Source organism: Collinsella aerofaciens (assembly GCF_015546965.1).
Classification (GTDB): Bacteria; Actinomycetota; Coriobacteriia; order Coriobacteriales; family Coriobacteriaceae; genus Collinsella; species Collinsella aerofaciens_X.
The window spans coordinates 1-57,259 of the sequence record NZ_JADMUF010000003.1 but is presented as its reverse complement, the minus strand read 5'-3'; the positions used below and the strand labels follow the sequence as shown (position 1 = coordinate 57,259).

General features: G+C 59.8%; 52 protein-coding genes. 42 read left to right on the top strand and 10 right to left on the bottom strand.

The annotated features are described in order from the left end of the window. The 30 genes from I1M21_RS10000 to I1M21_RS03420 all read left to right on the top strand — a co-directional run bounded on the left by I1M21_RS10000 (position 1) and on the right by I1M21_RS03420 (position 32,301). Positions 1 to 78 (top strand): arginine deiminase family protein, encoded by a 78-nt coding sequence (locus I1M21_RS10000; RefSeq protein ID WP_253274637.1) that lies wholly within the window; start codon positions 1 to 3, stop codon positions 76 to 78. Positions 79 to 183: 105 nt separating this feature from the next. Beyond that, complete coding sequence (argF, locus tag I1M21_RS03560; RefSeq protein ID WP_006234279.1) at positions 184 to 1,179, top strand: ornithine carbamoyltransferase; 996 nt, start codon at positions 184 to 186, stop codon at positions 1,177 to 1,179. A 138-nt stretch (positions 1,180 to 1,317) separates the two neighbouring features. Continuing rightward, positions 1,318 to 2,805 (top strand): YfcC family protein, encoded by a 1,488-nt coding sequence (locus tag I1M21_RS03555; protein ID WP_370739707.1) that lies wholly within the window; start codon positions 1,318 to 1,320, stop codon positions 2,803 to 2,805. A 557-nt stretch (positions 2,806 to 3,362) separates the two neighbouring features. Next, positions 3,363 to 4,844 (top strand): DUF1846 domain-containing protein, encoded by a 1,482-nt coding sequence (locus I1M21_RS03550; protein WP_195192458.1) that lies wholly within the window; start codon positions 3,363 to 3,365, stop codon positions 4,842 to 4,844. Positions 4,845 to 5,100: 256 nt separating this feature from the next. Continuing rightward, a complete protein-coding gene (locus tag I1M21_RS03545; RefSeq protein WP_022094205.1) occupies positions 5,101 to 5,439 on the top strand; it encodes a helix-turn-helix domain-containing protein in 339 nt (112 codons plus the stop codon). Between the two features lie 178 nt (positions 5,440 to 5,617). Then, entirely contained in the window at positions 5,618 to 7,279 is a 1,662-nt protein-coding gene (pyrG, locus tag I1M21_RS03540) for a CTP synthase (RefSeq protein ID WP_006234274.1), read from the top strand. 2 nt (positions 7,280 to 7,281) lie between these two features. Beyond that, positions 7,282 to 8,223, top strand: coding sequence for a site-specific tyrosine recombinase XerD (gene xerD / locus I1M21_RS03535; RefSeq protein ID WP_195192457.1), 942 nt, complete (start codon positions 7,282 to 7,284; stop codon positions 8,221 to 8,223). Between the two features lie 462 nt (positions 8,224 to 8,685). After that, a complete protein-coding gene (locus I1M21_RS03530; RefSeq protein WP_006234269.1) occupies positions 8,686 to 9,120 on the top strand; it encodes a division/cell wall cluster transcriptional repressor MraZ in 435 nt (144 codons plus the stop codon). Positions 9,121 to 9,140: 20 nt separating this feature from the next. After that, positions 9,141 to 10,106 carry a 16S rRNA (cytosine(1402)-N(4))-methyltransferase RsmH gene (rsmH, locus tag I1M21_RS03525; RefSeq protein WP_195192456.1) on the top strand — a complete coding sequence of 322 codons (966 nt, stop codon included), beginning with the start codon at positions 9,141 to 9,143 and terminating at the stop codon, positions 10,104 to 10,106. A gap of 90 nt (positions 10,107 to 10,196) precedes the next feature. Continuing rightward, a complete protein-coding gene (locus I1M21_RS03520; RefSeq protein WP_022094483.1) occupies positions 10,197 to 10,667 on the top strand; it encodes a hypothetical protein in 471 nt (156 codons plus the stop codon). Positions 10,668 to 10,927: 260 nt separating this feature from the next. Next, positions 10,928 to 12,550, top strand: a complete 1,623-nt coding sequence (locus I1M21_RS03515; protein WP_195192455.1) for a peptidoglycan D,D-transpeptidase FtsI family protein — start codon at positions 10,928 to 10,930, stop codon at positions 12,548 to 12,550. 127 nt (positions 12,551 to 12,677) lie between these two features. Continuing rightward, positions 12,678 to 14,102, top strand: a complete 1,425-nt coding sequence (locus I1M21_RS03510; RefSeq protein WP_195192454.1) for a UDP-N-acetylmuramoyl-tripeptide--D-alanyl-D-alanine ligase — start codon at positions 12,678 to 12,680, stop codon at positions 14,100 to 14,102. 3 nt (positions 14,103 to 14,105) lie between these two features. Next, positions 14,106 to 15,125: a phospho-N-acetylmuramoyl-pentapeptide-transferase gene (gene mraY, locus I1M21_RS03505; RefSeq protein WP_006234262.1), complete on the top strand. Its 1,020-nt coding sequence runs from the start codon at positions 14,106 to 14,108 to the stop codon at positions 15,123 to 15,125. Between the two features lie 9 nt (positions 15,126 to 15,134). Then, on the top strand, positions 15,135 to 16,541 hold the full coding sequence (gene murD / locus I1M21_RS03500; RefSeq protein ID WP_195192453.1) for a UDP-N-acetylmuramoyl-L-alanine--D-glutamate ligase: 1,407 nt from the start codon (positions 15,135 to 15,137) through the stop codon (positions 16,539 to 16,541). A 36-nt stretch (positions 16,542 to 16,577) separates the two neighbouring features. Then, the gene (gene ftsW, locus I1M21_RS03495; RefSeq protein ID WP_195192452.1) at positions 16,578 to 18,071 is read left to right on the top strand and encodes a putative lipid II flippase FtsW; all 1,494 of its coding nucleotides are present in this window, start codon (positions 16,578 to 16,580) and stop codon (positions 18,069 to 18,071) included. Further along, positions 18,061 to 19,176: an undecaprenyldiphospho-muramoylpentapeptide beta-N-acetylglucosaminyltransferase gene (gene murG, locus I1M21_RS03490; protein WP_195192451.1), complete on the top strand. Its 1,116-nt coding sequence runs from the start codon at positions 18,061 to 18,063 to the stop codon at positions 19,174 to 19,176. Before ftsW ends, murG begins: the two co-directional genes overlap by 11 nt. Positions 19,177 to 19,273: 97 nt before the next feature. Continuing rightward, on the top strand, positions 19,274 to 20,692 hold the full coding sequence (murC, locus tag I1M21_RS03485; RefSeq protein WP_055286074.1) for a UDP-N-acetylmuramate--L-alanine ligase: 1,419 nt from the start codon (positions 19,274 to 19,276) through the stop codon (positions 20,690 to 20,692). A gap of 5 nt (positions 20,693 to 20,697) precedes the next feature. Further along, a complete protein-coding gene (gene murB / locus I1M21_RS03480) occupies positions 20,698 to 21,609 on the top strand; it encodes a UDP-N-acetylmuramate dehydrogenase (RefSeq protein WP_006234257.1) in 912 nt (303 codons plus the stop codon). Positions 21,610 to 21,826: 217 nt separating this feature from the next. Continuing rightward, positions 21,827 to 22,822, top strand: coding sequence for a cell division protein FtsQ/DivIB (locus I1M21_RS03475; protein WP_229025561.1), 996 nt, complete (start codon positions 21,827 to 21,829; stop codon positions 22,820 to 22,822). 199 nt (positions 22,823 to 23,021) lie between these two features. Continuing rightward, complete coding sequence (gene ftsZ, locus I1M21_RS03470) at positions 23,022 to 24,176, top strand: cell division protein FtsZ (protein WP_022094491.1); 1,155 nt, start codon at positions 23,022 to 23,024, stop codon at positions 24,174 to 24,176. A gap of 209 nt (positions 24,177 to 24,385) precedes the next feature. Beyond that, the gene (locus tag I1M21_RS03465) at positions 24,386 to 25,186 is read left to right on the top strand and encodes a purine nucleoside phosphorylase YfiH/LACC1 family protein (RefSeq protein WP_195192450.1); all 801 of its coding nucleotides are present in this window, start codon (positions 24,386 to 24,388) and stop codon (positions 25,184 to 25,186) included. Beyond that, positions 25,183 to 26,019: a phosphate ABC transporter substrate-binding protein gene (locus tag I1M21_RS03460; RefSeq protein WP_195192449.1), complete on the top strand. Its 837-nt coding sequence runs from the start codon at positions 25,183 to 25,185 to the stop codon at positions 26,017 to 26,019. Before I1M21_RS03465 ends, I1M21_RS03460 begins: the two co-directional genes overlap by 4 nt. Position 26,020: 1 nt before the next feature. Then, positions 26,021 to 26,947: a phosphate ABC transporter permease subunit PstC gene (gene pstC / locus I1M21_RS03455; protein WP_195192448.1), complete on the top strand. Its 927-nt coding sequence runs from the start codon at positions 26,021 to 26,023 to the stop codon at positions 26,945 to 26,947. A 3-nt stretch (positions 26,948 to 26,950) separates the two neighbouring features. Beyond that, a complete protein-coding gene (gene pstA, locus I1M21_RS03450; RefSeq protein WP_195192447.1) occupies positions 26,951 to 27,856 on the top strand; it encodes a phosphate ABC transporter permease PstA in 906 nt (301 codons plus the stop codon). A gap of 12 nt (positions 27,857 to 27,868) precedes the next feature. After that, positions 27,869 to 28,672, top strand: coding sequence for a phosphate ABC transporter ATP-binding protein PstB (pstB, locus tag I1M21_RS03445; protein WP_089571588.1), 804 nt, complete (start codon positions 27,869 to 27,871; stop codon positions 28,670 to 28,672). Between the two features lie 92 nt (positions 28,673 to 28,764). Continuing rightward, positions 28,765 to 29,622, top strand: coding sequence for a phosphate signaling complex PhoU family protein (locus I1M21_RS03440; protein WP_195192446.1), 858 nt, complete (start codon positions 28,765 to 28,767; stop codon positions 29,620 to 29,622). 119 nt (positions 29,623 to 29,741) lie between these two features. Then, positions 29,742 to 30,479, top strand: coding sequence for a YggS family pyridoxal phosphate-dependent enzyme (locus I1M21_RS03435; protein WP_195192445.1), 738 nt, complete (start codon positions 29,742 to 29,744; stop codon positions 30,477 to 30,479). Positions 30,480 to 30,539: 60 nt separating this feature from the next. Beyond that, positions 30,540 to 31,262, top strand: coding sequence for a cell division protein SepF (locus I1M21_RS03430; protein WP_195192444.1), 723 nt, complete (start codon positions 30,540 to 30,542; stop codon positions 31,260 to 31,262). A gap of 15 nt (positions 31,263 to 31,277) precedes the next feature. Beyond that, on the top strand, positions 31,278 to 31,565 hold the full coding sequence (locus I1M21_RS03425) for a YggT family protein (RefSeq protein ID WP_040358293.1): 288 nt from the start codon (positions 31,278 to 31,280) through the stop codon (positions 31,563 to 31,565). 61 nt (positions 31,566 to 31,626) lie between these two features. Continuing rightward, positions 31,627 to 32,301 carry a DivIVA domain-containing protein gene (locus I1M21_RS03420; protein ID WP_022094499.1) on the top strand — a complete coding sequence of 225 codons (675 nt, stop codon included), beginning with the start codon at positions 31,627 to 31,629 and terminating at the stop codon, positions 32,299 to 32,301. 166 nt (positions 32,302 to 32,467) lie between these two features. On the opposite strand, the gene I1M21_RS03415 is transcribed toward I1M21_RS03420, so the two are convergent. From I1M21_RS03415 to I1M21_RS03405, 3 genes are all read right to left on the bottom strand, one after another. Beyond that, the gene (locus I1M21_RS03415) at positions 32,468 to 32,998 is read right to left on the bottom strand and encodes a nitroreductase family protein (protein WP_195192443.1); all 531 of its coding nucleotides are present in this window, start codon (positions 32,996 to 32,998) and stop codon (positions 32,468 to 32,470) included. 282 nt (positions 32,999 to 33,280) lie between these two features. After that, positions 33,281 to 33,904, bottom strand: a complete 624-nt coding sequence (locus I1M21_RS03410; RefSeq protein WP_195192442.1) for a DUF47 domain-containing protein — start codon at positions 33,902 to 33,904, stop codon at positions 33,281 to 33,283. A 67-nt stretch (positions 33,905 to 33,971) separates the two neighbouring features. After that, on the bottom strand, positions 33,972 to 35,021 hold the full coding sequence (locus tag I1M21_RS03405; protein WP_195192441.1) for an inorganic phosphate transporter: 1,050 nt from the start codon (positions 35,019 to 35,021) through the stop codon (positions 33,972 to 33,974). Positions 35,022 to 35,271: 250 nt separating this feature from the next. Between I1M21_RS03405 and I1M21_RS03400 the strand changes: the two genes are divergently transcribed. The 4 genes from I1M21_RS03400 (at position 35,272) to I1M21_RS03385 (ending at position 38,381) form a co-directional block, all read left to right on the top strand. Then, complete coding sequence (locus I1M21_RS03400; RefSeq protein WP_195192440.1) at positions 35,272 to 35,610, top strand: hypothetical protein; 339 nt, start codon at positions 35,272 to 35,274, stop codon at positions 35,608 to 35,610. Between the two features lie 84 nt (positions 35,611 to 35,694). Next, positions 35,695 to 36,390, top strand: a complete 696-nt coding sequence (locus I1M21_RS03395) for a Bax inhibitor-1 family protein (protein ID WP_055286094.1) — start codon at positions 35,695 to 35,697, stop codon at positions 36,388 to 36,390. Between the two features lie 137 nt (positions 36,391 to 36,527). Continuing rightward, entirely contained in the window at positions 36,528 to 37,643 is a 1,116-nt protein-coding gene (locus I1M21_RS03390; RefSeq protein WP_195192439.1) for a TIGR02452 family protein, read from the top strand. Positions 37,644 to 37,721: 78 nt separating this feature from the next. Further along, positions 37,722 to 38,381, top strand: a complete 660-nt coding sequence (locus tag I1M21_RS03385) for a GDSL-type esterase/lipase family protein (protein WP_195192438.1) — start codon at positions 37,722 to 37,724, stop codon at positions 38,379 to 38,381. A 60-nt stretch (positions 38,382 to 38,441) separates the two neighbouring features. On the opposite strand, the gene thiD is transcribed toward I1M21_RS03385, so the two are convergent. Both thiD and thiC read right to left on the bottom strand, forming a co-directional pair. Then, positions 38,442 to 39,272, bottom strand: coding sequence for a bifunctional hydroxymethylpyrimidine kinase/phosphomethylpyrimidine kinase (thiD, locus tag I1M21_RS03380; RefSeq protein ID WP_195192437.1), 831 nt, complete (start codon positions 39,270 to 39,272; stop codon positions 38,442 to 38,444). A 182-nt stretch (positions 39,273 to 39,454) separates the two neighbouring features. Continuing rightward, the gene (gene thiC / locus I1M21_RS03375; RefSeq protein ID WP_195192436.1) at positions 39,455 to 40,789 is read right to left on the bottom strand and encodes a phosphomethylpyrimidine synthase ThiC; all 1,335 of its coding nucleotides are present in this window, start codon (positions 40,787 to 40,789) and stop codon (positions 39,455 to 39,457) included. A 171-nt stretch (positions 40,790 to 40,960) separates the two neighbouring features. Here thiC and I1M21_RS03370 point away from each other — a divergent pair, with 171 nt between their 5' ends. Next, the gene (locus tag I1M21_RS03370; protein ID WP_195192435.1) at positions 40,961 to 41,482 is read left to right on the top strand and encodes a hypothetical protein; all 522 of its coding nucleotides are present in this window, start codon (positions 40,961 to 40,963) and stop codon (positions 41,480 to 41,482) included. Positions 41,483 to 41,618: 136 nt separating this feature from the next. Here I1M21_RS03370 and I1M21_RS03365 read toward each other — a convergent pair whose 3' ends face one another. Together I1M21_RS03365 and I1M21_RS03360 are read right to left on the bottom strand one after the other, a co-directional pair. Further along, positions 41,619 to 42,428 (bottom strand): YaaA family protein, encoded by an 810-nt coding sequence (locus I1M21_RS03365; RefSeq protein ID WP_195192434.1) that lies wholly within the window; start codon positions 42,426 to 42,428, stop codon positions 41,619 to 41,621. Positions 42,429 to 42,530: 102 nt separating this feature from the next. Beyond that, positions 42,531 to 43,928, bottom strand: a complete 1,398-nt coding sequence (locus I1M21_RS03360) for an aminopeptidase (protein ID WP_195192433.1) — start codon at positions 43,926 to 43,928, stop codon at positions 42,531 to 42,533. Between the two features lie 166 nt (positions 43,929 to 44,094). Between I1M21_RS03360 and polA the strand changes: the two genes are divergently transcribed. Next, positions 44,095 to 46,845, top strand: coding sequence for a DNA polymerase I (gene polA / locus I1M21_RS03355; protein ID WP_195192432.1), 2,751 nt, complete (start codon positions 44,095 to 44,097; stop codon positions 46,843 to 46,845). Positions 46,846 to 47,120: 275 nt separating this feature from the next. Here polA and I1M21_RS03350 read toward each other — a convergent pair whose 3' ends face one another. Beyond that, positions 47,121 to 47,948: a Cof-type HAD-IIB family hydrolase gene (locus tag I1M21_RS03350; protein ID WP_195192431.1), complete on the bottom strand. Its 828-nt coding sequence runs from the start codon at positions 47,946 to 47,948 to the stop codon at positions 47,121 to 47,123. A 554-nt stretch (positions 47,949 to 48,502) separates the two neighbouring features. Here I1M21_RS03350 and I1M21_RS03345 point away from each other — a divergent pair. The 4 genes from I1M21_RS03345 (at position 48,503) to ndk (ending at position 52,473) form a co-directional block, all read left to right on the top strand. Further along, on the top strand, positions 48,503 to 49,729 hold the full coding sequence (locus I1M21_RS03345; protein WP_195192430.1) for an argininosuccinate synthase: 1,227 nt from the start codon (positions 48,503 to 48,505) through the stop codon (positions 49,727 to 49,729). Between the two features lie 233 nt (positions 49,730 to 49,962). Next, positions 49,963 to 50,133, top strand: coding sequence for a hypothetical protein (locus I1M21_RS03340; RefSeq protein WP_195192429.1), 171 nt, complete (start codon positions 49,963 to 49,965; stop codon positions 50,131 to 50,133). Positions 50,134 to 50,251: 118 nt separating this feature from the next. Next, on the top strand, positions 50,252 to 51,682 hold the full coding sequence (gene argH, locus I1M21_RS03335) for an argininosuccinate lyase (RefSeq protein ID WP_195192428.1): 1,431 nt from the start codon (positions 50,252 to 50,254) through the stop codon (positions 51,680 to 51,682). A 386-nt stretch (positions 51,683 to 52,068) separates the two neighbouring features. Continuing rightward, positions 52,069 to 52,473, top strand: coding sequence for a nucleoside-diphosphate kinase (gene ndk, locus I1M21_RS03330; protein WP_195192427.1), 405 nt, complete (start codon positions 52,069 to 52,071; stop codon positions 52,471 to 52,473). Positions 52,474 to 52,624: 151 nt separating this feature from the next. Here the strand turns inward: ndk and rpiB are convergent, their stop codons facing one another. Next, entirely contained in the window at positions 52,625 to 53,092 is a 468-nt protein-coding gene (rpiB, locus tag I1M21_RS03325; protein WP_006234151.1) for a ribose 5-phosphate isomerase B, read from the bottom strand. A gap of 271 nt (positions 53,093 to 53,363) precedes the next feature. On the opposite strand from rpiB, the gene I1M21_RS03320 reads away from it, so the two are divergent. Further along, positions 53,364 to 54,683, top strand: a complete 1,320-nt coding sequence (locus I1M21_RS03320) for an L-cysteine desulfidase family protein (protein ID WP_195192426.1) — start codon at positions 53,364 to 53,366, stop codon at positions 54,681 to 54,683. Between the two features lie 189 nt (positions 54,684 to 54,872). Here the strand turns inward: I1M21_RS03320 and I1M21_RS03315 are convergent, their stop codons facing one another. Continuing rightward, positions 54,873 to 55,631, bottom strand: a complete 759-nt coding sequence (locus tag I1M21_RS03315; protein WP_324248725.1) for an HAD family hydrolase — start codon at positions 55,629 to 55,631, stop codon at positions 54,873 to 54,875. 315 nt (positions 55,632 to 55,946) lie between these two features. On the opposite strand from I1M21_RS03315, the gene rpsA reads away from it, so the two are divergent. Continuing rightward, positions 55,947 to 57,113: a 30S ribosomal protein S1 gene (gene rpsA, locus I1M21_RS03310; RefSeq protein ID WP_022095232.1), complete on the top strand. Its 1,167-nt coding sequence runs from the start codon at positions 55,947 to 55,949 to the stop codon at positions 57,111 to 57,113. Positions 57,114 to 57,259 lie beyond the last annotated feature (146 nt).

The following is a 57,259-nucleotide window of genomic DNA, read 5'->3' as shown; positions in this document are numbered from 1 at the left end:
GTGCCCTCCGCCGAGCTCTCCCGCGGCCGCGGCGGCCCGCGCTGCATGAGCATGCCCTTCTGGCGCGAGGACCTCTAAGTCTTTCCGTTTCCGGTGCGGTCCCCCTACAACCGCACCGGCTTCGCCCGTTAAACAGGCAACACTAATACTTACGTAATTCATTTCTTCGAAAGGAATCGAACCATGGGTGTTAACCTCTCCGGCCGTAGCTTCCTCAAGCTTCTCGACCTCACCACCGAGGAGATCGAGTACCTGCTCAAGCTCTCCAAGAACTTCAAGGACATGAAGCGCGCTGGCGTTCCGCACCGCTATCTCGAGGGCAAGAACATCGTTCTGCTCTTCCAGAAGACCTCCACTCGTACCCGCTGCGCCTTCGAGGTCGGCGGCATGGACCTGGGCATGGGCGTGACCTATCTCGATCCCGGTTCGTCGCAGATGGGCAAGAAGGAGTCCATCGAGGACACCGCCCGCGTTCTTGGCCGCATGTATGACGGCATCGAGTTCCGTGGCTTTGCCCAGGACGACGTCGAGGAGCTCGCTGCTAAGTCCGGCGTGCCCGTGTGGAACGGCCTGACCACCGAGTGGCACCCCACCCAGATGCTCGCCGACATCCTGACCGTCCAGGAGAACTTCAACTACGACATCAAGGGCAAGACCCTCGTCTTCATGGGCGACTGCAAGAACAACGTTGCTCGCTCCCTCATGGTCGTCTGCTCCAAGCTCGGCATGAACTTCGTGGCCTGCGGACCCGAGGAGTGCATGCCCGCTGACGACGTCATCGAGGCCTGCAAGCCCATCGCCGAGGCCAACGGCTGCACCATCAAGCTGACCACCGACGTCAAGGACGGCGTCACCGGTGCCGACGTTATCTACACCGACGTGTGGGTCTCCATGGGCGAGCCCGACGAGGTCTGGGCCGAGCGCATCGCTCAGCTCACCCCGTATCGCGTTACCTCCGAGGTCATGGCTATGGCCAACCCGGGTGCCATCTTCCTGCACTGCCTGCCCAGCTTCCACGACACCAACACCACGATTGGCGCCGAGAAGTGCGAGCAGTTCGGCATCACCGAGCAGGAGGTCACCGACGAGGTCTTCGAGAGCCCCGCTTCCAAGGTCTTCGACGAGGCCGAGAACCGCATGCACACCATCAAGGCTGTCATGTACGCCACGCTCAAGTAAGAGCATCTAGCATCTCGCTCGGGGTGTCTTGCTGCACACCCCGAGCGGCTTTGTCTGGTAAATATCTCGCGTCGGGCGGTGGGCACGGCACGGAAGATCCGCTTCGCGCGAGAAAGTTAAATGATTTATGAAGGGGGGATGAGAACCATGACTGAGACCGCTAAGAAAAAGCGCGGTATGCCTTCATCGTTCACCATTCTTCTAGCTCTGCTGGCAATTGTTGCAGTGATTACCGTTATCGTCTCCGGCACGTCCGGCGGCGCGGTTACTGCAGCCCGCCTGAGCGATTTCTGCACCGCCCCGATCCTGGGCTTCGCTGACGCTCTGCCCGTCTGCCTCTTCGTTATGATCCTGGGCGGCTTCCTCGGTATGATGACCGAGACTGGCGCTCTGGACAACGGCATCGCCGTTCTGGTGCAGAAGCTTAAGGGCAACGAGATCATGCTCGTTCCTGTCCTTATGCTCATTTTCTCCCTCGGTGGTACCACCTATGGTATGTGCGAGGAGACCGTTCCCTTCTACGCTCTGCTCGCCGCTACCATGATGGCTGCTGGCTTCGACCCCATGGTCGGCGCCGCTACCGTCCTGCTCGGCGCTGGCTGCGGCTGCCTGGGCTCCACGGTTAACCCGTTCGCCGTCGGCGCTGCTGTCGACGCTCTGACCGGCGTTGGCATTGAGGTCAACCAGTCCATCATCATCGGCCTCGGTGCCGTCCTGTGGATTGTCACTACCGCCATGTCCATCGTCTTCGTGATGAACTATGCCAAGAAGGTCAAGGCTGACAAGGGTTCCACCATCCTGTCGATGCAGGAGCTCAAGGACGCCGAAGAGGCTCACGGCAAGGCTGCTTCCGAGGTCCACAAGGAGGTCAAGCTCACCGGTCGTCAGAAGGGTGTTCTGATCGCCTTCGCCTTCACCTTCGTCGTCATGATCGTCGGCTTCATTCCGCTGGCCGACCTCAACGAGGGCGTCGCCAACTTCTTCGACGCTGGCGCTGTCTACGACGCCGACGGTAACGCCGTCGTCCAGGGCTGGTCTGCCCTGATCACCGGCCTGCCCATTGGCCAGTGGTACTTCGACGAGGCTTCCACCTGGTTCTTCCTCATGGCCGTCCTGATCGGTATCATCGGTGGCCTGTCCGAGAAGCAGATCGTCAACACCTTCATCACCGGCGCTGCCGACATGATGTCCGTTGTTCTCGTCATTGCCCTCGCCCGTGGTATCTCCGTCCTCATGGCTAACACCGGTCTCGACGTCTTCGTCCTCGACGCTGCCGCCAATGCCCTGGCTGGCCTGTCCGGCGTGATCTTCGCTCCCATGAGCTTCCTGGTCTACTTCGGCCTGTCCTTCCTGATCCCCTCGACCTCCGGTATGGCCACTGTCTCCATGCCCATCATGGGACCGCTGGCTGTTAAGCTCGGCTTCTCACCCGAGGTCATGGTTATGATCTTCTCCGCCGCTATCGGTGTCGTGAACCTGTTCACCCCGACCTCCGGCGCCATCATGGGCGGTCTCGCCCTGGCCAAGATCGAGTGGACGACCTGGCTCAAGTTTGCCCTTAAGCTCATCGTCGCTCTCTCCGTCGTCTGCGCCGTCATCCTGACCGTCGCCTGCGTGCTGCTCTAAGTACCCAACGGGTACCCCACGGAAACCTTGACGATCCTGTAGAGGATCACCTGGTCATCGTCTGTCCGGTGGGGTCAACCCACCGGTAGACTCCTACCTTTAGCCCCCTCCCGTTCCGTGCGCGGGAGGGGGCGCTTTTATGTTGCGCGGTTCTACGAACCGCGCAACCAGTCGACGCTGCGCGCCGTCCAGAACGACAATTTGTCATTCAAAAGGCAAGGCATGACCAAAAGGTCTATGCCTCGCCTTTTTCATGCCAACTTGTACGTTCTGGACGGCGCTCGCTGTCCGTCCTCTGCCTGCGGCGCTTTCCATTGTTGGTGCAGAGGGCGCTTTGCATACTCTGGCGGGCTTTCGCTGGCTTATGCTCAACCTGCGGCGCTGCCATCGTTGGTGCTGAGTGACTTGTTCCTCGCCTCAAATTAGCCATCCTGGGTCCCCGGTGGTTGCGGTGGGCGTGTTTGGTTGGTGCCTGTTGATGGTCTGGTTATCGGGGAGGGCGGGCTCCGTTATAATCGCGTAGGAACTTAATTTACGAAACGGGACGGGAGCCATACATGCGCCAGGGTTTCGACAACGCGAAGTATATCGAGCTGCAGGCTGCTCACATTAAGGAGCGCATCTCGCAGTTTGGTGGCAAGCTCTATTTGGAGTTTGGCGGTAAGCTGTTCGATGACTATCATGCGAGCCGCGTGCTGCCGGGTTTTGAACCGGACAGCAAGTTCCGCATGCTCAAGAGCATCGCCGACGATGTCGAGGTTATCATCGCGATCAACGCGAACCACATCGAGAAAAACAAGGCTCGTGGTGACCTCGGTATTACCTATGACGAGGATGTGCTGCGCCTGGTTGACCTGTTCCGCGGCAACGGCTTTGCCGTCGCGGCTGTGGTCATCACCCAGTACGCCGGCCAGCCTGCTGCCGATGTGTTCCGCAACCGCCTGAACGCGCTCGGCATTCCTGCCAAGCTGCACTATCCCATCGAGGGCTACCCGCACGATGTCGATCTGATCGTGTCCGATGATGGCTACGGCAAGAACGAGTTTGTCGAGACCACCCGACCGCTCGTCGTGGTCACTGCCCCCGGTCCTGGCTCGGGCAAGCTTGCCACCTGCCTGTCTCAGCTCTATCACGAGCACAAGCATGGCACGGCCGCCGGCTATGCCAAATTCGAGACCTTCCCGGTTTGGAATCTGCCCCTTACGCATCCGGTCAACATTGCCTATGAGGCCGCCACGGCAGACCTCGATGACGCCAACATCATCGACTCCTTCCACCTTGAGGCCTACAACAAGACCACGGTCAACTACAACCGCGACGTCGAGGCCTTCCCGGTAGTCCGTGCCCTGATGGAAAAGATCCTGGGCAAGAGCCCCTACCAGAGCCCTACGGACATGGGCGTCAATATGGTTGGCTTTGCCATCACCGATGACGATGCCTGCCGCGACGCTTCCAAGATGGAGATTGTCCGCCGCTACTTTACCGCGGTCGAAAATGTGCGCCGTACCGGCGTGGGCGATGAACAAGTCGACCGTCTCAAGATTATTATGAAGAAAGCCGGCATCGATAAGAACTACTCACCGGCGCGCTCGGCGGCCCTCACCAGGGAGCAGCTGACGGGCGGTCCCGTGGGTGCCATGGTCATGCCCGATGGCTCCGTGGTGACCGGTAAGACCTCCACGCGCCTGGGCGCCGCAAGTTCGCTCATTATGAACGCCCTCAAGCATGTCTCGGGCGTCGACCTTGAGCTCGAGGTCATTAGCGATGAGGCGATCGAGCCCATCAGCAAGCTCAAGACGCATTTCCTGGGCAGCAAAAACCCGCGCCTCCACACCGACGAGACGCTTATGGCGCTGTCGATCACCTCGGCCACGAGTGAGACGGCCGCTCGCGTCCTTTCGGGCCTGGAGCAGCTGCGCGGTTGCGATGCCTTCTTTAGCGTGATCATCTCGCCGACGGACGAGACGGTACTGCGCAAACTGGGTATCAACGTGTGCTGCGAGCCCAAGTTTGAGCGCTGCGGTTTCTTCCATCGCTAAGTTTGAAGCACCGCGGTAATTGCATTGCATTTTGGCCGTATCGGGTTAGCGCCCGGTACGGCTTTTTGATCAATAAAGCGCCTATTTCGGCGAAAAATAGCCGTTTACCTGCCTAGAAACAATTTGAGCGGTATACAATAACCGTAACTGTTTCATCCTTAGCGGGATGCCGCATGATGGATATTACCTGCCATCGTGAGGTGTGTCGGTCGCGCACGGCGCGTTAGATGCTCGTGCTCGGTTTGAGGAGGCTGCTATGGCGGGCAAGGGTCGTGCGAGTGTCAACGATATGAAGCGTGTCGAGGTGCTGGTGTTGATGGAGATCGACCAGCAAACCGAAGACAATGGCGGGCCGTATGGTTTCTCGCGCAAAACGCTTGCCGAGCGCGTGGGGGTTTCGCCGTATCGTGCCCGCGCCGCAATCGATCGCTTGGATTCCGAAGGCATGATTGATGTCGTCTCGCGTTATAGCGACGACGGCGGTCAGCTTGCAAATGGTATTTGCCTCACCGAACGTGGCGAGTGGTATCTTGAGGGCGTCCGTACCGGCATGCTCGTTCAAGAAATGCTTGAGGACGAGGCTGCTGATCGATAGCAGCATGTAACCCTTGCCATAACGACGCCGCCTGGGAAACCGGGCGGCGTTTTGTTTCAAGATTGAGAAATGCAATCGCACGCGAGAAAAATTGCGAACGGTCCGCGGCGCGAGTATTACAATGAAGACCCGTAAGATGTGTATGGACAACTTCTACGGGAAGCGCAGGTAACTCAATATGACCAAGCATGTGTTCGTAACCGGTGGCGTGGTTTCGTCCCTGGGCAAGGGTATCACCGCGGCCTCGCTGGGCCGTCTGCTCAAGTCGCGTGGCTACAAAGTAACGATGCAGAAAGCCGACCCGTATCTGAACGTCGACCCCGGTACCATGAGCCCCTTCCAGCATGGTGAGGTCTTCGTTACCGAGGATGGTTACGAGTCCGACCTGGACCTGGGTCATTACGAGCGCTTTATTGATGAGAATCTGACCCGCGATTCCAACTTTACGACCGGTGCCATCTACAAAAGCCTAATCGCCCGTGAGCGTCGCGGCGACTTTTTGGGCGGTACCGTGCAGGTGATTCCCCACGTCACCAATGCCATTAAGGACAAGTTCCGCCGCATCGAGGAGCAGACCGGCTCCGATGTAGTCATCACCGAGCTGGGCGGCACGATCGGCGACATCGAGTCCCAACCGTTTGTCGAGGCCATCCGCCAGTACCGCAAGGAGGCCGGCCCCGAGAACGTCTGCTACATCCACGTGTCGCTCGTTCCCTATATCGCCGCCGCCCACGAGGTCAAGACCAAGCCCACGCAGCATTCCGTCAAGGAGCTCCGCAGCTTTGGCATCCAGCCCGATATCATCGTGCTGCGCTCCGACCACCATATCGATGACGCTATCCGCGGAAAGATCGCAAGCTTCTGCGACGTCGACACCGATTGCGTCTTTACCAACGAGGACTGCGCGAGCATTTACGATGTTCCGCAGCTGCTTGCCGAGCAGGACTTTGACCTGCGCATTTGCGAGCGCCTGGGTCTGGATCCGCGTGAGCGCGACATGAGCGAGTGGAACGAGTTCCTGCGCAAACAGAATCACGCCAACCATCACGCCGACAAGGTGAAGATCGCCGTCGTGGGCAAGTACACGCAGCTGCCCGATGCGTACCTGTCGGTTATCGAGGCCCTGCACCATGCGGGCGTCTTCTACGATCGCCATGTGGACGTCCAGCTGGTCGACGGCGAGAGCCTCGACGAGCAGAATGTCTCCGAGGTTCTGGGCGACGCCTCGGGCATCCTGGTTCCCGGCGGCTTTGGCAAGCGCGCCCTGGAGGGCAAGATCCTCGCGGCCGAGTTTGCCCGTGAGCACAAGATTCCGTATCTGGGCATTTGCCTGGGTATGCAGGTCGCCGTGTGCGAGTTCGCCCGCAACGTTGTCGGCCTTGCCGGTGCCAGCTCCTCCGAGTTTGATCCGGACGGTCCGTATAGCGTCATCGACCTGATGAGCTCGCAGGAGGACGTGACCGAGAAGGGCGGCACCATGCGCCTGGGCGCCTATCCGTGCAAGCTCGCCGCCGATACTCTTGCTCGTGAGGCATATGGCGAGGAACTCGTCTACGAGCGTCACCGTCACCGCTTTGAGTTCAACAACGCCTTCCGCGACCAGCTCGAGGACGCCGGTTTGGTTATCTCGGGTCTGTCGCCTGACGAGCGCTTGGTCGAGATGGTCGAGCTGCCGCGCGACGTGCATCCGTGGTATGTGGCAACCCAGGCGCATCCCGAGTTCAAGAGCCGCCCGACCAACCCGCAGCCGCTGTTCCGCGAGTTCGTGCGCGCTTCGATCGGCCAGCACGAGGGTGTCGACCGTCTGCAGGTGACGCCCATGAACCTCGCTACGGACTAAGGGTGCCGGCGAATAAGGAATATACCGAAGCTACTCCCTCGTCGCTCGCCGTGGCGGCGGGGGAGTATCTCGATTACCTCGCGGTCGAGCGGGGTTTGGCGCGCAACACGATTGCGGCCTATCGTCGTGACCTGACGACGTACTGCGCCTATCTGGAGCGGGCGGGTATTGTGTCTTTTGAAGAGGTGACTCGTCAGGTCGTGGAGGGCTTTGTCGCCGACCGTCGCGATGGGGGCTATTCCGATGCCTCGGTGGAGCGTGCGCTTGCGGCCGTGAAGGGCTTGCACGCCTTTTTGGTGCGCGATGGGGCTGTGGCCCAAAATCCAACGGCGGCGTTGCGCCTGCCTAAAAAGGCTGATCGTTTGCCGGAGTATCTATCGGTGGAGGATGTCTCGGCGCTGCTCGATCAAGATTTCCCCGAGGGCGAGATGGGCTTGCGCGACCATGCCATCTTGGAAGTGCTCTACGGATGCGGTTTGCGTGTGAGCGAGTTGGTGGGGCTCGATGTGGGCGATATCCATATTGACGATGGCTTTGTACTCGTTCGCGGTAAGGGCTCAAAGGAACGCCTGTCCCCGCTGGTGGGAAGCGCGGCGCGAGCCCTGACGCTCTATGTAACCGAGGGGCGTTCTCGCTTGGCGGCCCATGCCCGCGGAACCGAGACCTTGGCGGTCTTTTTAAATAAGAACGGCCGCCGTCTGTCGCGCCAGGGCATCCATGCCATCTGTGAGCGCTATGGGCGCCAGGTGGGGCTGGTGGGACTCCATCCCCATACGCTGCGTCACTCCTTTGCCACCCATATGCTTGCGGGCGGTGCAGACCTCCGTGTGCTACAGGAGATCTTGGGGCATGCCGATATATCGACCACGCAGATCTACACGCATATCGATCGTACGCAACTTACCGAGGTCTATCTGGCGGCGCACCCGCTGGCACATCGTTAACACATCGCTGATCTGCAAATTCACAGGTATTTGGGGACGGGCTCCAGATTGCCGCGGCGCGCTTTTGCGCGCGCAGGGGCAATCTGGGGCTCGTCCCATTTTTCGCCACTTGTCATCGCGGTGGTGGGCCGAATGTGCCTTGGGTGGGGGAGTTTGGGGGCGATGTGAACGGCATGTAAAGGGACGCAAAAATCGCCTCAAGGTCAACTTGAAGGTTGAGGTTGAAAGGCGGGGTGCCACAGGTGGCATCCCGCTGTTGCTGTAAACACAACATATTGTGTTTTCGAACATATGCTTGGGGGTGTTTTGCAATATATGGTGGGTGGAGTGGTGGGGTGGAGTGGGGGAAGGGGTGGGGAAAGGTGTTGAAAAATGGGGCGGTTCCCCATATTATTAATGACGTCGACAGGCGGGGTGGTTCCCCGCGTACGTGCCATCTGAGTAACCGAGGGGAGGGCGCACATGGGAATGACTGGTGCATACGAGCGCAATCTCGATGCAAAAGGTCGTCTGTCCCTGCCTGCACCCCTTCGTGAGGAACTTGGAGAGCACGTTCGCGTGTTCAAAGCCCTGGATGTCGATGCTCTGTACGTGTTCTCTGCCGAGGCCTTCGATAAGTGGGTCGAAGGACTCTTCGCGGGTCGTGAGGGCCACGAGGGCTTTAACCCGCGTGACATTAACGACCAGAAGCTCATGAGGGCGATCAACAAGCGCACCACGTCGATGGACGTGGACAGCGCCGGTCGTATCGGTCTTTCCGAGTCTCTCCGCAAGCAGGCGAACCTCGACCGCGAGGTCACGGTTGTGGGCAACTACGACCACCTTGAGGTTTGGGATCGCGCCGCGGCCGATGAGGACGATGACGATGAGGCCTTGCTGGACCTCTTCTTCTCGTAAGGGCAAGGCACGGGTAACGGATGGAGCGTGGGATCTTGACACAAGAATATCGGCATGAACCTGTCATGCTCGGCGAAGTGCTTGAGTCGCTGCAGCTCAAGAGCGGCTCCGTTGTCTGCGATTGCACCCTTGGCGGTGCCGGCCATTCGGTAAAGATGGCCGCGCAGGTGGGGGAGACGGGCCTTTTGCTCGGCGTCGATCAGGACGACATGGCCCTCGAGGCCGCTGGCGCCCGTCTGGACCGCGAGGTTCCCGGCATTCCGCACCAGCTGCTGAAGGGCAACTTCGGCGACTTGGACGAGCTGCTTTGCTCGGCCGAGGTGCCCGGGGTCGATGGCTTCCTGTTCGATTTGGGCGTTTCGTCACCGCAACTCGATATCCCTGGCAGGGGCTTTTCGTATAACGAGGACGCCCCATTGGACATGCGGATGGATCCGGGTAATAACACCTTAAACGCAGCTGAGGTCATCAACACCTATAACGAACACGACCTCGCCCGGATTCTACGCGTCTACGGCGAAGAGAAGTTCGCCTCGCAGATTGCGCGCGAGATCGTGCGCCGCCGCGAGCAAGAACCGATCGAAACTACCGGCCAATTTGTCGAGATCATCAAGGCGGGTATCCCGGCTGCCGCTCGTCGGCATGGCGGACACCCGGCCAAGAAAAGTTTCCAGGCCATTCGCATCGAGGTCAATCACGAGCTCGATGTGCTCGAGAGAGGGCTTGATGCCGCCACCAGGTGGCTCAACCCGGGCGGGCGTATTTGCGTCATCTCGTATCACTCGCTCGAGGACCGTATCGTAAAGAACCACTTTAAGGAGATGAGCCAGGGGTGCACGTGTCCGCCGGAGATTCCGGTGTGCGTGTGCGGCAACGTGCCGATACTCAAGGTCATCACCCGCAAACCCTTGGTTGCCCAGCCTGATGAGGTTGAGCGCAACCCTCGGGCGAGATCAGCCAAAATCCGCGTGGCGCAGCGTCTGTAGGCGCGACCGCGCGATATTGGGCCTCCCGCTCGCACCATAAACGAAGCTTAAACACACTACCAACGTACTCGGGATGGGAGGCGGCATATCATGGGCTACAACACTTCAAGCGCAGCACTCGCCTATGATATGAACGCCATGCCCGCCTATCGTGAGACGCCGCAGGCCCCCGTTGCTCCCCGTGAGCAGCGCACGCCGCGCTTTGATGTCTACACGGGCGCGGGCCGTCAGGCAAACCAGGCGGTAAGCCCGGTTTTCATGAGCGTTCTTAAAACGTTTTGCATCATTGCGGCTATCTTCATGACGATCGGCGTCGCCCGCGTGGCGCTCGCCGGCGTTACGGCCCAGGTGCTCAACAGCAACGCCGAGCTTACCAACACGCTCGAAAAGGCGACCGATGAGAGCTCCGACCTGGAGGTCATGCATTCGGTCTATGGCGCCGACACGCGCATTCGCGACCTTGCGGGCGCTTATGGCATGGTGGAGCCCAGCGAGAGCGTTACACTTGACTTTTCGCAGGATGCAGCCGCGGGCGCCAACGCGACCGCGACCGCTCAGTAGCAAGACGGTAGCTGAGTATGACAAATGACTATCGCCGCGGTTCCGATGGGGGCCGCGGTTCTGGACGTCCCTCGTCGCGGGGACGTTCTGGTTATCAAGGAACGGGTCGGCAATCTTACAACGCCGGGCAGTCCCGTGGCAACGACCCGGCGTCGCGACTTCGCGGCTCGGGCGGCCCTCAAGTGCATAACACCAGGTCGCGCAAGAGTTCGTCGACCGAATGGCTCACAGGCGCGCCTCTGCCTCGCCGCAAAGCCGTCATGGGATTCATTGGGCTTGGCTTGGGCTTGGGCGTCTTTCGCCTTGCCGACTATCAAATTGTCGAAGCCGATAAACTGCGCGAGCGTGCCGATGCGCGCCGCCTGCTTGCGCAGACCCTCTATGCCAAACGCGGCACCATCTACGACCGCAACGGTAACGTGCTGGCGTCGTCGGTCGAATGTCGCAACATCGCCGTGAACCCGCAGCTTGTCGAGGATGTTGACAAGACGGTGTCGGCGCTGGTCAAGGCAACTGGAATCGATAAAAAGACCTGCCGCAAGCTCGTCGAGTCCGATGGCACCTGGGTGTATATCAAGCGCCAAGTGGACGAAGACGATGCTGCGGTGCTGGAGAAGAAGAACCTGCCCGGCGTGCTTTTTGAGCAGGCCATGAAGCGCGTATATCCATACGGCAATCTGGCATCGCAGGTGCTGGGTGTAGTGAATGTGGACAACGACGGCTTGACGGGTCTCGAAAAGCAATACAACAAGCTTCTGACCGGCACGAACGGTTCTCTCGTACGCGAGCGCGCGAGGGACGGCAGCTATATCGCGGGCGGTGCCTATAAAAAGGTGGCCGCGGTCGACGGCGTTGATATCGTGACGACGCTCGACGTCAATATCCAGCGTGCGGCTGAGGATGCTCTGGCAGAGGCTGTCGAGAAGACAAAGGCCAAGAACGGCTCGGCTTTGGTCACCGACCCCACGACCGGTGAAATTCTCGCAGCCTGCTCGTACCCGACCTACGACCAGACCGATCTGGAGAACGCCAAGACCGAGGATATGAACCTGCGCCTGGTCACTGACGCCTACGAGCCCGGCTCGGTCTTTAAGACGCTCGTGGCGGGCGCCGGCTTCGACTTGGGCGTCGTACGATTGAGTACGTCGTTTGAGGTGCCGGCGAGCATCAAGGTGGGCGACGATACCGTTACCGATGCCGATAAGCGCGACTATGGCATGACCATGGATGTGCGCGAGATGATGCGCCGTTCGTCCAATGTGGGCTTTGTCCTGGTGGGGCGCAAGATCGGTGCCGACGACTTTGCCGCCTATGTGGACAAGTGGGGCATCGGTCACAGCTCCGGTGTCGATTTTCCGGGCGAGAGCCTGGGCATCGTCAAGGAGCGTGACCAGTATGACGGCGCCACGCTGGGATCGATGAGCTTTGGACAGGCGCTGTCCGTCTCGCCGATTGAGATCGCACGTGCCGTGGGCGGCATCGCCAATGGCGGCGTGATGATGACCCCGCACTTCTATAAGTCCAGCAAAGGCGACGAGAAGGACTGGGGCGAAGGCGAACGCGCGATTTCTGAGGACGCCGCATCCCAGGTGACATCGTGCATGCAGACGGTCGTGTCCGAGGGAACGGGCGTTGGCGGCGCGGTTGACGGCTATGACGTGGCGGGTAAGACCGGTACGGCCGAACGAGCCGACGAGAACGGCGGCTACCTCAAGGAGAACTACATGTCGTCCTTTATGGGCTTTGCGCCGGCACAATCGCCCAAGGTGCTGTGCTATATCACGCTCGACGGAACGCCGAGCGGCTCAGATGCCGCTGCGGTGCCGTTCCAGTCCATTATGGCCAACGCGCTCGACGTGCTGGGTATCCCGCACACGAAGTAGGGGGTTACAATCTTTGGGGCGTGGTTTGTTGTCCCATATGAGGGGTGTTCACATGCCCTGCACCACGCATGCGCGGCGCTGGGATACAATACGCCGATAGCATTATTAGGTTTACAGGGGAGCTGCAATGATAGAGATCGCCGTCAACAACCTCGCGGCCGCAACAGGGGCCCGAACCGTGACGGGAGAAGCCGATCGGGTATGCCGCGGGTGCGTTATCGACTCGCGTCAGGTCGAGGAAGGGACGATTTTCGTCGCCTTTCCCGGTGAAAACGTCGACGGCAATGATTTTGCTTCCCGTGCCGTCCAGTCGGGTGCCGGCGCCGTCGTAATGACGCGTGAGCCCGAGGCCGAGCTGGTCTCGCTGGCGCAGGACAAGGGCTGTGCCATCCTGCTGACCGATGATCCCGAGGACTTTCTGCTGCGTTTGGCGCACACGTACCGTCTGGAGCTCGGCTGCCTGGTCGTTGGTATTACCGGTTCCATCGGCAAGACGACGACCAAGGACGTGCTCGCCGCTGTGCTCGCCAAGCGCTATCGTGTCTGGGCCACCAAGGGCAATTTCAATAACCTGATCGGCATGCCGCTCACGGTGCTTTCCGCTCCGGCCGATACCGAGGTCCTGGTGCTCGAGATGGGCATGAACCATTTCCACGAGATCGAGCGCCTGTCCCAGTCCGCCAATCCCAACCTTGCCATCGTGAGCAAGATTGGTACCTCTCATATCGGCATTTTGGGTAGCCGCGAGAACATCGCCCGCGCTAAGGCCGAGATTGTCCAGGGTATGTGCGCCGCCGGCGACTTCTTGCCGCTGCTGGTTTTAGGCGGCGAGGACGACTTTACGCCGTTCATTTGCGATACGTTCGCCCAGCCTGCTGGTATCGATGTGATGCTGGCCGGCGTCTCGGACGATGATGAGATCCGCGCCCGCGACGTTCGTGTTGATGACGAGGGCCGTCCGGTCTTTACGCTCGATTTTGGTCAGGGCGAGACGATTGATACCATGCTTGCCATCCCCGGCGTGCAGTCCGTTCCAAATGCCGTTAAGGCCGCCGCGGTTGCCTATCGCCTGGGCGTGACGCCCGAGCAGATCGATGCTGCCTTTAGGGGCCTCACGATCACCGGTCACCGCCAGGAGATCAAGTGCGCCAAGAGCGGTGCCCGCGTCATCGACGATTCCTATAACGCCAGTGCCGAATCCATGGCTGCTGGCCTCGATCTGCTGTGCTCGCTTTCGTGCGCGGGGTCTCGCATGGCGATCCTGGGCGAGATGGGCGAGATGGGCGATGAGGCTCCTCGCATGCATGAGCTCGTGGGCGCCTATGCCGCCGCCAAGAAGCTCGACATGCTGGCGTGCGTGGGTGGTGAGCTGGCCCAGCTTATGGCCGATGCCGCGCGCATGATGGGTATGGACGAGGACCGCATCCAGGTGTTCTCCGATTATCAGCAGGTGCTCGACCGCATGGGCGGCGCGCTTGAAAAACATGATGTTGTACTGGTCAAGGGTTCCCGCTTTGTTGAGCTCGACCGCTTTGTGGAAGGTGTGTGCTAGCCCATGTTCGGCAATCCCTCGTATCCAACGTATCAGGCTTTTTTGGGGCTTGGCATCGCCGCTGCCATTGCGCTGCTGCTCATGCCGTGGTGGATCAAGCTGCTTAAGGTCGAGGGTATCGGCCAGCAGGTTCGTGCCGACGGCCCCAAGCGTCATTTGGTTAAGCAGGGAACGCCCACCATGGGTGGCGTTGTCATCCTCGTCGCGATCTCGCTGACCTGCCTGCTGATGGGCAAGCTCACCACCGAGCTCGTGCTCGTGCTGCTCGCCACGCTGGCGACCGGCGTGCTGGGCCTGATTGACGACCTGACCTCCGTTACGCATGGGCGCTCGCTCGGTCTGACGCCTCATGCCAAGATGATCGGTCTAACCATTATCTGTGTCACCTTTACGGTACTTGCCGTCAACTGGTGCGGCGTCGCCCCCGAGATTCGTTTTCCCGGCGGCCTGACGATTGACCTCGGTGTTCTTTCGACCACCATCTGCGGCCTTTCGTTCCCGTGGCTCTACATTGTCTTTTGCTGGCTGATGATCGCCGGTCTTTCTAATGCCGTGAACCTGACCGATGGCCTTGACGGTCTTGCTGGCGGCACCTCCATGATTGCCATGCTCGCCATGGCTGCCATGGCGTTTTTGCACGGAGACGTGAACCTGTCCATCTTCTGCACCGCGTGTGCCGGTGCCTGCTTGGGCTTTCTGTGGTTCAACTGCTATCCGGCGAGCATCTTTATGGGCGATACCGGCTCGCTTGCCCTGGGCGCCGCGTTTGCCTGCACGTCCATCATGACCAACACCGAGGTCGTCTCCCTCATCATCGGCGGCCTGTTTATCGTTGAGACCCTGTCGGTCATGATTCAGGTTGTCTACTTCCACTTTACGCACAAGCGCGTCTTCCTTATGGCGCCCATCCATCATCATTTCGAAAAGAAGGGCTGGGCCGAGACCAAGGTCGTCATCCGTTTTTGGATTATCGCTGCGGCCTTTGGTGCCGTTGGCCTTGCTTTGTTCTTCCAGTTGGGATAGTGGTCTTTCATGCCTCTTGCTGATGTCTTTAGCCTGCTCGTTTTGGGTCAGGGCAAATCCGGTCTCGATGTCGCCCGCTGGGCGCTGGCACATCCCGAGCGCGTAAGCGCCGTTACCGTGTATGGCGGCGGCACCTCTGAGCCCAATGACGCCACGCGTGCGCTCGAGGCTGCTGGTGCGTCGTTTGTCTATGGGACCGAACAGGTCGAGGGCGCCTATGACGTATGCGTGACGTGCCCGGGCATCTCGGAGTTCTCGGGCTTCTTTAAGGCCGGGCGCGAGCATGCCGCCCAAATTATGGGTGAGCCTGAGTTTGCCTATCGCCTGTCTCCCCAAAACTGGATTGCCATCACGGGCACCAATGGCAAGACGACTACCACGTCGCTGACTGATTATCTGCTCAAGGCTGCCGGCGAGGCCAGCGTTGCTGTCGGCAACATCGGCGAGCCGCCGGTCAACGAGATTGACGGCCGAGCCCGCAACGAGTGGTTTGTGGCTGAGCTCTCGAGCTATCAGATTGCTACGACCGCCGAGCTTCATCCTCGCGTGGCGGTGCTGCTCAACATCACTCCCGACCACTTGGGCTGGCATAAGAGCCATAAGAACTATGCGCTTGCCAAGATCAAACTGTTTGACAATATGGTCGATGACGATCTGGCGGTTGTCGACGTCGAAGACGCCGGCATTCACGAGTTCGATGAGTACATCTACACGCCGGGTCGTCGCATCTGCAAGGTCGCTTTTGACGAGCCCGAGGGCGAGGATGCCGCCTTTGTGCGCGATGGCAAGATGATCGTGCGCCTGAAGGGCGTCGAGACCCCGCTCATCGCTACATCCGAGCTCAAGATCTCGGGCCATCACAATGTTATCAATGCCCTGTGCGCTGCCACGGTTGCCCTGGCAGTCGGTGCCGATGTCGATGGTGTCTGCCGCGGTCTGGCCTCGTTCCAGCCGCTCGAGCACCGCGTGGAGCCGTGTGGCGAGATTGACGGCGTGCGCTACGTCAACGATTCCAAGGCGACCAACACCGATGCGGTCGAGAAGGCGCTGACGGCATTTCCCGATGACGACGTGATCTTGCTGCTCGGCGGCCACGATAAGGGCACGCCGCTCACGGACTTCGCGCGCGTCGTTATGGACAACGTACGCTCGGTCGTCTGCTTTGGCGATGCGCGCGAGCGTTTCACCGCCGCTATGGACGAGGCCGATGTCGATGGCGATGTGGATATCGCCCAGGCGGATGACCTGCGCGATGCCGTGGACGTCGCCCGTTCGCTGTCGAGCCGTGGCGACGTGATCTTACTTTCTCCTGCCTGCTCTTCGTTCGATGAGTTCTCGGGCTATGAGGAGCGCGGCCGCGTGTTTAAGGACTATGTGGCCCAGCTTGCCGCTGCGGCGAAATCGCAAATGGAATAGGGGTTGCCGGTGAGAGAGGAGAGCCCCCGACAAGGTATGAGGAGGCCCGACTCGGACCGTGCTTCCTCGCGGCGCAGCACACCGCGTTCCGGTCGCGGCGGGCAGTCGTTTAGCGAACGCTATATTGCCGGCGTTCCCGCCCGTATCATGCGCCCCCGTTTGATATTCATGGCCTGCTTGTTTACCTTGGTATGCTTTGGCCTGCTGATGGTGTACTCGGCGTCTTCGGTCGAGGCGCTGCACGAGAATGGCTCGGCGACGTTTTTTCTGGGTCGACAGGCCGCGTTTGCTGTGGTCGGTGTTCTAGCGCTGATTGCCATCGTGCGCGTTTTGCCGGACAGCTGGTTTGGGGAGGATGTGCTCAGGATCTTCCTTATCGGCATGATAGGGCTACTGCTTCTGGTGTTCTTGGTGGGCAGCGGCAGCCGTGGCGCCACGCGCTGGCTCAACATCGCCGGTATTCAGTTCCAGCCTTCTGAGTTTTTAAAGCCATTTGCCATTGCGTATTCGGCCATCATGCTTGATCGCTTCTTTTCGCCCGGTGGCAACATCAACGAATTCCTTCGCAAGATGGGCATCTACTTGGGCATTTCGCTCTTTCTGATCTTTATCCAGCCCGATTTCGGTACTGTCCTGATCATCCTGTTGACCCTCATGTGCATGGCGTTGTTTGCGGGTCTCGACCCCAGATTTATCATCGGCGTGCTAATCTTCGGCATTCTCGTGATCGTGATTGCGCTTGTTGCAGAGCCGTACCGTATGGTGCGTATTCAGGTTGCCTTGAACCCTTGGGCCGACGAGTATGGTGACGGCTATCAGGCCACGCTTGCCATCATGGCCTTTGCCTCGGGCGGTCTGTTCGGCCGTGGCATCGGCAACTCAACCATGAAGTACTCGTATCTGCCCGAGGCGCACAATGACTACATCCTGGCCATCATTGGCGAGGAAGTCGGTTTTGTCGGAACCGTGCTGTTCTTCTTGGTGTTTGCGATGCTGATCTATTCGGCGTTTCGCATTGCCGAGCAGGCGACCGATCGTCGGGGCGCGCTTATGGCGTCTGGCTCCGCGGTCATTCTCGCGGTGCAGTTTTTGATTAACGCGTTGGGCATCCTCAACGTGTTTCCCATGACGGGCAAGCCGTTGCCGTTTATTAGCTACGGCGGTTCGTCGATTATTGTGTCGCTTATGCTTGCCGGGTTGATCCTGCGCGTTTCGTACGAGAGCGCCCGTCGCGATGAGTACGACCGTCGCCGCGAGAGCTTTGCCGTTATGGATGAGAGTACCGCCGGCGTAGCTCATGTGCGCGGTGAACGACCTTCGCGTAGCGGCTTTACCGTTCTGGATGGTTCTGCATCCGAGCCGGCAGCTCGTCCACGCCCGCGAACGGCTCCGCAAGGTCGTCCGCAGCGTCCCAGCTCTCGCAACGCGGGCGGCGGATATAATCGAATCGATTTGAACTCGGACCCGTCGGCGCGTCTGCGCACCGACGACCAGGGACCGCGTGTACGAAGGGACTACCATGACCGATAAGATGACCGTTGCTATTGCAGCCGGCGGCACGGCAGGACACATCAACCCCGCGCTCGCCTTGGCCGAAGAGCTGCGTGACCGTGGCCACCACGTTGTGTTCGTGGGCCAGTCGCGCAAGCTCGAGGGTCGTCTGGTCCCCGAGGCTGGGTTTGATTTTGTGCCCATTACGGTCACGGGCTTCGACCGCTCCCGTCCTTGGACGGCGCTGACCTCGCTGTGGCGTGTCAACAAGGCCAAGCGTGCGCTCGCCAGTCATTTCTCAAAGGTCGGTAAGCCCGATGCCGCCATCGGTTTTGGTGCCTATGTCGAGGTTCCGTTGCTGGGGTGGTGCAAGGGCGCAGGCGTTCCGTATCTGCTGCATGAGCAGAACTCTGTTCCGGGCCTGGCCAACAAGATGATGAACTCCCACGCCGCCCGCGTGTGCATCTCGGTGCCGGCAGCGCGCTCGGTCTTTGAGCGCGAAGGTGACCCTGACCACGTGCTCATGACCGGCAATCCCGTACGTCGCTCAGTGATCGAGGGCGATCGCGCTCGCGGCCGCAAGGCACTTGCCGTTCCCGAGGACGCTACGCTGCTGCTCGTTTTTGGCGGTTCACTTGGCGCCCAGCACCTCAACGAGCGCGTGGCTTCGCTCAAAAACGAGCTGCTTTCGCGCAAGAACCTCTATGTGTTGCATTCGACGGGCGCTGACGGCTTTGAGGAGACCGAGCGCGCTTTGGCGCTGACGCCCGAGGAGGCGAAGCGTTACCGCGTCCAGCCTTACATCGACGACATGGGCGATATGCTGGCTGCTGCCGATTTGGTGCTCTCGCGTTCGGGCGCATCGAGCGTGGCCGAGATCGCTGCGCTCGCCGTGCCCTCGGTGCTCGTGCCGTATCCGCATGCGACGGCCGACCACCAAACCACCAATGCCCGTTATCTGGTCGACGCCGGGGCCGGCGTACTCTGCGCCGATGCCGATATCGACGGTTCTGCCTTTGCCGATGAGCTGCTGCACCTGGTCGATGACGCGGCGGCGCGCGAGGCCATGCGCCAGGCGGCGCGTGGTCTGGCTCAGGATAGGGCCGCCGCTCTTCTGGCGGATGCGGTAGAGGGTTTGCGTTAGTTAGACGGGATATCGTCGGTCGCCCTCGCGCTGATGCGGTAGGTGCGGTACAGTTAACGGGTTACAGGCAGTGTTTACGCAAGGAGTACACGAGCACATGGCTGATTCCCAGACTGCAACCTCCGCGCCCGAGTTTAAGAGCGCCCACTTTATCGGTATCGGCGGCGCCGGCATGAGCGGCATCGCCCTCGTTCTGCACGAGCGTGGTTATGCCGTTACCGGCTCCGACCTTAAGACGTCACGTTATATCCGCCAGCTTACCCGCGCTGGTGTGAAGGTGCATGTGGGCCATGAGGCCGCCACGATCGACGAGGTCAAGCCCGACGTGGTTGTTGTCTCCACCGCTATTCCGGAGTCCAACCCTGAACTCGTGCGCGCTCGCGAGCTTGGTATTCCCGTGTGGCCCCGTGCCAAGATGCTCTCTGCCTTGGGCCACGGCTACACCACCGTCGCTGTTGCCGGCACGCATGGCAAGACCACCACGTCTTCGATGTGCGCCACCATGCTCGACCGCATGGGCCTGGATCCGAGCTTCTTGATCGGCGGCATCGTCGAGGGCTATGACACGAACGGCAAGAACGGCTCGGGCGACTACTTTGTCGCCGAGGCCGACGAGTCCGACAGCTCCTTCCTGTTCCTGAACCCCAACGTAGTCATTGTGACCAACGTCGAGGCCGACCACCTCGATCACTACTCGGGTATCGAGGAGATCGAGGCGACTTTCGCCAAATTCATGAGCCTGGTGGGCGAGGACGGCACTGTCATCGTCTGCGGTGAGGACCCGCATCTGGTCGAGCTCGCCAAGTCGACGGGCCGTCACGTGCTTTCCTACGGCTTTGCCGAGAGCAACGACATCGTCTGCATGCACCCGGATGTCAAGGGCATCCAGAGTGACTTTATCGTTCGCTTTGAGGACGGCACTGAGCATGCTGTGGAGATCAAGAGCAATCCCGGTCGCCACAACATGCTCAACGCCACGGCGGTGCTCACCGTCGCACATGTCCTGGGCCTTGACATCGACGCCGCCGCCAAGGCGCTCTCGAGCTTTGAGGGCGTCCGTCGTCGCTTTACCCACGTGGGCGATATCGATGGCATCACCGTGGTCGATGATTACGGCCATCACCCCACCGAGATCAAGGCGACGCTTGCCGCCGCTTCGTCGCTGGGCTACAAGCACGTCGACGTCGTGTTCCAGCCGCACCGCTATTCGCGCCTGCAGGCCCTGTGCGACGACTTTGCCGATGCATTTGCCAATGCCGATAAACTGCTGCTGATTGATGTGTTCTCGGCTGGCGAGATGCCCATTCCGGGTGTCACCTCTAAGATGCTCGCCGATACCGTGCGCGCCAAGCATCCTGGCAAGGAGGTCGTGTACTGCTCCAGCCGTCTTGAGCTCAATCAGGAGCTCGAGCAGATGGTGGGCGAGGGCGACCTGCTGCTCACCATGGGTGCCGGTGACGTTACGACCGTCGGTCCTGAGTTTATCGAGTATCTGACTGCCAAGAAAGACGCTTAAGTCTAATGGGTCTGTTTAACGCCGTCATGGCGCTCTCGGGCATGATCGACACGGATGTCATCGAGGACGAGCGCCTTGCGCGCCATACGAGCTATCGTATCGGCGGCAAGGCCGACCTCTTTGTGACGTGCCATAGCTATCATGCCCTTCGCCGCGCCGTGGCGGTGCTCGATCGCGAGCAGGTGCCGTGGGTCATCATCGGCAAGGGCTCCAATCTGCTGGTTGCCGATGGCGGTTATCGCGGTGCCGTCATTTCGCTCGGACGTGAGTTTCAGCGCACGGTTGTTGCCGATGACGGTTGCACGCTGACGGTCGGAGCGGGCGTGATGTTTGCGCGCCTGGTCAACGATGCCCTGTCGCGTAGCCTCTCGGGCCTTGAGTTTGCCGTTGGCATCCCCGGTTCGGTCGGCGGTGCGATATCTATGAATGCCGGCACACGGACCGAGTGGATTGGCTCGCTGGTTGAGGATGTCGTAACGTTTGACCCGGCATCCGGTATCAAGCATTATGCAGGGTCCGAGATCACTTGGGGCTACCGCGAATGTAGCCTTCCCCGCAATGAGATCATCCTCGAGTGCGTGCTCAAGCTTAAACCGGCGCCCAAGGCCGACATTCGCGAGCGCATGGAACGGTACCTGACGAGGCGCAAGCGTACGCAGCCCATGGGTCGCGCATCCTGCGGGTCGGTCTTTCGTAACCCGCCCGATGCGAGTGTGGGCAAGCTTATCGAGGATTGTGGATTAAAGGGTTTTTCGATTGGCGGCGCGGAAGTTTCGCCCGTTCACGCTAATTTTATCGTTAATAACGGAACTGCCTCGGCCGATGACGTTGCCGCGGTTATCAGACATGTGCACGGAAAGGTGAGGGAGGCGTATGGCATCGAGCTCAGACCGGAAGTTAAATTCCTCGGCTTCTAGAGCATCGAAACCCACCTTCCGCCGCGCCGGAGGGCGTTCCGGCGCGCCTGCCAAACCTCAACGCAATACCGTCGCGCACTCTAAGTCTGTCGGGCATGCTCGACAGACCAGTCGTCCGGTTGTCGGCTCGCAGCTCGGTAATCGTTCGGCCGCAAAAAAGCCCTCGCGTCCCTCGATGACGTCAAAGCCTGTTATGGGCGCCAAGCCTGCCCGTCCTATGGCAACTCCTAAGCCCTCGACAGGAACTAAGGCGGCGCGTTCGGGTCGCACGCTGGGCGCATCGAAACCGCGCTCGCTGACATCGGTGCCGGCTACCGCCAAGAAGCCTTCGGGTAAAAAAGGCGTCAACCCGTTGTCTTCACTTGGGGCGATGGCAAATAAAACATCAGACGCCGCTTCTGTCGTTGCAGGCAAAGGCAAAATCGTGGGCGGCGTTCTGGCCGTCTTGGCCGTGCTCGTCGTCGTTGCCGTCGTGGTGATCAACTCTGGATTGTTTACCGCCACTGATATTCAGATTCAAGGCAGCGAGCATGTGACGAAGCACGATGCTATTCAGCTGATCGATTTGCCCGAGGGAACGTCGCTTTTTAACGTCGATCCCGACCAGATTACCGAGGACCTCAAGCAGAACCCGTGGGTCTCGGGCGTGGATGTCCAGCGTCAGTTCCCGCATACGCTCATCATTACGCCTATGGAGCGCAAGGTCATCGCAATTGCCTATATCAGCTCCGATGACCTTGCCTGGGCCATCGGGGATGATGACACCTGGATCGCCCCGCTGTCGACGTCGGTCGAAGTGGATGACCAGGGCAACGTCATCACGACGGGGCAGGGCTCAAATACCCTGACCGGCATTGATGCCGCGCTGGCGCTCGCTAAGCACTATGGCGCGGTGTTGTTGACTGATGTCTCGGCGGATGTCGCTCCGGTTTCCGGCCAGGCGGTGAGCTCCAAGGCCGTTAAGGCTGGCTTGGATTATGTGCGTGGTTTTTCGAGCGAGTTCTTGGGACAAGTCAAGGATATTTCCACGCCTTCGGTCGAAGCCATCTCGGCAAACCTCAATAACGGCATTGAGGTGTCGCTGGGCGATTCGAACGATATCGTCAAGAAGGAGCGCGTAGTCACCAAGTTGCTTTCGCAGGTAGAGGGCGTAACGTATATCAATGTGCGCTCTCCGGGCAACTACACATTTAGGAATGCTCCGACCTCGTAGCGCTGGTTGATGCTTTGTTGAGGGGCCATACCACGCCGTTTATCTGGTTTGTTTGGTTTTCACGGTCAATTATTTGACTGATACGTTCATAATGTGCAAACATAATACGGTTTACCTTTGCATTTACTTTCAACCTGAAGGTTAATGTGCGCAGGGGTCGACCCATGCTATGGCTATAACCTTTGTTCGGAGGACCGACATGCACGAGACAGAGATCAACAACTACCTTGCCGTCATTAAGGTGGTCGGCGTCGGCGGCGGCGGTACCAACGCGGTCAATCGAATGATCGAAGAGGGCATCCGCGGCGTCGAGTTTGTTGCCATCAACACCGATGCTCAGGCGCTCGCGATCTCTGATGCCGATATCAAGGTGCACATCGGCACCGACCTTACCCGCGGCCTGGGCGCCGGCGCCAACCCCGAGGTTGGCCGCAAGGCTGCCGATGAGTCCCGCGACGACATTGCCGAGGCGCTCGCTGGCGCCGACATGGTGTTCATCACCTGCGGCGAGGGCGGTGGCACCGGTACCGGCGCTGCTCCCATCGTTGCCGATATCGCGATGAACGAGGTCGGTGCGCTGACCGTCGCCGTCGTGACCAAGCCCTTCACCTTCGAGGGCCGCAAGCGCAAGAAGAGCGCCGAGGAGGGCATTAAGACCCTCTCCGATTGCGTCGACACCATGATCGTCATCCCTAACGATAAGCTGCTCGACATCGCCGAGAAGAAGACCACCATGCTCGAGGCCTTCGCGATTGCCGATGGCGTCCTTTCCCAGGGCACCCAGGGCATCACCGACCTCATCACCGTCCCCGGTATCATCAACCTGGACTTCGCCGATGTTAAGACCATCATGAAGCAGGCCGGTACCGCCATGATGGGTATCGGTACCTCTTCTGGGGATACCCGTGCCGTCGACGCAGCCCAGCAGGCCATCTCCAGCCCGCTGCTCGAGAGCTCCATCGATGGTGCCACACGCGTGCTGCTCTCCATCGCCGGTTCCAAGGACCTGGGCATCCAGGAGATCAGCGACGCCGCCGACGTTGTCGCCAACGCCGTCGACCCCGAGGCCAACATCATCTTCGGTACCGTTGTCGACGAGTCCCTGGGCGATCAGGTGCGTATCACCGTCATCGCTACGGGCTTCTCCGACTCCAACGTCAACCGTCAGGACGAGCTCTTTGCTGCTCAGCAGTCTCAGAGCAAGGCCGCTGCCTCCGCTGAGCCGCAGCGCACCGCTCCGGCCACCAGCCCGGCTCAGGCCGCTCCGACCCGCAACGTCGGTGGCACCGAGCTTCCTAACTTCGGCAACGATCAGTTCGAGCTTCCCGACTTCCTGAAGCGCGGTAGCTTCTAAGTCGTTCTTTGCATTGTGTGCACAGGGGCGTGTCCGTATGGACGCGCCCTTTTTATTTCGACTTTGTAAACTAGAACCTCCAATCTCCTTACGTTCCCTTTACGATTGCCTCCAGCGCAGCAGGTATCCTTTTAGAGAAGTATGACAGCCGTATAAACGCGGGCTGTAGCGGCGATGCCGCGGTACTTGTGTTATTAGGAGGCTTTAGTATGGCAGCACGTGCGGACAACGTTTCGCGTGTCGACCATGATGGAGTTACGTTGGTGGAAGGCGCGACATCCGATGTTCGCTTTGCCTTCACCGAGCGCGCCGGTGGTGTTTCCGAAGATGCGTACTCCTCACTCAACTTGGGCTCGCATGTTGGCGATGACCCCTTTGCTGTTCAAGAAAATCGTCGTCGCGCGCTCGAGGCTATGGGTGCCGCCGAGTGCGAGCACAACCTGCTCGTTCCCAATCAGGTCCATGGTGACCATATCGTTGCGGTGACCTCGAACGGCGCCGATGACCTTGAGGACGTCCGCGAGCAGATTGCCGAGGGCTGCGATGCCATCGTCTGTACGGCGCATAACGTACCCGTGCTGCTCTGCTTTGCCGACTGCGTTCCCGTGGTGCTGGTGGCCCCTGGCGGATTTGCCGTGGTACACTCCGGTTGGAAGGGCACGATTGCACGCATTTCCGCCAAGGCGTGCCAGGCGCTTTGCGATGCTGCCGGTTGCGATGCGAGCGGCGTTTCCGCCTATATCGGCCCCCATATCTTGGGTGATGAATATGAGGTATCCCAGGAACTCATGGATCGCTTTGCCGCCGAGTTCTCTTGCATCGATGCGAGTACCTCTCGCATGCTCGATCTTTCCGCTGCCATTTGCGAGGCGCTGGTAGATGTCGGTGTCGACGCGGATAATATCGTGGATACCCAGCTTTCGACCGTGCGTCAGAACGACCGCTTTTATTCCTACCGTAACGAGGACGGCGCCTGTGGGCGCCATGCTGCAATCGGCGTGATGCTATGAGAAAGATCGTATCGGTCCTGAGCGCCGCTGTGCTTACGCTTACGCTGTGCGCCTGTTCTTCGGGATCTTCTACCTCTTCCATTACCGTCGCCGGCTCCACGACCTGCCTTCCTATCGCCGAGATTGCGGCCGAGGGCTTTAAGGAGGAGACCGGCATCGACGTGCTCGTTTCCGGTTTGGGTTCTTCCGCTGGCATCGAGGCCGTCAGCGCCGGCACGGCCGATATCGCCAGCTCCTCCCGTGGACTCAATGCCGACGAACAGGATCTGGGCCTGACTCCCATCGTCATTGCCCACGACGGTATCGCGGTCATCGTGAACGACGATAACCCGGTCGATAACCTCTCGACCGAGCAGCTCCGCGATATCTACGCCGGCAAGATTACCAATTGGAAAGAGGTCGGTGGCGAGGACCTGAGGATTCAGGTTATCAACCGAGATGAGGCGTCCGGCACGCGTGAGGCCTTCCGTACCATCGTGATGGACGGCACCCCGTTCAATCGCCGCTCGGCCGTTCTTTCGGGCACGGGCCAGGTGCGCGACGTGGTATCTCGTTCGCGCGGTGCCATTGGCTACATTTCGCTGGGCTTCGTCGATAGCCTCAATGCCAAGACCTCGGTCAAGGCCGTCTCGGTCAATCATGTTGAGGCGTCCGAGAAGACGGTCGCGAGCGGCGGCTATCCCATCTCGCGCGACCTTTACTTCTTTGTGAAGGGTGCGCCTTCGCAGCAGGCGCAGGATTACATCGACTACGTGACGTCCGAAAAGATGGACAAGCAGATTCGCGAGGCGGGCTTTATCCCCGTCACCAACGACGAGAAGGGGAGTGAGTAGCATGGAAGCACAGGAAAACTCCCAGACTGAGCAGAATGCTCAGGCACCCAAGAAGCGCGAACTGGCGCTCGTATCGCGCAGTACCTATATCAAGGAGAAGGCGCTGCAGTGGATCTTCTTTGCCTGCGCGTTCTTGGCGGTCGTTACCGTCATCCTGATTTTTGTCTTTACCATGTACTCGGCGCTTCCCGTCTTTACCGACATCGGTCTGGCGGACTTCTTTAGCTTTACGTGGGCGCCCTCTGAGGGCCACTACGGCATCATGTCGCTGCTTGCCGGCTCAGGTCTGGTGACCGTCGGTGCGCTCGCCATGGGTGTGCCGCTAGGTGTGGGTACGGCCGTATACCTGGTTGAGATTGCCAGCAAGCGCGTGCGCAAGCTCATCAGCCCTGCCGTCGACCTGCTGGCCGGCATCCCTTCTATCATCTACGGCTTTTTCGGCATGATCATCATCCGCCCGTTTATCGCACAACTGACCGGTGGTCTTGGTTTTGGTGCGCTGACGGCGTGGTTCGTGCTTGCCATCATGATCGTCCCTACCATCACCACGCTCACCATCGATGCTCTCAATTCCATTCCCATGGGCATTCGCGAGGCATCCTATGCCATGGGCGCCACCAAGTGGCAGACCATCTATAAGGTCGTGCTACCTGCCGCTAAGCTGGGTATCGTGGATGCCATCGTGCTGGGTATGGGCCGTGCCATCGGCGAGACCATGGCCGTGCTCATGGTCGTGGGTAACGCCCCGGTCATTCCCGACAGCATTGCGAGCCCCATCTCGACGCTCACGAGCCAGATTGCGCTCGACATGAGCTATTCCTCGGGTCTGCACCGCTCGGCGCTGTTCGGCATGGGCGTGGTCCTGTTTATCATCTCCGCCACGCTGGTGGGCATCGTCCGTTTGATTTCCAAGAAGAAGAGGGGGTAGGCTATGTCCGATTCCGTTGACACGACGGTCGATACGACCTCGTCGCGCGAGCGCATCAAGCGTGCCCTTTCCCACGGCAAGAAGGGCCGCGTCAACAAGGACCTGTCCAACAAGATCATGCTTGGCGTGTTTCGTGCCGCTGCCTACATCACCACGCTGGTGCTGGTCGCTATCATCGCCTACGTGGTCATTAACGGCCTGCCACATATCTCGCTCGACTTTATCTTCGGTTGGCCCCAGGGCGTCAACGCCGAGGGCGGAATTTGGCCCACGATCGTCTCGACCGTCTACGTGACGGCGCTCGCCATGCTTATCTGCACGCCGATCGCTGTGCTGGCAGCCGTCTATCTGGCCGAGTACGCCAAGCAGGGCAAGGTCGTCGAGCTCATCCGCTACGCTGCTGACGCTTTGGCCTCGGTGCCCTCCATCGTTATGGGCCTGTTTGGCTACGCCTTGTTTGTCGAGGCCATGGGCCTGGGCCTTTCGATGGTCTCTGCCGCCCTGGCACTCGCGCTCTTGATGCTTCCCATCGTCATGCGCACCACCGAAGAGGCCATTCGCGCCGTTCCACGCTATATCCGTTGGGGCGCGTACGGCTTGGGCGCCACCAAGTGGCAGGTTGTCTCCAAGATCGTGCTTCCTTCTGCCTTTGGCCGTATTGCCACGGGCATCGTCCTCGCCATCGGCCGTGCCATTGGCGAGACCGCGGTGGTGCTCTACACCATGGGCCAGGCCATCAATCTACCTATTTCGCCGCTCGATTCCGGCCGCCCCATGACGGTTCACCTGTACCTGCTTGCCAACGACGGCATCAACATGAACGCAGCCTACGGCACCGCGCTCTTGCTGATGGTGATCATTTTGGCCTTCAACCTGTTTGCGCGCTTCCTGTCGCGCAAGCGTCGCTAGTTAAGGAGTCCCATGTCCGTTTATCAGTCCGCTCCCACGCTGGAGCAAGCGGCCATTACGGCCAAGGATTTCAACTTTTGGTACGGTGACTTTCATGCGCTGACGGGGCTTGACCTCAACATCGCCAAAAACGCCATCACCTCCTTCATTGGCCCTTCGGGCTGCGGCAAGTCGACGTTTTTGCGCTGCATCAACCGCATGAATGACCTGATCGAGGGCACGCGCGTCGAAGGCACCATGACGCTCGACGGCAACGATATCTATGCCGAGGGTGTCGACCCGGTCGATCTCCGTCGTCGCGTGGGCATGATCTTTCAGCAGCCCAACCCGTTTCCCAAATCCATCTACGAGAATGTCGCCTTTGGCCCTCGTCTGCAGGGCGTGACTAGCAAAAGCGACCTCGATGACATCGTGGAAGAATCGCTCAAGCGCGCCAACCTCTGGAAAGAGGTATCCAATCAGCTCAACAAGGATGGTTTGGCGCTCTCGGGCGGTCAGCAGCAGCGTCTGTGCATCGCGCGCGTGCTTGCGGTGCAACCCGATGTCCTTCTGATGGACGAGCCCTGCTCCGCCATCGACCCCACGTCCGTCTCTAAGGTCGAGGATCTGATGGCCGAGCTGGCGCCCGAGATGACGATCATCATCGTCACGCATTCAATGCAGCAGGCAGCTCGTATTAGTGACTACACCGCATTCTTCTTGCAGGAAGTTGCCGGCGAGCCCGCCACGCTCATCGAGTATGGTCAAACCGACGCGATCTTCACCAGCCCGGTGGACTCGCGGACGGAAGACTATATCACCGGCCGCTTTGGCTGATCGGTGCGACTAGTCCCAAGCCGATCGGACCTGGTCCGGTGCGTATTCACTGTGCGGGCGGCATGACCGCACCCAACTGATTGGAGTGAACCATGCGCAAACTGTTTTCCCGTCAGCTCGTCGAGGCCCGTCACGAGATGCTGAGCATCTACGAGGCCGTCGATCTGGCCCTCCACGATGCCGTGAAGGCCTATGTGACCGACGACCGCAAGCTCGCCACCAAGACCAAGAAGCGCACGCTTTCGATTGACGCACGCTGCGCCAACTTGGAGGCCGTCTGCTACAACCTGATTGCCACGCAGTCACCGGTCGCCTCCGACTTCCGCCTGCTTCAGACGATCATCTACGTCGACTTTAACCTGCAACGCATGACCGATAAGGTCCGTCAGATCTGCCGTGCCACGCGTCATATGATCAAGGCCGACATCTCGCTGCCCAAGGAGCTTGTCGGTACGGTCGAGGCCGAGGCTGAGGCCGTCTACCAGGTGCTGGGCTCTTCGCTTTCCGCGCTCGTCACCAACGACATGTCCATCATCTGCAACCTGGCCGTCGAGGACGAGCCGGTGCATGCGGCGTACGAGAAGTTCTTCCGCACCTTTAACCGCATGGACACGGGCGATTTTATGGACGACGACAGCAACTATGACGACCTGCGCCGCGCCATCATGGTTTCGCGCTACCTCGATCGCATCGCTTCGATTTCCATCGATGCCGCCTGCCGTCTGACCTTTCTGTTGACCGGACAGCGTATGACTGCCGGCGATATCGCCCGCACTGATGAGGATGAGCTCGAGAGCATGCGCGTGCCTTCGGGCGAGGGTGTTATCATGAGGCCCGCCGTCGACGCTCGCTACGTTGCCAAGTTGCCCGCTAACGAGGTCAGCGAGGGTCTTCGCTACCTGCTCGATCATCTTGAGGACGAGGACGATGGCGAGGACGACGAGGAGTAAGTAACCCCGTTCGTCGAAAGATTGTAAATACCTAAGTGAGCGCGGCCTTGCACATGCGGGGCCGCGCTCTTGCGTTAGCATGGGACTACTTGTTTGGCTGTCAGCGGAGGCGATTGGCAATGGATAACTATTTGGACTTGATGCGCGCTCGCCGCGAGCAGATTCTGGAACGTTTTTATGCGGCGCTCGATCGCGCAGGCCGTCCCCACGACGCCGCGAGCCTCATTGCCGTGTCCAAGACCGTTGGTGACGATGAGACCGTTGCCGCCATCCAGGCGGGGTATCGCCATTTTGCCGAGAACCGCCCACAGGAGCTGGTTCGCAAGCTCACGGGTCTGGCGGAGCATCCGGAACTGCCCGAGGTGCGCTTCGATATGATCGGCAACCTGCAGACCAATAAGATCAATGCGGTGCTGGGCTCAGCCGAGCTGATTCACTCGGTGGGTTCGCTGCATCTGGCGCAGGCGATCTCGAGCCGTGCTGTCCGCAAGATTGAGGCAGGCGAGCTCGCCGGCCCCCAGCGTGTGCTCATTGAGGTCAATGTGAGTGGTGAGGAGTCGAAGGGAGGCTTTTCGCCCGATGAGATTCGCGCCGCCGCGGGTGAGCTTGCGGAACTTGAGGGAATTTGCGTACAGGGGCTTATGACTATGGCGCCCCGGGGGAATAAGGATGTGGCACGCCGCACCTTTGCGGGGCTTCGTGAGCTGAGGGATGAGCTGGAGGCGGCGCATCCCGATTTGAACCTGCCTGAGCTTTCCTGCGGTATGAGCGAGGACTTTGAGCCTGCCCTTGAGGAGGGCTCTACGCTCGTTCGCCTGGGCAGGGTAGTATTTAGCCCGGAGTTTGCAGTAAAATAAGGCTCTGAAGTGCGCACTGATTATCGGGGCGCCTGCACTAAACCGCGAGAGGACACAACCATGGGCTTCCTTGACGAGATTAAAAATAAGATACACCTGGGCGGCCAGCAGGGTTACGACCAGGGTTATGGCCAGGACGACGACTACGGCTACGATGATGGCTACGACGATGGCTATCAGAACAACGGCTACAGTGGTGCTTCGGGCGAGGGCTTCTACACCCAGGACGAACCGAGCAACGGCCTGCTGGGTCAGACGCGCCGTGGTGAAGCTGAGTCGGTGGCCGTGTATACGCGCTCCGGTCAGCTGGTCGGCGATGACTCCCGCCATGCCACGACGTATAACCCGCCTTCGCGCTCGCAGGACAGTGTTGCGAGCGGTTATCGTCCTGGTGCCTATGACACGCCGTCGAGCTACGCCGAGAACACCCGCGCCCGTGCCGCCGCTGCGCCCGCGCCTGCACCGAGCGATGCCTCGGCCTATGCGAGCAATATCATCAACGCCACACCGCAGCTGCCGGCCTATGTCCTGCGCCCCGAGAGCTATGACGACGTGGAGACCGTGGTGCGCCGCGTTCGCACCAAGCAGCCTGTCGCACTGATTTTTGTGGGCGTACGCACCGAAGTTGCCAAGCGCGTCTTGGACTTCTCTTACGGCTTTGCCTGCGGTCTGGGTGCCACGGTCAAGGAGGTGGGCGACCGCGTGTTCATGGTGCTGCCCGCCGGTTGCGAGGTCAAAGATTCCGATCTCAAGAAGCTTCGTGCGGACGGCTACCTTAAGTAAAGACAAGACGAGGAGATTCCCATCAACATCTACACTATCGTCCAGCTGGTCAACACGCTGTTCAACTTCTATTCCACGCTCATTGTCGTCTACTGCTTTATGACGTGGATTCCCATGAAGCAGGGTGGTTTGCTTCAGGATATTGCCGCGGTGCTTGATAGCGTGTGCGGTCCGTGGCTCAACCTGTTCCGTCGTTTCATCCCGCCGATGGGCGGTATCGATTTTTCGCCGGTCGTTGCGATTATTGCGTTGCAGTTGGTGCAGAGGCTGGTTCTGCAGCTTCTTATAGGTATACTCGTGTAGAACTGACTTAGTAACTTACGTCGGGCGTGTAGCGCCGAGGCGATGAAAAAGGAGACTTGTTATGGCTATTACCCCTGCAGACATCCAGGCTCAGACTTTCTCTGAGGCCAAGCGTGGCTACGATCCTGCCGAGGTCGACGTCTTCTTGGAGACGCTGTCCTCCGAGGTTGACGCTATGCTCGCTAAGATTGTCGACCTTAAGGGTCGTCTGACTGCTACCGAGCAGCAGCTTGCCGATGCGCAGGCTCAGCTTGCCCAGGCTCAGGATGCCCCCGCCCAGGCCGTTCCTGCCGCCCCCGTGGCTGCTCCCGCCCCTGACTTCTCCGCTCAGGAGCGCCAGATTTCCGCTGCCCTGATCGCTGCCCAGCAGACCGCTGAGACCATCGTTAACGATGCCAACGAGAACGCTGAGCGTATCCGCAACGAGGCCGACGCCAAGGCACGCGAGGTTATCCGCCAGGCTCTGACCGAAAAGCAGGCTGAGCTCGAGGAGATCGACCGTCTGAAGGCTTCCCGTGAGGAGTTCAAGGCCGAGTACCTCAAGCTCATCCAGCACTTTATGGACGATGCCCAGAACTCCTTCCCGGCCGACCTCATGGCCTCCACGCCGGTCGGTTCTGCCGCTTCTCCTGCGGTGACTGTTCCCGCCGAGCCGCTGCCCGTCGCTGACCCGGTTGTCCCTGTGGCCGATCCCTTCGCCCCGATCGACAACTTTGCCGCTGACGACCTGGACTAACATTCGGCCTACAATTTAGTGCCTAGAAAGGACCCGCAGCTTGCGGGTCCTTTTTTATGACTGTACCGGGGCGCGCAACATAAAAAACCGAGCCCTGCACATAGTGGCGCAGAACTCGGCGAACCGGTGAGCGGTCAAGGATAGGTTTTAGGGCATGTCCCAAAATCTACTTGAGGAGGAAGTCGGAGAGGGGAATGGTACGGGCCTCGCGATGCTCGGGATCGGCGATGTGGTCGGCAGGATAGCCACAGACGAGCATGTGATAGGGATAGACGCCCTCGGGCAGGTTGAACTGCTCCTGTGCCACCTCAGGCTTAAAATGGCATACCCAGCACGTTCCTAGGCCCTGCTCGGTGGCCTCCATCATCATCTGATCGCACACGATGGACGTATCGATTTCACTGGAATTCATCTGGTCATACGGGCGCACCCATGCGTCCTTGGTAACGCTGCAAATAAGGAAGACAAGCGGAGCCCCAAAGATAGATCCATCACGAGCAAACCGAGGCTGACAAGCAGCAGCCTTCTCCAGAAGCTCAGGCGTAACCAACACCATCACACGGGTTGGATGATTATTACAAGCAGAAGGAGCAATACGCCCAGCCTCAACAATGGCATCCACCACAGCCTGCTCCACAGCCCGAGCCTCAAACTCGCGACAGGAATAACGATCCCGAGCCAGATCCAAATAGCTCATACAAAGCCCTCCAACAATCAAATAACGAAACAAAGATAACCAAAGGGCACCCAAAGCACCATCCAGCCAAACGTTTAAGGCGGTCCCAAAGTTCCCAATCGGGCCCCAAGGCCCTGCCAACAAAAGCCCCATCGCTTTCAAAGTATCAGCCAAAGTTCCCAATGGCGGTACGTAAGGGAGCGGGCCCGACCACTAATAACCTTTTGAACGACTCTGCTTGCAGCCGGAGCGAAAAAGGTTATTAGTGGTCGGGCCCGCGACCGCCGGGACACGTACCCCCAATTAACTGTTCTTCATGACAATCGAATCCACGACATCGGCCACATTCTCGCAGCAGTCGGCGCAGTACTCCAGGAAGGCGTACACGTCACGCCAAGCGATGACCTCGAGCGGGTCCTTGCCGTTAACGTGCAGGTTGCGCATGGCGTTGATGTAGAGCTCGTCGGCCTCGGACTCGATGGTGTTGATTTGGATGACGAGCTCGCGCAGCGTTTTGGACTTGCGGTAGTTGGGAAGCTCGACCATCAGGTCCTTCATGGCGCGGCAGGCGTCAGTCACCTTGTGGGCGATGACGATGGCGTCGGGATGGATGCTCTGAATGTTGGTGAAGTAGACGCGCTGCACGACGCCCTCGATGCGGTCGAGCACGGTGTCGAGTGAGCAGCTCATCAGATCCAGATCCTCGCGCTCGAGCGGGGTGATAAAGGCGGTGAGCAGGGCGTCTTCGAGTTCGTGGTGCTTCTTGTCTGCCGCATGCTCAATCGCATGCATCTTATCGAGCATGTCGTGGATCTGCGCGGGGTCGAAGTTCTCAAAAATCTTGGTGAGCAGCTCTGCGGCCTGGACGGAGAGGTCGGCGCAGGCGACGTAGTTGTCAAAGTAGAACGAATCGGGTTTCTTTGCCATGGGTGGGTCCTTTCGAGGCGAAGACGGGTGGGCGAAGTGTTGCGGTCCGGATGGACGTTCGGTTTGACTAGAGGAACATCATGAACAGCTTGGCCATGACAAAGCTGATGAGTCCGCAGGCGGGGAAGGTGAAGAACCAGGTGAACATCATGTCCTTGACGACGCCGAAGTTGATGGCCGAGAGGCGCTTGACGGCACCGACGCCCATGATGGCGCAGGTTTTGATGTGGGTGGAGGACACGGGGATGCCGGTAAGGGTGGCAAGCAGCAGGTTCGCGGCGCCCGCGAGGTCGGCGGAGAAGCCCTGATACTTCTCGAGCTTAACCATGCTCTGGCCGACGGACTTGATGATGCGCTCGCCGCCCACGCTGGTGCCGATACCCATAGTGGCCGAGCACAGCAGCATAATCCAGATGGGGATGCCGTCATCGCCGACGCTAGTCTGGCCGTTTGCGAAGGCCACGCCTAAAAAGAGCACGCCGATGAACTTCTGTCCATCCTGCGCGCCGTGCATGAAGCTCATGGCCGCAGCGCTCGCGATCTGAGCGTATTTAAAGAAGACATTGGCACGTCGCCTGTTGGCGGCGGCGAAAAGAATCGAGACGAGTTTGCACAGGACCCAGCCCATGACAAAGCCCAGGCCGATGGAGAGCGCCAGGCCGTAGATGACCTTCATCCACTCGTGGACGTTGACGCTGCTCGCGCCGCCGAGGGCGATAGCGGCACCGGTCAGGCCGGCGATAAGGCTGTGGCTTTGCGAGGTGGGGATGCCAAAACGCGACGCTGTGGCGCCGTAGACGACGATGGAGAACAGCGCCGCGCAGAGGCACGCGAGCGCCATGGTGCTGTTTCCGCCAAAGTCGACGATATGTGAGATGGTGTTGGCGACGCTCGCATTAAAGTGCGTCATGATGAGCACGCCGAGGAAGTTGAATGCGGCGCTCATGAGAATGGCGGCGCGGGCGGGCATGCAACGCGTAGTGACGCAGGTCGCGATGGCGTTGGGCGCGTCGGTCCATCCATTGACGAAGATGGCGCCGAGCGCGAGGATCACGGTGACGGCAAGGACTGGGTTCGACACAATTTGGCCGAGGAAGGTTGAGAACGTTACGTCCATATATGGGCTTTCTCGAAGTTTGCAGGCACGTTACAAAAACATGATAAATCGTATCACCTCCTGCGGGTTCCTTTACCGAGTTCTGATGTGAGAAGTGGATTTTTTGGCACTAAAATTGAATATTAGTCCTGTTGACCGCGGGTATTCTTTTTGCTAACACGCCATGAGGACGCGTGTGCGCGCTCCAACACCCCAAAACCACAGTCTGTTCGCTTTACAACATGCAAACATGCGTTCGATAATAGGAGACATGGAATATCGACAGACAGATGGCAAAACTCGGCGCGTGCACAAGCAGTATGTGGACGTCGTGGCTCGCATCCTCGCGGGCGGACAAGTCGTGCCGGTCACCGTCTGCTGGGTCGACGGTCGTTGCTTTACGATTGACGAGATTGTCTCGTCCACGGGCTTTGGCTTAACGGTTCACGGCATTCGTACGGCAACCTATAAGGTGCGTTTTGGCGGGCACGCGACCGAGTTGTATCTGGAGGACCAGGCGCGTGAACGACCAGATGGCTCGCAGGCCCATCTGATGCGTTGGTGGGTGTGGGCATTCGACCGTACGCTCGAGGGCGAGCGCCGTAGGTAAGGACGTATGGCATTCGGGTACAATGACAGGAATCTTGTCAGCTACTGCGTCGTTATTTGTGGCGCTTTTTGAAAGGACGAACCTATGAACGATATCCAGGGCTATCAGAACGGCCCCGTCGAGAGCGGTGCAAGCCGCGCCAAGGAGATGTCGCCGCGCGCGTACAATCTCGCCATGTCTGCCCTGATCTTCTTGGGCTTTTGCGCCATGGGCGCCGGCGCCTACTTTACGAGCACCATGTCGTTTGCGCGCATGATGATGAGCGGCGCCGCCTTGCCGCTGGTCTTTGGCTCGTTTATTTTGACCATCGTCGGCATGGTCATGATGTCGGCCGCCGCCAGCAAGCAGTCCGTGGGCCTGTCCCTTGTGGGCTACGTAATCTTTGCGAGTACCTTTGGCCTGACCGCGTCATTTGGCCTTGCCAACTACGACCTGCCCACCATCAACACTGCCTTTATCGCCACAGCCGCCATCACCTTTGTCTTTGGCGCCTTGGGCGTGACGTTCCCCAAGTTTTTCCAGCGCGTATATGGCATCGGTTTTGGCATTCTGCTCGCCACTATTCTGGTTGAGATCGTGCTGATGTTCATGGGCGTCTCGCAGACCATCACCGACCTGATCGTGATCGTGGTGTTCGCCGGCTTTATTGGTTACGACACCTATGTTGCCACGACGGTGCCGCCTACGCTGCCCAACGCCGTGCTCATGGCGTCCAATCTGTTCGTGGACATTATCAACGTGTTCCTGCGCATCCTGAACATCCTTGGCCGTCGCGACTAGTGGCGAATTGCGGCGGTGCTTGCCGTGCGTGCAAATCGATGCAAAAGGCGGTCCTTCGGGGCCGTCTTTTTTGTACGCGGCGGGGTATCATGGATGGGAAAAGCCGATAGCGGCAGCGACAGGAAAGGTGGCCACGTATGGCAGACGTCGACAACAGGAACCGTAACCGCAGGTCCAACCGAGCGGGTCAGCCCAATCCCAAGCGCGAGGCCCGTGCCAAGGCCGCCGAGCGTCACGTGGCAACTGTGTCCGAAGCGTGCGCCAAGGATATCGAGCGTTCGCTTGCCGGTGTTCGCGAGTTTGACGGTATGCCTGCCGGCTTTGTCTCGGCGATGAAGGCCAAGGTTCAGAGTGCTGTGGTCGCCGAAGAACAGGTTGCCGAGGACGTCGAGGGCGTGGAGGCTGCCGAGGTCGAGGCAGCGCCTGAGCCCGTCGAGGAGCCTGCCGAGGAAATCGCTGAAGCTGAGTCCGCGCCTGCTGAGGAGCCCGCTCCGGTTCTGCCCGAGGTCACCGTGCTTGATGCCTCCGCCACGCAGGCTATCCTGGACAACGGTCGTGGCTATGCGCAGTTCTGCGACATGGCCGTGCTCGCCTTTGCCTCGTTCACCAACCCGGGCGGTGGCTATATTCAGGGTTATCTGGGCCAGGAGGCCACGCTGTGCGCCGATTCGTATCTGTACAACGTTCTCGATAAGCAGCGCAAATGGTACGGCGAGAACCGTCGCCGCAACATCAACTGCGAGCTTTACCGAAACCGTGCGCTGGTGGTGCCTGCGGTGCGCTTCGACCGCAACCACGTGCATGCATACGCCGACGTGATCGTGGCCGCCGCGCCCAACGTTAAGCGCGCCCGCCAGGAGTATCGCGTGAGCGACGATGCTCTGCTGGATGCCCTGCGCGACCGCATTCGCTTTGTGCTTGCCATCTGCGACGAGCTAGGTCGCGAGAAGCTCGTGCTGGGCGCTTGGGGCTGCGACAACAACGGCTTTGACGCAGAGGCCGTGGCTGAGCTCTTCCGCAAGGAGCTCGCGTCGGGCGACTTTAAGGTCAAGCAAGTCTTCTTTGCCGTGCCTTCTACGCGCTGGGACGAGGACTTCGCCAAGTTCGAGAACGTGCTGGCAAACTTCCCCGAGCGCAACGAGGAGTCCTATGCTCAGGTTGCCGCCCGCGCCGCAGCCGCCCGTGCCGCCGAGCAGGCCCAGGTTGCTGCCGAGGACGACGAGGATGACGATGACTGGCGCAAGTACCTGTAAGCGGTGCGCGCGATGTGATATGCCAAGCCGACGGGAGGGATCGCCCCCGTCGGCTTTTTACCGAATGGGGAGCTCAAGATGAAAAACGTTCTATGCTTTGGCGACAGCAACACCTATGGTTACGATCCAGCGGGCATGCGCGACGGCACCGCGGTGCGCTATGCGCAGGATGTGCGCTGGTGCGGCGTGGCCCAACGTGACTTAGGCGAGGGCTGGCATGTAATTGAAGAAGGCCTCAACGGCCGCACGACGGTACGCGACGACATGTGCCATCTGGACACCAATCTTAACGGCATCCGCGCGCTTCCGATGCTGCTCGAGGCCCATAAGCCGCTGGATGCGATCGTTATTATGCTGGGAACTAACGATTGCAAGACGGTCTTCGGCGTGACGGCTTCCGATATTGCCCGCGGCGCCATGGCGTTAATTCGCGCCGTCCGTGCGTTTGCATGGACCGATGCCGCGCCCTGCCCGCGCATTCTGCTGATGGCACCTATCAAGATCAAGCCGCAAATCGCCGATGTGTACATGACCGACTTTGACGAGCGCTCTGTCGAGGCCTCGGAACATTTTGGTGAGTACTACGCGCATGTGGCTGAGCAGTTTGGCTGCGACTTTTTGAATGCCGCCGATTTTGCCGAGCCGGGCGATATCGATTATCTGCACATGATGCCCGAAAGCCACGAGAACCTGGGCCACGCCGTGGCAGCCAAGCTCCAAGAGATGCTCGGTGAGTAGCGCGACCCCAAACCACCGCAAAGGTGTCTGTCCCCTTTGCGGTGGTTTGGGCTGCGAATCTTAATACTGCCACATGTGGTTGACGGGGCCGGAGCCTTTGCCCATGTCAAAGCCGGCGGCGAGAGCGCCCGTTAGGTAGGCCTTGCCGGCGTTGACGGCATCGGCAAGATCCATGCCCTGGGCCAGCGCGCAGGCGATGGCGGACGAAAGCGTACAGCCGGTGCCATGTGTGTTGCCGGTCTCGATGCGCTTGTGGCGGAACCACGTGGTGAGCGGATCGCCCAGATGATTGCCCTCGTCATCGAGCGATGCGGGCTCTGCCAGCACATCGTTGGCCTCGTTGACAAGATGCCCACCCTTAACGAGGGATGCGCAACCAAAGCGGCGGGTGAGGAGCATGGCAGCATTTTGCTGCGTGCGCTCGGAATCGACCTCGTAATCGAGCAGCGCCATGGCCTCGGGAATATTGGGCGTGATGACGGTTGCCAGCGGGAACAGGCGGTGTGTAAGCGCTTCGGCGGCGTCCTCTGCGATCAGACGAGCGCCCGAGGTGGCGACCATGACGGGGTCGACTACCACGTTTGTCGCGTTCCAGGCGCTCAGGCGGTCGGCGATAACATCGATAATCTCGGCAGAGGAAACCATGCCAATCTTGACGGCGTTGGGGCGGATATCGTCAAAAACGGCATCGATCTGCGCCGCGACAATATCCGGGGAGATGTTCTGCACGGCGGTGACGCCTAGGGTGTTCTGTGCGGTGATGGCGGTGATGGCCGTCTCGGCATACAGGCGGTGCGCCGTGATGGTCTTGATGTCGGCCTGAATGCCGGCGCCACCGCTGGAATCGGATCCTGCGATGGATAGAACGGCAGGTACCTTACTGCGATCCATGTTCGCTCCCTTGTTCGGTCGGAATCAAATGGGTCTATAAGCCAGCATTATAAAGATGCCCGGGCCGACTCTATGTCGAACCCGGGCGGGCGATGCAATCTTTACGCAAATGCAAGCAAATGTTCACACGTTAACAATTGACAGGCACCAGCTCACCGCCAGAAGCGGCCGCGGCGACAGGGCTAGTCCTCCATGCCGAGGTCGATCGTGGTGCCCTCGAAGATCTTGTTGACGGTGCGGACGGCGCACATCTTGCCACACATGGTGCAAGTGCCCTCGGTGGCGGCGGGGGACTCCTCGTAGCGCTTCTTGCCCGTAACCGGGTCGAGCGCGCACTTCCACATGGCGTCCCAGTCGAGCTTGCGGCGTGCCTGGCCCATCTTGTCGTCCATGTCGCGGGCGTGGGGCACCTTTTTGGCGATGTCGGCGGCGTGTGCGGCGATCTTGGTGGCCATGAGGCCGTCGAGCACATCCTGGGCGTTGGGCAGGCATAGGTGCTCTGCCGGTGTCACGTAGCACAGGAAGTCGGCACCGGAGCTGGCGGAGATGGCGCCGCCGATGGCAGCGGTGATGTGGTCGTAACCCACGCCGATATCGGTCACCAGCGGCCCGAGCACATAGAACGGAGCATTGTGGCACAGGCGCTTCTGCAGTTTCATGTTGGCGGCGATCTCGTCGAGCGCCATGTGACCCGGGCCCTCGACCATGACCTGGACGCCGGCGGCCCAGGCGCGCTTGCACAGCTTGCCCAGCTCGATCATCTCGGCGGTCTCGGTTGCGTCGTTGGAGTCGTAGAGGCAGCCCGGGCGGCAGGAGTCGCCAAGCGAAATCGTCACGTCGTACTCGTGGCAGATCTCGAGCACCTCGTCGTAGAACTCGTAGAAGGGGTTCTCATTGCCGGTGACCTCCATCCAGCCAAACAGCAGCGAGCCGCCGCGGCTGACGATGTTCATGAGACGGCCGGTCTCCTTAAAGGTCTTGATGACCGACTTGTTGATGCCGCAGTGGATGGTCATGAAGTCCACGCCGTCCTCGGCGTGCGCGCGAACGACCTCGAGCAGGTCGTCCTTGGTGAGCTTGACCAGCGGCTTTTCCATGTAGCCGATGGCGTCGTACATGGGGACGGTGCCCACCATAAGCGGCGTCTCGTCGATGAGCTGCTGGCGGAACTGGCGCGTCTTGCCCGAGTTGGAGAGGTCCATGATGGCGTCGGCGCCAAAGTCCTCGGCAATCTTGACCTTCTTCCATTCCTCGGCGGCATCGGCCTTGTCGCCCGAGATGCCCAAGTTCACGTTGACCTTGGTGGACAGGCCCTCGCCGACACCAAAGGCGCGCATGCCCTTTTTGATATGCACGATGTTGGCGGGAATGGCGATGCGGCCGTCTGCCACGCGCTCGCGGATGTACTCGGGGTCGCGATGCTCGCGCTCGGCGACCTCTTTCATCTGAGGTGTGATCTGCCCAGCGCGGGCGAAGTCGATTTGTGTGACGAGCTTGGGCTCGGTCTGTGTGCTCATTGGCACGGCTCCCTTCGTTGGCATTACCCATATCAGGTTTGCGGGTCAGGGCGGGCGCGCCCAGTCTCAGCCTGCCGTCTTGTCCTGCAAGCTCCCCGTTTATGTGGTGGGCTCAAGTATAGCTCGAATGGGTACGATTGACGCGATGAGCATGCCCGTGGGGAGGCGAACATGGAAGACAAGCATCTATATCGAGAGATGCAATGGGACGTATCGGCCGAGGAGGGCCGTGCGCACCATGGCCTTGTCGCGATTGGTTTTGCGATCCTTGTCGTGATGGTGATTGCCTGTTGTATCTGGACGTTTGGTGGTCGCGGCGGCGCTGCATGGGAGTTCGAGGCTGATGATAGCCTACCGATTATGACGGTGAGGAGTACTGGCGGTAATGCCAATACGCTCGCCATTCCGGGCGATTATTGGTACCCGCACGATGAGTTTGTGCAGTTGCAGCTGAGTGGTGGGTCCATTCCGGGCGAAGAAATCGAACGCGTGACGTTTGACGCGGCGCTCAAAACGCTGACGGTGAAGCTCAAAGATCAAGGAGATGTGCCCACGACCATGGATATCGCCCTGACGGAATGGCGTCTGGAGCCTCCGACGGGTGTTGCGGTTTCCGAGGCTGAGCACGTCAAGATTATCTATCAGGACGGTTCGACAAACGGGATTGCAAAGGCCGACGGTCTAGCAGAATAGGTGTCGAGCCTAGCCAGCCAATTCATAAAAGTTGCGGTGGAATAGTTCCTGATTGTGCGATAAAAAGCTCAAATAGGAACTATTCCACCGCAAGTTATATAGAGAAGGCTGAGCGGGTCAGTTTTGGGTGGCGGGTCTAGAGCATCTGTTCGTTGATGAACACGAGGGTGCCTGGATATGAGATCTCGGGGGCGTGGCGATAGCCGATGTTGAACTCGGTGAGACGGCCGGCGTCCTCGAGTCCGTTTGCTGCCATCCAGCGCACCATGGAGCCGCGCGCCTTTTTGCTGGCGGTCGAGCGCTGGATGGGCTTGCCGTTGCGGACACCTTCGCCAAAGAGACAAGTGACGGTTGTGGCGTCGCCTGCGAGATGGGGTAGAACGGCCTTGGCGTACTCCGCGCTGGCAAGGTTGACGACCGTGGTGTTGGAGCCGGTCGGCGCAATGGCGCATGCAAGTTTGTCGCCCCAAAACGCATAGAGGTCACGGGCGTTGTTGACGGCGAGCTTGGCTCCCATTTCGAGCCGATAGGGCTCAACGCCATGGAAAGGCCGCACACATCCGTACAATCCGGAGAGGATCCAGAGATGGTTTTGCAGCCAGTCGAGCTGTGCAGCATCCATGACCTCGGGCGCCATGCTTTGGTATTGGATGCCGTGGTAGGACATGACGGCGGGGGAGATTCGGCGCGCGATATCGGGATCGGCGAGGTCGGCATCGCTCAGGGCGGGCATAAATTCGTGAAGCGTATCCAGGCACGTTGTAAGCAGCCTGTCGCTCACGTTCCAAAGGGCCTGAAGACCTGCTGCGCCATCCTCGCGTTCGATGCCTAGCAGTGCCTGATGGAGCCGGGCCGTCTGATGTGCAAAAGGCGGTATGCCCAAAACGTCAAAGGCATCTTGAGCTGTCCGCATCTGTTTGGCGGGCGAAATGACGACCTGTAGCACGGAATCCTCCTCCCGCTAAAAAAGTTGCGGTGAAATACAGACCGCTTTCCCCATTGGAAGGCCTGATGAATCCGTATTTCACCGCAAGTTACAAGGGTTTGGTTAGGCGCGCTCGAGGAAGGCCTTGTAGCCGCGGTAGGCCTCGTAGATATCGGCCTTGTTGGCGACCTCCCACAGGGCGTGCATGGACAGGACGGCAACGCCGGAGTCGATGACGTTCATGCCATACTTGGCCATGATGTAGGCAATGGTGCCGCCACCACCCGCGTTGACGCGACCGAGCTCACAGGTCTGGAAGTCCACGCCGGCCTCGTCCATGATGTCGCGGACGAGGGCCACGTACTCGGCATCGGCGTCGTTGGAACCGCCCTTGCCGCGGCTGCCCGTGTACTTGTTAAAGCACAGGCCACGACCCATAAAGGCGGCGTTCTTCGTCTCGAACTTGCCGGCATAGCCCGGGTCGAAACCGGCGGACACGTCGGAGGAGAGCATGCGGCTGCGGGCGAGCGCGCGGCGCAGGGCCAGCGGGCTATCCTCGCCGGCGAGCGTCATGATCTCGGCGACGGTGTTCTCGAAGAAGCGGCTCGTCATACCGGTGGCACCCACGGAGCCGATCTCCTCCTTATCGACGATGAGCGTGATGCTCGTGCGCTCCACGTTGGCGACGTCGATCTGGGCGAGCATGGACGGATAGGCGCAGACACGATCGTCGTGGCCATAGCCCAAAATCATGGAGCGGTCGAGGCCCATGTCGCGGGCGGGACCGGCGGGCACGACCTCGATCTCGGCGGAGAGGAAGTCCTCCTCCTCGACGCCGTACTGCTCCTTGAGGATGTCCAGGAACATCTGCTTGACGGGCTCCTTGGGAGCGTCCTTGTCGTCCTCGTCAAACTTGACGGGACGGCCGCCCACGATCACGTCGAGGATCTCGGCGTCGACGGCGTCCTTGGCGGGCTTGGACATCTGCTCGCTCGAGAGGTGGATCAGCAGGTCGGAGATGGTAAAGACCGGATCGTCTGCCTTGTCGCCGATGTTGATGTCGACGGTGGTGCCGTCCTTTTTGCAGATGACGCCCACGAGTGCAAGCGGGGAGGCCACCCAGTGGTAGCTCTTGACGCCGCCGTAGTAGTGCGTGTCGAGGTAGGCCATGTCGCCGGCCTCGAAGGCGGGATTCTGCTTAAGGTCCAGGCGCGGCGAGTCCACGTGAGCACCCAGGATGTTAAAGCCCTGCTCGAGCGGGGCGGTGCCCAGGTTGACGAGCATGAGGTCTTTGCCGTGATTGGCGGCGTACACCTTGTCGCCGGCCTTGAGCGTGCGGCCCTCGGCAATCACGGTCTCCAAGTCGACGTAGCCCGCCTCCTCGGCCATCTTGATGCCGGTCTTGACGCACAGGCGCTCGGTCTTATTCTCGCTCAAAAACTGCTTATAGCCGCGGCAAAGCTCCTCGAGTTCCTCGACTTGCTGTGGCGTGTACTTTTTCCATGCGCAGGGACGCTCCATGACGCAGGCTCCTTTCGGATCGATCGTGCTGGTTGATGTACCGTGAGCCATCGTATCACGCGGGGGCCCGCGGCGGCAGGGAAGCCTGATGTGCGGTGGCCGCGGGGCGGGGAGCGTGTAAACTGGTGTGAGCAAACCGTGCCCAGCCCAAAGCGAGGTATTCAATATGTCTGACAAGCGCCGCACCTTTGCCGTTATCGACGGCAACTCGCTCATGCACCGCGCCTTCCACGCCGTGCCGCCCACCATGAATGCGCCGGACGGGCGCCCCACCAACGCGATCTTCGGCTTTCTGAACATGTTTCTCAAGATGATCGATGCCTTTAACCCCGACGGTGTGGTCGTGGCGTTTGATAAGGGCAAACCGCGCGTGCGCATGGAGATGCTGCCGCAGTATAAGGCGCAACGCCCGCCCATGGACCCCGATCTGCATGCGCAGTTTCCGATGATCAAGGAGCTGCTCATCGCGCTCAACGTGCCGATTCTGCAGTCCGAGGGCTGGGAAGGCGACGATATCCTGGGAACCATGGCGCGCCTGGGTGAAGAGGCCGGCTGCGACATGCTGCTGGTGACCGGCGACCGCGACATGTATCAACTCGTGACCGAGCACGTCAACGTGGTCTCGACCCGCAAGGGCCTGTCCGACGTGGCGATCATGACGCCCGAGAGCGTGGACGACCTGTATCACGGCATTACGCCGGCGCTCGTGCCCGATTTTTACGGTCTAAAGGGCGATACGTCGGACAACATTCCCGGCGTACCGGGCATCGGCCCCAAAAAGGCGAGCGCGCTCATCGCACAGTACGGCAGCTTGGACGAGGTCATCGCGCATGCCGACGAGGTCAAGGGCAAGATGGGCGAGAACCTGCGTGCGCACATCGACGATGCGCTGCTGAGCCGCAAGGTCGCAACCATTCGCACCGATGCGCCCGTCGAGCTCGACTTTGACGAAACGTCCTTCCCGGCGTTTTCTGCCGACGAAGTGTCCGCGGCGCTGGGCACGCTTGGTATCACCGCCATGCAGAACCGTTTCTTGGCGCTGATCGGCGGCGAGGGCGGGGCTGCTGCTGTCTCCAGTGTGTTTGAGATACCTGCTATGGTTCGCGCAGCCGCCGGCGATGCCGACGCGCTTGGTGCCGTCGCGTCCGAGGTCTCCCGCGCGATTGATGCCGGCGAGTGGGTCGCCGCCGTGGTGGACGACGACAAGGAAGAGGGCGCGCTCTTTGGACTGCCGCGCACGCTGTGGTTGGCGACGTCCAAGGGCCTGTTCGCGCTCGAGGAGGGCGACGGCGGTGCCACTGCCGTAGTCGATGGCTTCAACTTCGCCCACGGCGTGATTGCCGGCGTGCTTGCGCGCCTGTTTGTGGAGGGCCGCGTGGCGAGCCCGGATATGAAAGCGCTGCTGCATGAGCTTTCGCCCATCGATTCTTCCGAGCCCGAGCTTATGGATCCGCTGGCAGTCGATTCCACGTGCATCTTCGACACCGTGGTCGCCGCTTACCTGTTGGATTCCGACCGCTCCGAGTTTGACGAGGCATATCTGGCCGATACGTATCTGCAGATGGCGCTGCCTGCGGCGCGCGGTGCAGAGGATGCCGGTGAGGACGCTCCGGCGCCCGCCGCTCGCACGGCGGCCTTGACGCTGGCGCTGGTCGCACCGCTGCGCGACCGCATGGCCCGCGAGAACGCCGCCAACGTATTCGATGGCATCGAGATGCCGCTCGTTCCGGTACTTGCCAAGATGGAGCGCGCGGGCATGCTCGTGGACCCCGACCGTCTGCACAGTCTGTCCGAGGGTCTGGCGACCCAGATTACCGAGGTTGAGCGCAGTATTCGCGACCTGGCGGGTGACGAGACCTTTAACATCGGCAGCCCCATGCAGCTGTCGCATGTGCTCTTTGATGTGATGGGGCTTCCGACCAAGGGCCTCAAGAAGACCAAGCGCGGCTATTATTCGACCAACGCCAAGGTGCTGAGCGACCTTGCGCGTGACCACGAGATCGTGCGTCTGATCTTGGACTGGCGTGAGAAGTCTAAGATCAAGTCCACCTATCTGGACACCCTGGGCCCGCTACGCCGTGGTGACGGTCGCGTACACACTACGTACAACCAGACCATCACCGCGACGGGTCGTCTGTCCTCGAGCGACCCGAACCTGCAGAACATCCCGACGCGCTCGGAGCTGGGTCGTACCGTCAAGACGGCGTTTTCGGCAGGCGAGGGAAGCGTCTTTTTGGCGGTGGACTACTCGCAGATCGAGCTGCGTCTGCTGGCGCATCTCTCGGGTGACGAGCATCTGGTGCGCGCCTTTAACGAGGGCGAGGACTTCCATGCCGAGACGGCAGCGCGTGTGTTTGGCGTGCCGGTGTCCGAGGTAACGCCCGACCTGCGCAGCCGCGCCAAGGCCGTGAACTTCGGCATCGTGTATGGTCAGCAGGCCTATGGTCTGTCGCAGTCGCTGCACATCTCGATGGCCGAGGCGCGCGACATGATCGACCGCTACTACGAGGCCTACCCGGGCGTGCGCACGTTCCTCGACAACGTGGTGGCACGTGCCAAGCAGACGGGCTATGCCGAGACCATGTATGGCCGCCGCCGTCACATTCCCGAGCTCAAGGCCAAAAACCCGCAGCTCCGCGGCTTCGGGGAGCGAACGGCCATGAACCACCCTATGCAGGGAACCGCGGCTGACATCATCAAGATCGCCATGGCCCGCGTAAGCCGTCGCCTGGAAGAAGAAGGCTTTGCCGCCCACATGATCCTGCAGGTACACGACGAACTCGACTTTGAATGCCCCGTCGACGAAGTCGAACGCCTCACCACCATGGTCCGCGACGTAATGGAACACGTAGTTGACCTACGCGTACCGTTGATCGCCGAAGCCAGCACCGGCATAACCTGGGCCGATGCCAAATAAAGACGCCCCACAACCCCAAAGTAACCAAACAAGAAGGGAGCCCCTCATCAACAAGGAGCTCCCTTCATCCAATTAAATTCAGCCAAAGTATCTAGGCGCCAAGACACCATCTAGGCGGCAAGCAAGTAAACCTAGGACCTGGCCGGGCGGCGCGGATTAGTTTTTCGTAGATTCCGCACGAGCCGGAAAGCACTTAATGTGCTTTCCGAGCGAGCCCAGGACCTGACCGAACGAAAAACTAATCCGCGCCGCCCGGCCAGGTCCGACGAGCTACGTTAACGAGCCGCCAAGATGGCGTCGATGAGCGTCAGTACGCCCCCGTCGTTGTTGCTCGGAATGCGCCACTTGGCATGCGCGTTCATATGCTCCTCGGCGTTGTCCACGATAAAGCTGTGGCCGACGCGCTCCAGCATGGGGATGTCGTTGTAGGTATCGCCCACGGCGGCGGCATCGGCAATATCGATGCCCAGGTGCTCGCACAGGTGCGCGACGCCGGCACCCTTGTCGACGCCCAGGTTCATAAAGTCGATCCACTCGCGCCCGGCGTTGGTGACATAGAGCTTGTCCGAGAACTCGGGGCTATAGGTCTCGCGGAAAGCGGGCTCAGCGTCATAGGCCGGGAAGAAGATCGAGATCTTGTTGGACTCGATATCGAGGCCCTCAAAGGTATCGACGTAGTTGATCGTGTTGTAGTACACGCTGATCTCGTCATGGTACTGATGGTCACGGGCGAGCACGTAGAACTCATCGTAGCAGCACAGGACGGGGACAGCACGAGAATCCTCCGAGGCGCGGCTCAAGACCTGTTGGTACAGGTCCACGTCAATATTGCTCTTATAGATATAGTCGCCACGATAGATGACGCAGGCACCGTTGTCGGGACAAAAGGCGAGGCGGTTCTTGATACCCTCGAACATCTCCTCGAGCTTGGGGGCGGGACGTCCGCTGGCGGGGCAGAATACGATGCCGGCGTCGGCGAGCTTGTCCAGGCGCTCATCAAGACCCTGGGGCAGCACACGCTCGTCGGTCAGCAGCGTCTTGTCCATATCGACGGCGAGAATCTTAATGTTGCCGATGTTGGCGTCCGATTCGTAAGTTTGCATAAAAATGCGCCTTTCGTTTCGAGATTGTTTCAGACGTTATAACCATCAACTAGTAGTCGAGCGTATTTTCGCAGGAATGGTGCGTATTTGCACTGCAATTCACAAACTAATGAAAAAACTTTTCAGAAATTTGAATTTGTCGCTTGCGCAGCGTGCACTTTATCGTAATATAGCGAACATCGAAAACGGAGACGGCAAAAGAGCCGTTTACCGAGGAAAAGGTACCGTTTGCGATATTTGAATTGCGCCCGGCGATACGTGAAAGGAGAGGCAGATGCAGTTCGTAAAGATCACCACCACTGCAGACAATGCCATCCGACGCCAGCGCGCAATTTCCCGACGACGATAACAATCGTCTCTGTCCGCATGGGGCGCAATGCCTCAACAGAGTCATTTTGAGGTCGTTGGGTTTAAGCACGACATAGCCGCATGTTTCTAGGGCATGCCTGTGATGCATTCTGCTGAATAACCTGATATTGCACGGTTTTTGACCTCAAGGTGACTTGCAATTGACCGATGTTCTAACTAGCTACCAAGGGCGAAAGGAAACAGCCATGAGCAAGGAAAAAGTCGTTCTCGCATATTCCGGTGGTCTTGATACATCCGTATGTGTCAAGTGGCTCCAGGACGAGAAGAATCTCGATGTCGTTTGCGTCTGCGGCAACGTGGGCCAGGAGGAGACCGGTCTGGATGCCAAGAAGCAGAAGGCTTTCGACCTGGGCGTTCTCGATTGCCAGGTGCTCGACCTGCGCGACGAGTTCTCCGATGAGTTCCTGACTAAGGCCATCGCCGCAAACTCCATGTATGAGAACAAGTACCCGCTGCTCTCCGCCCTGTCTCGCCCGCTGCTTGCCAAGAAGCTTGTCGAGGTCGCTCATGAGTTTGGCGCGACCTACGTCGCCCATGGCTGCACCGGCAAGGGTAACGACCAGGTCCGTTTTGAGGCCGCAGTCAAGGCCCTCGACCCCGAGCTCAAGGTTATCGCCCCGGTTCGCGAGTGGGACCTGAAGTGCCGTCCCGACGAGGTCGCCTATGCTCACGCCCACAACGTGCCGGTTCCCGAGGGTGCCAACGACAACCCCTACTCCATCGACGACAACCTGTGGGGTCGTGCCATTGAGTGCGGCCACCTGGAGGATCCCTGGAACGAGCCGCTCGACGACGCTTGGGTTATGACCAAGAACCCCGAGGACACGCCGGACACCCCGACCTACACCGAGATTGAGTTTGAGGCCGGCAAGCCCGTCGCCGTCGACGGTAAGAAGATGAAGCTTTCCGAGATTGTCATCGCCCTCAACAAGATCTCCGGCGACAATGGCTTTGGCCGTCTCGATCTGGTCGAGGATCGCCTGGTGGGCCTTAAGAGCCGCGAGTGCTACGAGGTTCCCGGCGCCCTGACGCTCATCACCGCCCACAAGGCGCTCGAGGACATCTGCGTCGAGGGCGACCTGCTCAAGACCAAGATCAAGCTCGAGCAGGATTGGGCCACCGCCGTGTACAACGGCCAGTGGTACAGCCCGCTCAAAAACGCGCTCGACGCCTTTATGGCCGATACCCAGAAGTTCGTGACCGGCACCGTCCGTCTGAAGTTCTTTAAGGGCAACTGCCATGTCATCGGCCGCAAGAGCCCCTTCAGCCTCTACGACTACGGTCTGGCTACCTACGACCGCGACACCACGTTTGACGAGAAGGCCAGCGCCGGCTTTATCGAGATCGATACGCTGTCGCTCAAGACGTGGGCTAAGGTCCAGGGTCCCAGCTCCGCTGCCGCCCAGGCTTAAGTCTTCCTTCCCTTGGTATCCGCGCGGCCCATCCGCGTGATACAAAACGGGCGCACGGGGTCCCTACCTTTCGTTATGCTTGCTGACACTTCTTAACATCGGTGGCCCCTACGTTCCGCCCGCATATATGATGCCGCGTCTGCGGCTGAGTCCGAGCCCCGCCGGGGTTGTCCGGCGGGGCTCCTTCTATCAATTTGGCGGCTCTGCGCCTATATATATGAGGAGTATCCATTATGTTCAATGCTATCACGCATGCTTTACTTGCCCTCGCGCCCGAGTTCGATGCTGCAAGGGTCGAGGACGTCCCTATGAGCCTGAAGGCCTGGATCGATGGTTCGCAGGGCAACATCCGGAGGGAGACGTTGGGCGCCAAGTGCATGGTGCGTCACTTCTTTGCAAATTAGCTACATGGCCCCGCGCACGGCAGGGAGTGTGTAAAACTAGCGGTTGAAAAATTGCTTTAGCGACATGGCGCACTGCTTTGGGCGCTTGTTTTGGTATTCGATGAAAGGGGACGGTTCCATGGCTCTTTGGGGCGGTCGTTTTGAGGCGGGCGTGGCCGAGGTCACGCAGGAGTTTGGCGCGTCGTTGCCGGTCGACAAACATCTCTATAAGCAGGATATCGCCGGCTCTAAGGCACATGCCAAGATGCTGGCGGCCCAGGGCATTATCAACGCCGAGGACGAGCAGGCGATTGCCGAGGGTCTGACCGGAATCGAACAGGATATCGATGCCGGCAACTTCACCTTCGACATCAACGACGAGGACATTCACATGTCCATCGAAAGCGAGCTGACGCGCCGCATCGGCGAGGCTGGTAAGCGCCTGCATACCGGGCGTTCGCGTAACGACCAGGTGGCGACCGATACGCGCCTGGGCGTCAAGGCGCTGGCCAAGGAGCTCATGGGGGCCAATCTTGAGCTGCGCCATGTGCTGGTGGATGCGGCTAAGAAGTACGACAAGGTGATTCTGCCGGGCTACACGCACATGCAGCACGCCCAGCCCGTGCTGCTGTCGCATCATCTGCTGGCGTATTCCTGGATGTTCGCGCGCGACTTTACACGCCTGAAGGCAGCCTTTGATGCCGCCGACAACTGCCCGCTGGGTGCTGCCGCGCTTGCCGGCACGAGCTATCCGCTCGATCGTCAGATGACGGCTGCCGAACTTGGCTTTGCGGGCGTGATTCCCAACTCGCTCGATGCGGTTTCCGACCGTGATTTCCTCCTCGACCTGCATTACGCCGGCTCCGTCATGGCGATGCACCTGTCGCGTCTTTCCGAGGAGATCGTGCTGTGGTCGAGCTCCGAATTTGGCTTTATCACGCTTTCCGACTCGTACTCCACCGGCTCGTCCATCATGCCGCAGAAGAAGAATCCCGACTTTGCCGAGCTTATCCGCGGCAAGAGCGGCCGTGTGTATGGCAACCTGGTGCAGCTGCTCGTGACCATGAAGGGCCTGCCGCTTGCTTATAACAAGGACTTGCAGGAGGACAAGGAGGGCGCGCTCGATACCGCCCATACGCTCATGCAGTGCCTGTCGGTTATGGCCGGTATGATTTCGACTTGGACCGTCAACGAGGATGCCATGGCGCGCGAGTGCGGCGTGGGGCACCTTGCCGCCACCGATGTTGCCGACTACCTGGCTAAGCGTGGTCTGCCGTTCCGCGAGGCACATGCCGTGGTGGGCCATCTGGTCCTGATGTGTGAGAAGCGCGGCTGCAATCTTGAGGACCTGCCGTTTGAGGTGTTCCAGGAGGCAAGCCCGCTCTTTGAGCGCGACATTACCGAGGCGCTCGACATCCCGTCGATTGTCGCTGCACGCACGACCGAGGGCGGTACCGCCCCTGCTGCCGTTGCCGTGCAGTTGCAGCGTGCCGTGGCACAGCTCGTGGCCGACGAAGGCGTGTTTGGATCGCTGACCAAGGTCGTCGAGATGGGCCACGGGGTAAAGTAGGGCTTTGGCTGAAGCGGCTTTGGCCATTTATCGATAAATCGTTTTTGCTTTTACGGGTGTCTGCTGATGCGGACGCCCGTATTTTGTTGCTATGGGGGAGGGGCTTGTCGAGAACTTCTGTAGGACCTTTGGGCAGGTTGTGAAGGGGTTACGTTCGCGGGCGGCAACCGACCGCCTGCTCTGTTCGATGCGGTTGATGGGCGGTCGGATGGTACTCTAATCGGGCTTCGAAACAGAAGTGACACATATGGAGCGCTTTAATAAATTGCAGCGTTTCAATAAACAGCTTTTTGTTTAACTGCAGCTAAAACTCTGTTACGATGCAGTCCAGGCGGGTGCCGGAATGGGACTTGGGCACGCGCGAACCTACTTGAAAGGCTACTTTTATGGCTATCGAGAAGACCTTCATCATGATTAAGCCCGACGCCGTGCGCGATCGCAAGATCGGCGAGATTGTTGCTCGCATTGAGCGCAGCGGTCTTGTCATCGAGCGCATGGAGATGACCACGCTCGAGCGCGCTACCGTCGAGGAGCACTACGCCCATCTGGCCGACAAGCCCTTCTTTAGCGGTCTCTGCGACTTTATGACGAGCGGTCCGGTCGTCAAGATGGTCGTTTCCGGTCTCTCCGCTGTTGCTAAGATGCGCACCCTCATGGGCGCTACCAACCCGCTTGACGCTGCTCCTGGTACCATCCGCGGCGACTTTGCCGTCGATGTCAACGCCAACGTGATCCACGGCTCCGACTGCTTGGAGAACGCCGAGATTGAGATCAAGCGCTTCTTTGGCTAAACCAGCTTTGACTCCTTAAAGCTGTTAGCGTGTGGCTTGGGCGCCGCGGAACTCCATCCGCGGCGCTCTTTTATACCAAAACCTATGAAGGGGCCCGCTCGGTCATAAGTTCCGAGCGGGCCCCTGCTGTTAGCTTGTGGCACTGAGTGGTTTAGGCCTCATCGACGACCTTGAGGCCGCGCGTGTGGTCGATCTCGTTGAGGAGGTTAACGCGACGCTCGTGACGACCGCCCTCAAACTCGGCGTCGAGCCACTCGTCGACAATCATCTTAGCGAGCTCGGAGCCCACGACGCGGGCGCCAAAGGCGAGCACGTTGGTGTTGTTGTGCATGCGGGAGAGCTTGGCGCTGAAGGGCTCGGAGCACACGACGGCGCGTACGCCCTCGACCTTGTTGGCAGCCAGGCTAATCCCGACGCCGGTGCCACAGATGAGGATGCCCAGGTCAACATCGCCGTTGGCAACGGCCTTACCCACCTTGTAGCCGGCGATGGGGTAGTCAAAGCTCTCGGAGGTGTCGGTGCCAAAGTTCACGACCTCGCAGCCGCGCTCCTTCAGGTGCTCGGAGATGATGTTCTTGAGCTCGACGGCGGCGTGGTCGTTACCGATACCGATCTTCATGGATGGTTCCTCTCTGGTCTGTGCGGCGCAAATGCTAAAGGTGTTTACCGCGTTCGACTGCATGATAGCGCGACTTTTGCGTAAACGCTCGGGCGTTTTTTGGTCAAACGCTTTAGCATGCAACAAGACCGGCTTCTCATGAATGAATGCTGTCAGTTTGTGCTTGAGCGCCGTCCGCCGGAACCATGGTTGCGGTTTTTGATGCATTGTTATCAAATAAAGGAGCTAACTTTTTTGAGAGCCCAGCCCGTTATGCAAGCAGGAGATACCTATGCCTACCGATTCCATCCGTGATGCCGCGTTTTGCGATGTTTTGAACCGTGAACTTGTCTGCGCGCTCGGCTGTACCGAGCCCATTGCCGTTGCCTATGCAGCAGCGCTGGCGAGCCAGACGCTCGGTTGCGAGCCCGATCATATGGATGTTGCCTGCTCGGGCAACATCATCAAGAACGTCAAGAGCGTGACCGTGCCCAACTCGGGCGGTATGCACGGTATTGAGGCCGCGGCCGTGCTGGGTGCCGTGGGCGGCGACGCTAAGAGCGCGCTTGAGGTGCTTGAGAGCGTTAACGACGAAGACCGTGCTCGCGTGTCTGAGCTTCTCGCCGATGCCGGTTACTGCGATGTGTCGCTTGTCGAGGGTGTGCCCAACCTCTACATCAAGGTGACTGCGACGGCCGGGGGCCATACCGCGGTCGTCGAGATTACCGATCACCACACCAATGTCACGTGCCATACGCTCGACGGTATTCCGGTATGCGGCAAGTCGGCGGGGGAGTGTGCCGCCTGCGCCGAACGTGTGGTGGCCGAGCGTGCGGCAGATAACGCCGATACTCCTATGAGCATTGAGTCCATCATCGACTTTATCGAGGACGGTGACATTGAGGACGCCCGCGCTGCCGTTGAGCGTCAGATTGAGCTGAACGGCGCGATCAGTGCCGAGGGTCTCGCGCACGCTTGGGGTGCCGAGGTGGGCCGTACGCTGCTGGGCGCTCGTGCCGATGACGTCGCCTGCCGTGCCCGTGCCCGTGCAGCCGCCGGGTCCGACGCCCGCATGAACGGCTGCGCGCTGCCGGTCGCCATTGTGTGCGGCTCGGGCAATCAGGGCATTACCTGCGCATTGCCCGTCATGGAGTATGCTGAGTTCCTGCGCTGCGACCACGAGCACCTGGTGCGCGCCGTGATGCTGTCCGATCTTATCGCCGTGCATATCAAGAGCTATATTGGTGCGCTCTCGGCGTTTTGCGGTGCTATTTGCGCCGCGTGCGGCGCCGGCGCCGCGATTACCTGGCTGTGTGGCGGCACGCGCGAGCAGATCGGCGCGACAGTCTCGAACACGCTCGGCAACGTTGGCGGCATCGTGTGCGATGGCGCCAAGGCAAGCTGCGCCGCCAAGATTTCCGCTGCCGTCGATGCGGCGATTCTGGGCCATGATATGGCCATGCAAGGCCGCGGCTTCCGCGCCGGCGAGGGCCTGATCCAAGATACTGTTGAGCAGACAATCGCCAGTATGGGCTACGTAGGCCGCGTGGGCATGAAGGACACCGACGTCGAGATCCTCAACATCATGATCGGCAAAACCCAGGTTTGTTAGTTACGCGGTTTTACCAAACCGCGTAACCAGTCGACGCTGCAAACGCCCCGAAGCGGCAATCTGCCTTTCAATCGTCGGGCATGGCCAGAAGGCCTATGCCCTCCTCTTTCAAGGCACATTGCTCGCTTAGGGGCGTTTTCGCTGACTTATGCTCAACCTACGGCGCTATTTTGTTTGGAGCGAGGGGTCCTATGACAGTTCGTCGGCTACTTGGTGTTCGTAGAAGGCTTCTACTACGGCGTTAAAGTTGCGGGCGAAGTCTTCCATGGTTCCGCGCCAGGTGGCTCGGCTGGGCTTGCCCTGGCCCACAAAGGCGGTTTGAATGCCGCAGGCGGGGCTGGGGAAGTCGCGTTTGGGATCGTTGCCCACCATAAGGACCTCGTGCGGCTCGAGCCCCATCACCTGAAGCTGATCTAGATAGTAGGTGGCATCGGGCTTGCAGCGGGTGGTGTTTCCCATGTGCGTGACGAGCTCAAAGGGGGCGTCGGCCAGGTCGCCCCAACCCATGCGGCACTCGATGGCCCCCTGCGGAAAGCTGGGGTTGGTAAAGAGCGCGCAACGCAGTCCTGCATCCTGTACGGCCTGAAGCGCGGCATGTGCGCCGGGCATGGCGTGGGCGTTAATGACATCGTCATTCTTGTGCGGAAGCACTTCGCGGTCGTAGTAGGTAAACGCCTCGTAGATGACGGGATCGGAGAGGCAGATGCCGCACCTGCGCTCGACCTCGGTGCGGTAAAACTCAAGATTGGTGCGGTTGTCCGTGCCGCTGCGGCGATTGGCGTTGAGGTCGACCAGGATGGTCCCGAGGCGTGCCATCGTGCCACCGCGGCTGCGGCGCCCGATATCCGCGAGCATCGAAGAGACATCTTTGAAATAGCGAAGGATGAACGCGTTGAGGTTGATGCTGAGAAGCGTTTCGTCCATATCGAAAACGACTGCTTTGAGCACGCGGGCACCTTTCTCGAAAAATCGATCTAGAATCGTTGGCTCCGGATACTTTACCCCAAAGCCGAATGCCTGGCTGGTTATCGTCAAGTTGCGGAGACGTGTGTTCATAAGATTACGAAAAAGTCTCCACACGAGTAAAAAATCGCAGTTCACGCTTGAAATCGAACTCATTTCCCCGTAACCTATACGAACGTGATTGCATAAGCGTCACATTAGTATCTGTCGGCTCCCGAGTGTTCCTAAACGTTGTGTGCTTGTCGCACCCTTCTGTAGGTCCTAGCAATCGGGGCCCCGTAGTTCGAAAGGGGTCCACCTTTGAGTGAGATTCAGAACTCGTCCATTTTCTCTCTTGACGATGTCAATGAGGAGGAGATGAACAACCTCATCGACGGTACGATTACCGACTTTGATGAGGGCGATCTCGTTAACGGCACTGTCGTTAAGATCGAGCATGACGAGGTGCTCGTTGACATCGGATTCAAGTCCGAGGGCGTTATCCCGGTCCGCGAGCTGTCCATCCGCAAGGACGCTAACCCTGCAGACATCGTTGCACTCGGTGATCCCATCGAGGCTCTGGTTCTCCAGAAGGAGGACAAGGACGGTCGTCTGGTCCTGTCCAAGAAGCGTGCCGAGTACGAGCGTGCTTGGAACCGCATCGAGGAGAAGTTCAACTCCGGCGAGAACGTCGAGGGCGAGGTTATCGAGGTTGTCAAGGGCGGCCTGATCCTCGACATCGGCCTGCGTGGCTTCCTGCCCGCTTCCCTCGTCGACCTCCGTCGCGTCAAGGACCTCACCTCCTACATGGGCACCCGCATCGAGGCTCGCGTCATCGAGATGGACCGCAACCGCAACAACGTCGTCCTCTCCCGTCGCGTCGTGCTCGAGGAGTCCCGTAAGGCCGAGCGCTCCGAGATCCTGTCCAAGCTCAAGTCTGGCATGCGTCTCCAGGGCACCGTTTCCTCCATCGTCGACTTCGGCGCCTTCGTCGACCTCGGCGGCATCGACGGCCTCATCCACATTTCCGAGCTCTCTTGGAACCACGTCAACCATCCTTCCGAGGTTGTCAAGGTCGGCCAGGAGGTCGAGGTCGAGGTTCTCGACGTCGATCTCAACCGCGAGCGCATCTCCCTGGGTCTCAAGCAGACCACCGAGGATCCGTGGCGCGCACTGGTCAAGAAGTACCCCGTCGGCGCTATCGTCGAGGGCACTGTGACCAAGCTTGTCCCGTTCGGCGCTTTCGTCGACCTGGGCGAGGGCATCGAGGGCCTGGTGCACATCTCCGAGATGGCCAATAAGCACGTCGATCAGCCTTCTCAGGTCACCCACGTGGGCGACAAGGTTCAGGTCAAGGTCATGGAGATCGACCTCGACCGTCGTCGTATCTCCCTGTCCATGAAGTCCGCTGCTGAGACTCTGGGCGTCGAGATCGAGGTCACCCCGCTGCCTTCCGAGAAGAAGGACGAGGAGACTGACGCCGAGTAAATCGGTTTGACGATCACTTGTTTTAAGGGATCCGTCCGCAATGGACGGGTCCCTTTTTGCATTCAAGACTTTAGTCTGCTGGCCGCGCAGCGGCCAGCTTTAAACCACCCGCTACGCGGGTGGAGACAAACGGCTTTACAAAGCCA

Coding starts and splice junctions, on each gene's coding strand:
- argF (WP_006234279.1), top strand. CDS start 184: ATGGGTGTTAACCTCTCCGGCCGTAGCTTCCTCAAGCTTCTCGACCTC.
- I1M21_RS03555 (WP_370739707.1), top strand. CDS start 1,318: ATGAGAACCATGACTGAGACCGCTAAGAAAAAGCGCGGTATGCCTTCA.
- I1M21_RS03550 (WP_195192458.1), top strand. CDS start 3,363: ATGCGCCAGGGTTTCGACAACGCGAAGTATATCGAGCTGCAGGCTGCT.
- I1M21_RS03545 (WP_022094205.1), top strand. CDS start 5,101: ATGGCGGGCAAGGGTCGTGCGAGTGTCAACGATATGAAGCGTGTCGAG.
- pyrG (WP_006234274.1), top strand. CDS start 5,618: ATGACCAAGCATGTGTTCGTAACCGGTGGCGTGGTTTCGTCCCTGGGC.
- I1M21_RS03530 (WP_006234269.1), top strand. CDS start 8,686: ATGGGAATGACTGGTGCATACGAGCGCAATCTCGATGCAAAAGGTCGT.
- rsmH (WP_195192456.1), top strand. CDS start 9,141: ATGGAGCGTGGGATCTTGACACAAGAATATCGGCATGAACCTGTCATG.
- I1M21_RS03520 (WP_022094483.1), top strand. CDS start 10,197: ATGGGCTACAACACTTCAAGCGCAGCACTCGCCTATGATATGAACGCC.
- I1M21_RS03515 (WP_195192455.1), top strand. CDS start 10,928: ATGGGATTCATTGGGCTTGGCTTGGGCTTGGGCGTCTTTCGCCTTGCC.
- I1M21_RS03510 (WP_195192454.1), top strand. CDS start 12,678: ATGATAGAGATCGCCGTCAACAACCTCGCGGCCGCAACAGGGGCCCGA.
- mraY (WP_006234262.1), top strand. CDS start 14,106: ATGTTCGGCAATCCCTCGTATCCAACGTATCAGGCTTTTTTGGGGCTT.
- murD (WP_195192453.1), top strand. CDS start 15,135: ATGCCTCTTGCTGATGTCTTTAGCCTGCTCGTTTTGGGTCAGGGCAAA.
- ftsW (WP_195192452.1), top strand. CDS start 16,578: ATGAGGAGGCCCGACTCGGACCGTGCTTCCTCGCGGCGCAGCACACCG.
- murG (WP_195192451.1), top strand. CDS start 18,061: ATGACCGATAAGATGACCGTTGCTATTGCAGCCGGCGGCACGGCAGGA.
- murC (WP_055286074.1), top strand. CDS start 19,274: ATGGCTGATTCCCAGACTGCAACCTCCGCGCCCGAGTTTAAGAGCGCC.
- murB (WP_006234257.1), top strand. CDS start 20,698: ATGGGTCTGTTTAACGCCGTCATGGCGCTCTCGGGCATGATCGACACG.
- I1M21_RS03475 (WP_229025561.1), top strand. CDS start 21,827: ATGGCAACTCCTAAGCCCTCGACAGGAACTAAGGCGGCGCGTTCGGGT.
- ftsZ (WP_022094491.1), top strand. CDS start 23,022: ATGCACGAGACAGAGATCAACAACTACCTTGCCGTCATTAAGGTGGTC.
- I1M21_RS03465 (WP_195192450.1), top strand. CDS start 24,386: ATGGCAGCACGTGCGGACAACGTTTCGCGTGTCGACCATGATGGAGTT.
- I1M21_RS03460 (WP_195192449.1), top strand. CDS start 25,183: ATGAGAAAGATCGTATCGGTCCTGAGCGCCGCTGTGCTTACGCTTACG.
- pstC (WP_195192448.1), top strand. CDS start 26,021: ATGGAAGCACAGGAAAACTCCCAGACTGAGCAGAATGCTCAGGCACCC.
- pstA (WP_195192447.1), top strand. CDS start 26,951: ATGTCCGATTCCGTTGACACGACGGTCGATACGACCTCGTCGCGCGAG.
- pstB (WP_089571588.1), top strand. CDS start 27,869: ATGTCCGTTTATCAGTCCGCTCCCACGCTGGAGCAAGCGGCCATTACG.
- I1M21_RS03440 (WP_195192446.1), top strand. CDS start 28,765: ATGCGCAAACTGTTTTCCCGTCAGCTCGTCGAGGCCCGTCACGAGATG.
- I1M21_RS03435 (WP_195192445.1), top strand. CDS start 29,742: ATGGATAACTATTTGGACTTGATGCGCGCTCGCCGCGAGCAGATTCTG.
- I1M21_RS03430 (WP_195192444.1), top strand. CDS start 30,540: ATGGGCTTCCTTGACGAGATTAAAAATAAGATACACCTGGGCGGCCAG.
- I1M21_RS03420 (WP_022094499.1), top strand. CDS start 31,627: ATGGCTATTACCCCTGCAGACATCCAGGCTCAGACTTTCTCTGAGGCC.
- I1M21_RS03415 (WP_195192443.1), bottom strand. CDS start 32,998: ATGAGCTATTTGGATCTGGCTCGGGATCGTTATTCCTGTCGCGAGTTT.
- I1M21_RS03410 (WP_195192442.1), bottom strand. CDS start 33,904: ATGGCAAAGAAACCCGATTCGTTCTACTTTGACAACTACGTCGCCTGC.
- I1M21_RS03405 (WP_195192441.1), bottom strand. CDS start 35,021: ATGGACGTAACGTTCTCAACCTTCCTCGGCCAAATTGTGTCGAACCCA.
- I1M21_RS03400 (WP_195192440.1), top strand. CDS start 35,272: ATGGAATATCGACAGACAGATGGCAAAACTCGGCGCGTGCACAAGCAG.
- I1M21_RS03395 (WP_055286094.1), top strand. CDS start 35,695: ATGAACGATATCCAGGGCTATCAGAACGGCCCCGTCGAGAGCGGTGCA.
- I1M21_RS03390 (WP_195192439.1), top strand. CDS start 36,528: ATGGCAGACGTCGACAACAGGAACCGTAACCGCAGGTCCAACCGAGCG.
- I1M21_RS03385 (WP_195192438.1), top strand. CDS start 37,722: ATGAAAAACGTTCTATGCTTTGGCGACAGCAACACCTATGGTTACGAT.
- thiD (WP_195192437.1), bottom strand. CDS start 39,272: ATGGATCGCAGTAAGGTACCTGCCGTTCTATCCATCGCAGGATCCGAT.
- thiC (WP_195192436.1), bottom strand. CDS start 40,789: ATGAGCACACAGACCGAGCCCAAGCTCGTCACACAAATCGACTTCGCC.
- I1M21_RS03370 (WP_195192435.1), top strand. CDS start 40,961: ATGGAAGACAAGCATCTATATCGAGAGATGCAATGGGACGTATCGGCC.
- I1M21_RS03360 (WP_195192433.1), bottom strand. CDS start 43,928: ATGGAGCGTCCCTGCGCATGGAAAAAGTACACGCCACAGCAAGTCGAG.
- polA (WP_195192432.1), top strand. CDS start 44,095: ATGTCTGACAAGCGCCGCACCTTTGCCGTTATCGACGGCAACTCGCTC.
- I1M21_RS03350 (WP_195192431.1), bottom strand. CDS start 47,948: ATGCAAACTTACGAATCGGACGCCAACATCGGCAACATTAAGATTCTC.
- I1M21_RS03345 (WP_195192430.1), top strand. CDS start 48,503: ATGAGCAAGGAAAAAGTCGTTCTCGCATATTCCGGTGGTCTTGATACA.
- I1M21_RS03340 (WP_195192429.1), top strand. CDS start 49,963: ATGTTCAATGCTATCACGCATGCTTTACTTGCCCTCGCGCCCGAGTTC.
- argH (WP_195192428.1), top strand. CDS start 50,252: ATGGCTCTTTGGGGCGGTCGTTTTGAGGCGGGCGTGGCCGAGGTCACG.
- ndk (WP_195192427.1), top strand. CDS start 52,069: ATGGCTATCGAGAAGACCTTCATCATGATTAAGCCCGACGCCGTGCGC.
- rpiB (WP_006234151.1), bottom strand. CDS start 53,092: ATGAAGATCGGTATCGGTAACGACCACGCCGCCGTCGAGCTCAAGAAC.
- I1M21_RS03320 (WP_195192426.1), top strand. CDS start 53,364: ATGCCTACCGATTCCATCCGTGATGCCGCGTTTTGCGATGTTTTGAAC.